The following is a 56919-nucleotide window of genomic DNA, read 5'->3' on the forward strand; positions in this document are numbered from 1 at the left end:
CTCGCCGTGTCGCCGGTGGTGACCGCGGGCTACGAACGTCTCGACACCGGGGGATTCATGCTCGCTCTGGCGGGCCAGGCCCTCACGGGGGCACTGCTCGGATTCCTGGTGATGGTGCTCTTCAGCGCCATCCAGGGCGCCGGCCATCTGGTCGACACTTTCGGCGGGTTCCAGATGGCGCAGGCGTTCGACCCGGGCATGGCGATCAACGGCGCCCAGTTCACGCGGCTCTTCCAGATGACCGCGATCATGCTGCTCTTCGCCTCCGACGGGTACCAGCTCGTGCTCGGCGGTCTGTTCCGCTCGTTCGATGCCGTGCCGGTGACCGGGATGATCGACCTGGGCAAGCCGGCGGAGGCGCTGGTGGGAGCCGCCGGGCAGATGATGCTCAGCGCCGTGCAGATCGCGGGTCCCCTGCTGATCGTGCTCTTCCTCGCCGACGTCGGGCTCGGTCTCGTCAGCCGGGTCGCACCCGCACTGAATGCGTTCGCGATGGGCTTCCCGGTCAAGATCGGTCTGACGCTGCTGCTCGTGGGCTTCGTCTACGCCGCGCTTCCCAGTGTCGTCGCGGTCATCGCCGAAGACGCGGCGAAGCTCCTGCTGGGGGTGACCAGATGAGCGAGACCGACAGCGGCGAGCGCACCGAGAAGGCGACCGACCGTCGCCTCAAGGAGGCACGCAGGAAGGGCCAGATCGGCCGAAGCCAGGACTTCACCGCGTGGGTGTGCATCGCCGCCGCCGCGGTGATGATGGTGCCGACGATCTCGTCGGGCACGCAGGTGCTCACGGAGCTGTTCCTGGCCGTGACACCGGTGGCGAAGAACCCCACAGACGGGGCCGCACTGGATGTGCTGGGTTCTGCGATCTCCTCGCTCGGCGGCATCCTGCTGCCGATGCTGGCGGTCGTGCTGCTCGCGACCACGGCGACGGCTGTCGCCCAGGGCGGCATCCACCTGCGCGGCGTGACGATGCGCACCGAGCAGTTCAACATCGTGTCGGGTCTCAAGCGCGTGTTCGGCCAGCAGGCTCTGTGGGAGGGCGCGAAGGCGCTCCTCAAGACGGCGGCCATCGGCGTCGCACTGTGGATCGTCGTATCGGGTCTCGTGCCCGTGCTGATGGCGAGCGGCAGCCACAACATCACGTGGCTTCTCGAGCAGGCCGCCGGGGGAGCGGTGTCGCTGCTGCAGGTCGCCGTGGCCGTGGGCATCCTGTTGGCGGCGATCGATGTCGCCGTGGTCATGCGACGCAATCGCAAGCACACGCACATGACCAAGAACGAGGCGAAGGACGAGCACAAGAAGAGCGAGGGCGATCCGCTCGTGCGCTCCCAGCGCCGTTCGCGGCAGCTCGCGATGAGCCGCAACCGGATGATCGCCGCGGTCGGCGACAGCGACGTCGTGTTGGTGAACCCCACGCACGTGGCTGTGGCGCTGCGGTACGAGCCGGGCAAGTCCGCCCCGCGGGTCGTGGCGAAGGGCGCGGGCATCGTCGCGCAGAAGATCCGCGAGAAGGCCGAGGAGGCCGGTGTCCCGATGGTCCGCGACATCCCGCTGGCGCGCGCCCTGCACTCGGCATGCGACATCGGCCGCGAGATCCCCGAGGAGCTGTACACCGCGGTGGCGCAGGTACTGGCCTTCATCGAGCACCTCAAGCGTCGCGGATCGGCGCGAGGCACCCACACGATGCCCTTCGACAGCACCAGGGATCGCGGCCTCTGAGCCGCCGGATCCGCATCTGGACGAGTAGAGAGAACGAGAAGACGCATGATCGGTCAGATCCTGTCCAAGGGCGCGGTGCCCGTGGGCGTCGTGGGCATCATCCTCCTGCTCATCATCCCGATCCCGACGGGACTGCTCGACGTCCTCATCGTGCTGAACATCTCGTTCGCATTGCTGATCCTCCTCACCGCGATGTTCGTGAAGAAGCCGCTCGACTTCTCGGTGTTCCCGAGCCTGCTGCTGGTCGCCACCCTGTTCCGACTCGGCCTCAACGTCGCCTCCACCCGTCTCGTGCTCAGCGAGGCGCACGCCGGGCAGGTGATCCAGGCGTTCGGGCAGATCACGATCAGCGGATCGCTCGTGATCGGCGCGGTGATCTTCCTGATCCTCACCGTCATCCAGTTCGTGGTGGTGACGAAGGGTGCCGAGCGCGTCGCCGAGGTCGGCGCGCGCTTCACCCTCGACGCCATGCCCGGCAAGCAGATGGCCATCGACGCCGACCTCAATGCCGGGCTCATCACCGATACCGAGGCGCGCCGGCGTCGAGCCGAGGTGGCCGCAGAGGCCGACTTCTACGGCGCGATGGACGGTGCGTCGAAGTTCGTGAAGGGCGATGCGATCGCGGGCATCGTGATCGTCGTCATCAACTTCGTCGGCGGCATCATCATCGGCATGGTCCAGCACGGCATGGAGATGGGGGACGCGCTCGAGACCTACAGCATCCTCACCATCGGCGACGGCCTGGTCACGCAGATCCCGGCGCTGCTGATGGCCGTGTCCACCGGCATGATCGTGACTCGCGAGAACGCGGAGAGCGAGATGGGGCAGGCAGCGGGCCGGCAGCTCATGCAGTCCCGCAACGCGCTGGTCATCACGGGGCTCGCGGCCATCGCGATGGGGTTCATCCCGGGGATGCCGCTGGTGGTGTTCCTGGCGATCGGCTGCGTACTCCTGTTCGCCGCATCCCGGGTCAAGGCGAACGAGGATCGCGACGCCGCGCTCGAGGCCGACGCGCTGCAGCAGGAGGCCGTCGAGGCGGGCGTCGAGGGGCCCGAAGAGCTGATGGACCGGATGCGCGTGCACGCCCTCGAGATCTCGCTCTCGCCCGACATCGTCGATCTGGCCTCCGGGGGAGCGGGCGACCTGCTCACCCGTGTGAAGTCGCTGCGGCGAAAGCTCGCCCTCGACATCGGCATCCTGATGCCGCCGGTGCGGACGAGGGACAACATCGACCTGCCTGCTCAGACCTACTCGATCCTGATCGCCGGGGTCGAAGCGGGGCGCGGATCCGTGCCGCGGGGTCACGTGCTCGCGATCGGCACGGGGCTGGAGCAGCTGCCGGGGTCTGCGGTCGTCGATCCGGTCTTCGGTCTCGAGGGCAAGTGGGTGCCCGCCGAGATGTCGCACGCCGCCGACATGGCCGGCGCCACCGTGATCGACCGCGCGAGCGTGATCATCACCCACCTCTCCGACATCGTGCAGAGCCAGGCCGACCGACTGCTCTCGCTCGAGGACGTGCGTCAGCTGACCGAGCATCTCAAGCAGTCGAGCCCTGCGACCGTCGAGGAGCTGACGCCGGCCGTGCTGTCGCTCGCCGGCATCCAGCGGGTCCTCGCAGGCCTTCTGGCCGAGAGGGTGCCGATCAACGACCTCGCCCGCATCTATGAGGCTCTCGCTCTGCGCGGAAAGACGTCGACCGAGACGGCGGGCCTCATCGATGCGGCGCGAGCAGCTCTGGGCCCCGCGATCGCCGCACGATTCGCCGAGGACGGACGCATCCGCGTGGTGATGTTCGAGCCGATGCTCGAGCAGCAGATGCTCGAGGGGATGCGCGTGATCGACGGGAACCCGCAGATCGTGCTGACGCCGGAGGCGACGATGCACGTGCTCGAGAACGTCCGCCGGACGGTCGCCGAGCTCGAGCAGGTCGGGCCGGAGCCGGTGCTCGTGTGCGCGCCGTCGCTGCGCCAGGCCGTGCGCCGGATGGTCTCGTCACAGGTGAGTGGCCTCCCGGTGCTCTCATACGACGAGGCTGCAGCCGGAGGACTCGCGACCGACGTGGTCGGGGTGGTCCGGATGACGCAGTCCGCTCTCCCCAGTGCCGCGGTGTAGCTCCAGAATCTGCTCATTTACGAGACGAGTGCGATACGTTTGTGAGCAGAGGGCGCATCGGCGCTCACGCCATGGAAGGCAGACGACGCATGCTGGTACTCACGAGACGCGCCAATGAGAGCATCGTGATCGGTGATGACATCACCGTGACGATCCTGGCGGTGACGCCGAGCGGAGTCCGCGTCGGCATCGACGCCCCGCGCGACAAGCGCATCAATCGCGCCGAGATCGTCATCGCGGTGAGCGACGCGAACCAGGAAGCCGTCCAGGCGTCGTCGGACGAGTCGGCCGAGTCGCAGCTGTTGGGCGTGCTCGGACGCGCCGGCGTCACGTCCTGACCCGTCCTCTCGCCGTTCTCCTCGCGCGGAGTTACTGTCCAGGGGGTTGTCGCGATAGTCGTGGATGTGACGGGCGATCCCGTCACGGAAACCGTGACATGACGAGGTGACGAATCGTGGCCGCTCACGACCTGAGCATGCAACTGATGCGAGAGCGCGATCTGCTGGAGGTGCTGCTCTTCAAGCTCGACGAACAGCAGATGCTGTTGGCGACCGGGCGCAACCGCTGGATCCACCATGCGGCGAACGAGATCGAGCGCGTGCTCGCTGCGATGCCGACGGTGGCGCTCTCGCGTGACACGCTCGTCATCTCGGTGGCGGACGAATGGGGAGTGCCCGAGGCGACGACGCTTCGCGAGCTGATCGACGCCGCGCCGACCGATGCCTGGCGCGAGGTCCTCTCCGGCCATCTGGATGCCATGACCGCCCTCGCCGACGAGATCGGCGACATGAAGAAGGTCAACGAGCAGCGCCTGCGCACGGCCATCCGGGTCACGCAGGAGACCATCGCCGGCCTCGGCGTGCCCACCGGCGAGTACGACCCCCAGGGCGGCGTCGTCCGCGACGGTGACGCCCGACTCCTCGACACGAGGGTGTGAGACGCGATGTCTTCGTTCGCAGGGCTCCGTCTCGCCGAATCCGCTCTCTCCGCCGCTCGCGCGGGGATGACCGTCACCGGGCAGAACATCGCCAACCAGACCACCCCCGGCTACACCCGTCAGCGGGTCGACCAGGTTCCGATCTCGGCTCCCGGTCAGACCGGACTGTGGCCGTCCGGGCTCGGCATCGGCGGCGGTGTCAGCGTCACCGGCATCGCCAGGCTCGGCGACGACATCCTCGACGCCCGAGTGCGCGACGCGCTGTCGACCTCCGGCTTCTGGGCAGCCAGGGCGACGGCTGCCGGCCAGGCGGAGGCCGTGATGGCCGAACCGACGAAAGACGGTCTCGCCGCGAACCTGAACCGGTTCTGGGCCGGTTGGTCCGACCTCACCAACACCCCGGATTCGGCGGCGGCGCAGGTCGTGCTCACCAACGCGAACGTGCTGATCGGGCAGATCGCGGCCGGGTACCAGTCGATCGCGGGGCAGTGGGCCGACCTCCGTGGTCAGGTCGACAGTCAGATCGCCGACGTCAACGCCATGGCGGGGCAGGTGGCCACCCTCAACGGGCAGATCCGAGACGCGCTGCAGTCCGGCCGCAACGCCAACGAGCTGATCGATCAGCGCAACGTCCTCGCCCAGCAGCTGTCGACCACGGTCGGAGCCAAGGGCAACGTCGAAGCCGACGGGACGCTCACCCTCCGCATCGACGGGAACGCGCTCGTCAGCGCGGACAGCAGCCGCGCGCTCGTCGCGAGCGGGCCGCGGGACATCGCGGACGCCGGACGCATCAGCGTCGCGTGGGCGGATCGCCCCGGTCTGCCGGTGACGATCACCGGAGGGCTGGTCGGCGGCACCATCAGCGCGCTGGCTCCTGCGGCGGACGGCGGCACGCTTGCGGGCGTCGCCGCGGCGTACAACGAGACAGCCACCGCACTCGCGACAGCCGTGAACGACGTCCACCGTACGGGTGTCACCCCGTCGGGCGCCGCAGGCGGGGACTTCTTCTCGATGAGCGGCACCGGGCCCGCAGCCCTCGGGCTGGGCGTGGTTCCCACAGGCCTCGACGACCTCGCTCTCGCCGCACCCGGCGCGGGCGCCAAGGACACCACGATCGCCGACCGCATCAGTGCTCTGGGCGCATCCGCGACCGGACCGAGCAAGACGTGGTCGAGCTTCGTCACGGGCTTCGCGGTCGCGGTCGCGGGTGATGTACAGCGCGCCGATATCGCCGACATGGGTGCCGTGGCCGCGGTCACCGCCCAGCAGTCGAACGCCTCGGTCGACGGCGACGAGGAGACGATCAACCTCCTGACCTACCAGACCGCCTACCAGGCTGCGGCTCGCGTGCTCACGGCCGTGGACGAGGCGCTGGACCTTCTGATCAACCGCACCGGCCTCGTCGGCCGCTGACTCTGGGGAGAGCCATCATGATCGGTCGCATCACGAGCAACACCATGACGCAGCAGTCGCTGCGGACGCTGCAGACGAACCTCGCGGATCGCGAGCGGCTGCAGAACCAGGCCGCCTCGCAGCGCGCCTTCCGCTCGCCGAGCGAGGATCCGGCCGCGGCCGCGACGGCGCTGGGCGTGCACGGCGACCAGTCGCGAGTCGCGCAGTTCGCACGCAACCTCAGCGACGGGATGGCGTGGGTGACCACGGTCGACACCGCTCTCGGAGCGAGCGCCGACCTGCTCAACCGTGCCAGGGACCTCACCGCGCAGGGCGCGAACTCGGGTGCGCTCAGCCCCACGGCCCGCGAGTCCATCGCGCAGGAGCTGGAGTCGATCAGCGCCGAGCTGCTGGCGAAGGCGAACACCACCGTCCTCGGGCGCAGCGTCTTCGCCGGCACCAGCGATTCGGGCGCGGCGTTCGATCCGGGGACCTTCACCTTCAATGGCAGTCCGGGAGCCGGAGTGCAGCGGCGCATCAGCGACAACGAGACGGTCCGCGTCGACTTCGACGGCTCGCAGGCGTTCGGCGACGGGGCGAACAGCGCGTTCGCTCTGCTCAACGACATCGCTGCCGAGCTGCGCGGCGGTGGGGAGGTCGGTGCCCGCCTCGCCGACATCGACGGGCGTCTGAAGGACGTCATCGCGGCCAGGGGCGCGACCGGCGCGCGCCAGGTGCAGCTCGAGAGAGCTTCGTCCCAGAACCTCTCGACATCGATCGATCTCGAAGCGAGGCGTGCCGAGGTCGAGAACGTGGACAGCCTCGAGGTGCTCGTGCGGCTGCAGTCGGCCGAGCTCGTCTTCCAATCCGCTCTGCAGGTGACCGCGAAATCTCTGCAGACCAACCTCCTGGAGTTCATCCGATGACCGCCACGACCGTCGAGGCGACGGGTTTCGCCGTCGAGTTCACCACGCCGATGCACGGCCTGAGCCCGTACAGGGCGTTCACGCTCGAGCAGATCGCCGGCGCGGAAGGGCTGTACGCGCTGCGTGCTGCGGATGCAGACGTGCGGCTGTTCCTCCTGGATCCGCTCTCGGGCGACTACGGGTACGCCCCGGCCCTGCCCGCCGATGTGCTGTCCGAGCTCGGCGCAGCCGCCGACTCGGAGATCCGCGTCTTCGTGGTGGCGAATCCCGCCGACGACGGCGTCTACATCAATCTCCGAGCCCCCGTTCTGGTGCACGGCGTGACGGGGCGGGCCGCGCAGGTCATCCTGGATGACCAGGCGTACCCGATCCGCGCGCTCCTCGGCGACTGAGACCGCGCGCGAACACCCAGTGATCGGCGTGCCGCGACGAGCCGCCGACCAGAACGCACAGGAGAGATGACGTGGTCGATCTGCGATCGAAGATCCATGGCGCCGGGGCGACCCAGGCGGTGAACCTCGTAGTGATGGCCTTTCATGACCGCTTCGCGTCCGACGCCGAGGGTGCGGTCACCGCTCACTACCTCGATGCTCGGGTGCACCCGGGTGATCGCAGGGCGCCGGGGCAGACGAGTCTCGCGCTCGTGTCGAAGAAGGGGACGAGGTCGACGACGGGCTTCGCGAACTCGGCACGGTACACACCGCTGCAGCTGGCGTCCATCGAGCAGGCGGCGGCCGACAACGTCACCGATCTGACCGATGCGTCGGGGAAGGTCATCGGCAGAGCTTTCGGCGTCAGGGCGGACCTGCTCATCAACAGCGGAGATGTCGTCGTGAACACCAAGACTCTGGCGCCCACCGAGCTTTCGGTCGGCGAGGACGCTGACGGTCGCGACATCCGTGCGCAGATCACCGACTCGGTGGCTGCGGCGCGGAGGGCGCGCGATGCGGCGCGCGCCCTCGTCAGTGAGCCGGCGGGCGATGCCCTCGCGCGCAGATAGCCGAGGAAGTGCGGTGATCGTCGGAAAAGCAAAGGAAACCGAGATTCACCGCATATACCAAGGAAGAGCCTTTAGGCTCTGAGAGCACAGGCTGGGGTACTGGCAGATCCCGGCGTCGTCGCAGGAGATGGGAGACCTGCGCGCGCTGCGGATGCGGCTGGTAGGGGTACAGCGCAGAGAAGCCCGGTGACGGGCGACATTCCATGGGACGGAAGACGACATGAGCACATCAAGGACGCTCGAGACGAACAGGGTGAGCAAGCGCGAGTTCGTGCAGCGATTCGCGCGACGAGGGGGCATCTCGGTCCCGGCCGCGCAGACGGCGTACAACGCGATGATCGACGAGCTGCTCGACCTGGTCGGCCGGGGGAACACGGTGACTCTCACCAACTTCGGCAAGTTCTACCCGCAGACGCACAAGGGGCATCGCGTGCAGTTCGCGAAGGACGAAGGAGACGCCGAGGTCAATGACTACACGGTGTTGAAGTTCTCCGCGACGCGCGAAGTGAACCGACGTGTGAAGGTGAACGACTAGCCATCGTTATCTGAACGTAAACGAGAATCCCCGGAGGTTTCGACCTTCGGGGATCTTTCTTGCCCGTCGCGCCCCTAGCATGTAGTTGAATGTAGTTCTGGCCGCTGGGGAGGGGCCTCGCTGTGAGTCGCTGGGGAGGGCTTGCACTTACAGTGGAAGAGACGGAACTCGATGCCGATGCGCGCACGCAACCAGCTCGTGGTCGAACACCTGCACATCGTCGGTGCGGCGACCGCATATGTGGCGTCCCGCCTCACCCAGGTCTCCCGCGATGACCTCGCCTCGGCGGGTGCGTTCGCGCTCGTCCGCGCGGCGGAGAAGTTCGATGCGACTCTCGGCGTCCCGTTCGGCGCCTTCGCACGCGGGCGCGTCAACTGGGCGCTGAAAGACGAGCTGCGGTCGATGGACTGGGCCCCGCGCGACATCCGCGTCCGGGCCAGGGAGACGACGAAGGTGCGCCAGACGCTGTCGGCGGCTCTCGGGCGCACTCCCACCGTCGCGGAGATCGCGGCTGCGATGGGGGTGGACACCGGGTCCGTGCGCGAGGGACTGGCAGATGCCGAGCGTATGCTCCTGAGCCTCGACGCCCCGGATGCGCCCGAGATCGTCTGGACCGGGTATCTCCCTGAGGAGCAGGCGATCGCGTCCGAGCGTGACGAGTTCCTCCGCCGCGCCGTCGACGCGCTCCCGGAGCGCAAGCGCGAGATCATCCGCGCGATCTACTTCGAGGACCGCAGCGTGAAGGAGCTGGCGGACGAGTTCGGCGTCTCCCACGCCGCCGTGTCGCAGCAGCGCGCCGAGGCGGTGCGGATGCTCCGCGATGCCCTCGACCGTCACTACGCGGATGCGCCTCTCGGTGAGACCGCGCCGACGTCACGCTCCTCCGCATCCGCTCTCGAGGCGTACTTCGAGCGGCTCGCGAGCGGAGGTCAGCGTTTCACGCGGGCGATCCTGTCGCACGCCGTCGGCGCCTGACCGCACGCGCCGCGCGGCTCTCGGCATCGGCCCTTCGGTCTGTGCTCAGAGACCGAAGCCGTAGCTGGCCTGCCCGACCAGGATCAGGCTGACCGTGGTGGGGTAGACCTCGGGCTCTTCGTCTTCGTCGTCGAGCAGGTCGAGCTTGTGGATCGGCACGAAGATGCTGCCGTCCGGCTCGAAGATGAGATCCTTCGGCACGAACGAGGCGAAGATCGAGCGCGTCGAGTTGCGCAGTTCGTAGGTGCGCCCGACGTCGCCGCGCTCGAAGAGATTCATCTCGACCTCGTCCGACCAGACCTTCCCGTCGGGGAACCGGGCCTCGATGCGGTAGGTGCTCGGCTCGACCGACTTGATGTTCAGGTCTTCGACGACCTCCGAGAACAGCGTGTCCGGCTGCTCGAGCTCGAAAGCGATGGCGCGGAGGTGGTCGTAATTCAGTCGCGCGCGTCGTGAGAACAGCGCCACGTTCTCGATCTCGTCCGGGTTGGCGTTCGGCGCCTGGTCGATCAGGTACTGCCTGACCTCGTCCGGCCCCGGATACTCGAAGCGCATGTGGTAGTGGAATCGTCCTGGCCGGTTGACGATGTAGGTGCTGACGTCGGCGATGTCATTCACCGTCAGGCAGTAGATGCGCTTCACGGACGAGAGCCCGTCGAACAGCGACAGGAACTGGTTCTGCCGGTTGCTTCCGTCTCCGCCGCCGCGGCGGCCGGCGGGGAAGATCTTCTCGAACTCGTCGAAGATGATCAGGCACTCGTCGAGCGTGTCGAGGAACTCGACGATGCCGTCGTTGTCCTCCGAGACGATCACGACCGGAAGACACTGCTCACGGGCCTCCTCGGCGACCATGCGCAGGAAGAGCGTCTTGCCGATGCCCTTGTCGCCCGACAGCATCACTCCCAGACTGCGGTCGGTGAGCGCATAGGAGCGGAAGATCTTGTCGACCTTCCTGTCGCGACCGCCGTAGATGCGCTCGGTACCGACGGTGAGGTCGTCGACCTTGATGAGGCTGAAGCCCTCTTTCGAGGTGAAATGCACCCGGTAGGTGCCGAGAGGGAACACCTGATGCGTGCGGACGGCGTCGTCGTAGACGCGGACGTGTCCACCCGTCTCGATGTAGGTGCTGGTCAAGGTCCTCCTCCTTCGCTCCCCGTTGTACATATCGGTCGAGATCTGCGTGCCGTAAGGCGATCGTGGAGCGATTTTCGCAGTAGCCTGAGCGGATAGCGGGCGTGGGGACGTCCGGGGTCTGGGGGCCGTCATGGGTGGGTACGCAGGTGTGGAGCAGCCGGTCGACGGTTCGATCGTCATCATGGTCGAGGCGGCGCCGCAGGGACTGATGCAGTACACACTCGATCCGGACGCCAGACGACCCGTGTGGCGCGCCGTCCTCATCGCGCACGACGACGCTGTGATCGGCGCTGCGACGTCTCCCGAGCAGACCGCCGATCTGCTCGTGCGCGGCAGTGTCGAGTGCATCCGGCGGAGCATTCCCAGCCTGGATGTCGGCGGGCTGACGATGCGCCCCGAGGTCGGACCGAACGACAACGCCCAGATCGTGGCTGCAGGTGATGCGAGGTTCCTGCGATCCGAGTGGGATGCGGTCGTCCGCGAAGCCGAGCAAGAGGTCGACGGAGCGTAGCGCGCGCCCCTCAGTCCTCGACGAGGTAGGCGTCGACCATCAGTGACCCGCGGATGGCACGCAGAGCCTCGATCACGCGTTCGACGCCGCGCGCCGTGACCGACGGCATCTGCAGATCGTGCGGCCCCAGCGGCTCGAGCTTTCCCGTGCGGATGCGGATGACCTCCCAGCCGGCGGCACGCAGGGCGCGATCCTTGCGCAGGTCGGCGTCCTGGCGCTTGCCGACATGCTCTAGCCCGTGTCGGCCGACCGTGTCGTACTCGATCGCGACCCTCAGCTCGGGCAGGAGGATGTCGGGCCAGACCTCGGTATGCCGGAAGAACGGCCGGGAGACCTTGACGGCGTTGACCCCGGTGGTGACGCGGAGCCGGAACTCGATCGCCGCGCGCAGCTTCGCCTCGGCGGTGGACGCCGGTGCCGGGGCGCACACACTCAGAAACGCCTCGCCGACGGGGAGGTCGGGGGTCTTCGTGCACAGCGTGGTGGGCGGCTTGGGGCGCCTCGGGATCGCGCGGGCTTCGCCGAGGATCACCGGCTGCGGTCGGGCGAGAGCCGAGCACTCCGGGCACCACGACGACTGACGGCGCACCCGCCCTGGACGCTCGCGCTGTTCGGTGGGCGTGGCTGCGAAGCGGTGACCCATCCGGCATTCCCAGCAGAGCAGCACGTCGGCCGCTAGCGGCACCTGCGACAGCGCGATCCCGTGGTTGAGCTCGGGGTGGTACTGGCGGATCAACTCGGGATACGCCGCCCAGGCCGCACGGTAGGTGCCCTTCTCATAGGGCACGTCGAGTCCGCGCGAGAACTGGCGTCTCGCCCACCACGACTGCACGGGTTCGGTCACGCGAGGACGCTACCCGCGGCCGCCGACATCGCGAGGAAGGACCGGACGTGACAGACTCGCGGAGACGGACGAGTCCGGGACACGGACAGAGGGAGCAGCCATGGCGCAGCGGATCGTGATCAGCGGTGCATCGGGTCTGATCGGCACAGCGCTCGCTTCATCGCTCCGCGCCGACGGTGTGGAGGTGACGACTCTCGTGCGCCGGACGCCTCGTGCGACTTCCGAGGTCGAATGGTCGCCCGGCGAGCGCGAACTCGACCCGGACGTCCTGGCGGGGGCGGACGCCGTCGTCGCTCTCGGTGGCGCGAGCGTCGGCCGACTTCCCTGGACGCGCCGATATCGCCGCGAGCTCGTCGATTCCCGCCTCACGACGACACGTACGCTCGCGACAGCCGTGCGCACGCTGCGTGACGACGCTCCGGCGTTCGTCTCGGCATCCGCCGTCGGCTATTACGGTTCGGCGCCGGGGGAGACCCTGACCGAGGAGTCGCTCGCGGGGGACACGTTCCTCGCACAGCTCTGCGTCCGGTGGGAGCAGGAGGCGCAGCGCGCGGGGGAGCAGAGCAGGGTGGCGCTGCTGCGTACCGCCCCGATCATCCACCGCCAGGGCGTGCTCAAGCCGCTGATCCAGCTGACCCGATTCGGTGTGGCCGGTCCTATCGGACCCGGCACCCAGATCTGGCCATGGATCTCGCTCGACGACGAGGTGCGCGGCATCCGGCATGTGATCGATGCTCGTCTCGAGGGCCCCGTCAACTTCACCGGTCCCACGCGGGCGTCGGCGAACGACATCGGTCGGGCGCTCGCGAAGAGGATGCGTCGCCCGTTCTGGATTCCCGCGCCCGCCTTCGCGCTCCGTCTCGCGCTGAGCCGATCCGCCGCCGACTCGCTGCTCCTGTCGGATGCGGACGTGCGGCCGACGGCGCTCGAGAGATCGGGTTTCGAGTTCACGCACACGACTGCGCAGCAGGCGGTCGACGCGGCGCTCTGATGCCACCGGGTCGACCGCTCTGCCGGGTCAGTGCCCGTGCGGGTCGCGTCGGTTGAGTGTCTCCACGACCTGGGCGTAGTCGCCCCGCGCTTCGCCGTAGCGCAGGAACTTCACGTTCTCGACCTGGATCTCGGTCGCCTCCGGTCGCGTCTCGATCAGCCCGACGACCTCGTCGACGAAGTCATCGAGAGGCATCGCGAAGTCGCTGGACTCCTGGCCGGGCATGAGAGACGTGCGCACGGCCGGTGGCTCGAGCTCGAGCACCTTCACGGTGCTGCCATCGAGCTGCAGGCGCAGCGACTCGCTGAGCATGTGGATCGCTGCCTTCGTGGCGTTGTACGTCGGCGTCACTCGCAGCGGCGCGAAGGCCAGGCCTGACGAGACCGTCATGATCGTGGCGTCGGGAACGGTGCGCAGGTGCTCGATGAATGCCGCGATCAGACGGATCGGGCCGAGCAGATTGGTGGTGACGGTCGCCTCTGCGGTCTCGAGGAACCCGGCCGGTGTCGTCCAGTCCTCGGCACGCATGATGCCCGCCATCGTGATGACGACGTTGAGGTCCGGGTGGTCGGCGAGCACGGTCTGCGCCGCGGCACGGATGCTGTCGGCATCCGCCGTGTCGATCGTGACCGTGTCGATGGTGGGGTTCTCGGCGGCGATCCGATCGAGCAGCTCGGTGCGGCGTCCGCCGACGATGACCGTGTTGCCGCGCTCGGCGAACTTCTGGGCGAGAGCGAGCCCGATGCCGCTGGTCGCCCCGGGGATGAAGATGGTGTTTCCGCTGATGTTCATGCCTCCACTCTTCGTCCGAGGGGATCGGCCCACCAGAGAGCGCTCATCCAGGGATCCGCGATCCCTGGATGACTGCCGGCGCGCACGGGATACTCGAGAGGTGGACAGAGAAGCACTGGCAGAATTCCTCGTGCGCCGCAGGGAGCAGCTGAAGCCGTCGGATGTCGGTCTCGGTGCCGGAGCGCGGCGTCGCACACCGGGCCTCCGCCGGGAAGAGGTCGCGCAGCTGGCGGCGATGTCGACCGACTACTACGCCCGTCTCGAACAGCAGCGAGGACCGCAGCCGAGTGTGCAGATCCTCGCGTCACTGGCGAGGGCGCTGCGACTCACCCCGGATGAGCGCGACTATCTGCATCGCATCTGCGGACACAGCGCCCCTGACCGCACGATGTTCACCGACTACGTGCACCCCGGCATGCTCCGGGTGCTGGATCGCCTCGACGACACACCGGCCTTCGTGGTGTCGGTGCTCGACGAGGTGCTCATCCAGAACGACGCCGCGCGTGCGCTGCTCGGCGACTCGAGCGGACTGGAGGGACTCGAGCGCAGCGGGATCTACCGGTGGTTCGCGCACCCCGATGAGGAGCGTGGCCGTTACCCGCTGGAGGACCATCCGCGGCATGGTCGGGTGCTCGTCGCCTCGCTGCGGGCTGCCTATGGAGCGCTCGGCGAGCGCTCGCGTGCCGGCGACATGGTCCGGGAGCTCTCCTCCCGGAGCGCCGAGTTCGCCGACCTCTGGGACGTGCACGAGGTGCGCAGGCGCTTCGAGGACCACAAGGTGCTCATCCACCCGGAGATAGGGCCGATCGAGGTCGACTGCCAGGCGCTCTTCACCGAGGACGAGTCGCAGGCGCTCATCGTGCTGACCGCCGCCCCGGGCAGCGACGCCGCGAGCAAGCTCGAGCTTCTCAGAGTGCTCGGGACGCAACGGGTCTGACGGGCACCCAGCACGCCACGCGGCTGCGGTAGGCGGCGAACTCGGACCCGAATCGGGACTCGAGATCGGCCTCCTCGAGCGGTCGGACGACCGTGTTCCAGAGGATCGAGCCGAATAGCGAGTAAGCGACGACCATCCACGATCCGAGCAGGAGGCCGACCGCGACCCCCTGGGCGATACCGGCCACGGCCATCGGGTTGCGCACGTAGCGGTAGGGGCCGGTGATCACGAGTCGGTGCGCCATCTGCGAGGGGAGCGGCGTTCCCTCGCCCTTCACCGACATCGACACGGCCGACCAGATCCCGAGAGCCGTCGCGCAGACGAGCAGCACGCCCCCGGCGATCCGCACGCCGAGAGGGACGTCGATGCGGAGCATCCAGCGCGCCTCGACCAGCGACACGACGACGGGGATCACCAGGAGGAAGGTTCCCCAGAAGAAGAGCGTCTGCAGTCCGGTGCGGGCGAGCAGCCGCCCTGTACCGACCCGATCGGCGGATCGGAAGGCGAGCGGGCCGGTGACCATCCACTCCACCGGAACTCTGCCGAGGAGCAGGATGATCGCCGACACGATGCTCGCTCCGGCGGCGACGACCATCAGAAGGGCACCCCACCCGGCAAGCGAGGTGAGCGTGGCGTAGACGCACATCGCCGCCGCCACCAGCGCCGTCCAGGGCGCGACCACCCAGAGCGCCCAGCGGAACCCGGCGGCGACCAGCGCGGACGCGACGACGAAGAGCGGGATGTCGAGCATCGCCACAGGTGCGACAGGAAGGTCTCCGAGCGTGGCACGACGGACCGCGTCCGACAGCGGGACCGCGATCCACCAGAGTGCCCCCGCGAGAGCCTGGAGGGCGAAATACACCCGCGCCGTCACCGGAGTGATGCGGATGCCTGCGATGACGGGCATGCTCGCCAGTCTACGAGCGGGTTCCGATCACGACTCCTCGTGCGTGGCCGGGTCGGCGTCGAAGAGGCGGCCGTCGCGGCGTCCGAGCGCGGTGATCGCCTCGACTTCGGAGGCGGAGAGCACGATCTCGCCCGCAGCCAGGTTCGAGGCCTGATGCTCGAGAGACGACGCCTTCGGGATCGCGACGGTCTCGCGGGCGACATGCCAGGCCAGAACGGTCTGCGCAGGGGAGATCCCGTGCGCTGCGGCGACCTCGCCGATCACCCGCTCCTGGATCAGCTCCTTGGCGCGTCCCAGCGGGCTCCAGGCCTCGGTGATGATCCCATGCTCGCGGTGATACGCCAGCTGCTCGTCCTGCGGGAAGTACGGGTGGACCTCGATCTGATTCACGACCGGGCGGACGCCCGTCTCGCGCTCGATGCGCTCCAGGTGCTCGGGAAGGAAGTTCGACACTCCGATCTGAGCGACGGTCCCGCGCTGCTGTGCCTCGACCAGTGCCTCCCACGCCTGCACGTACTCGTCCTGGTGCGGGTTCGGCCAGTGGATCAGGTGCAGGTCGATCGCGTCGACGCCGAGACGCGAGCGGCTCTCCTCGATGCTGGTGCGTGCCTTGTCGCGCGGGTGGTGGCGACCTGGAAGCTTCGTCGTGATGATGATCTCGGCACGGTCGACGTCGGCCGCGCGCACTCCGCGCCCGACGGAACCCTCGTTCTCGTAGTTGAAGGCCGAGTCGAGAAGGCGGTAGCCCGCACCGATGGCCGTGGCCACGGAGTCTGCCCCTGCATCGCCGTTGAGGGCGTATGTCCCGAAGCCGAGCGCGGGAAGAGCGAAGCCGTTGTGTGCGGTGAACCGAGGAAGAGCCGTCATGCCGCCAGCGTACGCTTGTGGCATGACGGGAGCGCGAAGTGTGGCGGTCGATGACGGCGGTGTGCCGGGTGACATGAGCCGGTGTCCGTGCGGGTCGGGTGACGTCTTCGGCGGATGCTGCGGCCCGCTGCTCGCCGGGTCTCCCGCCCCGACAGCCGAGCGTCTGATGCGGTCGCGATTCACGGCCTTCGCGCTGCACGATGCGCCGTACCTCCGTGCCAGCTGGCATACGTCGACCCGCCCGGCGACGATCGACTTCGACGACGGCCTGGTCTGGAAAAGGCTCGTGATCGTCGATCGTGTCGCAGGCGGCCCCTTCGACCGTGAGGGCGTCGTCGAGTTCGAGGCGTTCTTCCGAGAGGGCGCGGAGCGCGGTTCGCTGCGTGAGCGCAGCCGCTTCGTGCGGGAGGGGCGGTCGTGGCTGTACCTCGACGGGCAGGTCGGGTGATGCGCGCGGCCGCGCAGCGACTAGATTTGAGAGCGTGAACGCCAGCCCAGAACACCAGCGCATCCTGCTCGACGTCGCCGACCTGGACCGGCGCATCGCGCAGGCGGAGCGCGCACGCACCAAGCCCACGCAGGCGGCTCGGATCACCGAGCTCGTCGCGATCCGCCAGGAGCAGCTCCGCGAGCTGACGAGCCTGACCGGAACGCGTGACGACGTACGCACCGAGCTGACTCGGCTCGAGTCCGATGTCAAGCTCGTCGAGCAGCGCCGGGCCCGCGACGCAGACCGTCTTGCCGTCGCGACCAATCCCAAGGACGCGCAGGCGCTCGAGCACGAGATCGCCAGCCTCACGAAGCGCCAGAGCGACCTGGAAGACATCGAGCTCGACGTCATGGGACGGGTCGAGGATGCCGATGCGGCGGTCGCCGCCCAGCAGGCCCTGCTCGCGACGACCACTGCCGAGGGCTCGGCGCTCACCGCGCAGGCCAAGGCCGACGTCGCATCGGCCACCGAGCTCGGCGCGCAGCTGACGCGCGACCGTGAGGCCGTCACCGCGGTCATTCCCGCACCGCTCCTCGCCGAGTACACACGCCGTGCCGCCAACAGCGCGGGCGCCGCTCTTCTCACGCGCGGCACCTGCGAGGGCTGCCGCATGTTCCTTCCGGGCACCGACCTGAACGACATCCGCAACGCGGCGGACGACCTCGTGGTCTCGTGCCCCGAGTGCGGCTGCATCCTCGTCCGCACCGAGGAATCCGGGCTGTGATCTCCGCGCCGCGCGCGCGACGGCGGTGAGCTCGCCACAGCACACCGAACGGCGTGTGGCGTTGCTGGCCCGACCCGGCGGATACACGGCAGTGGAACTCGCCGCCGACGATTCCGAGGTCGGACGCGTCGAACTCGCGGCGTCCGACATGCCGCGGTGGGTGTCCGATCAGGAGGCGACGAACCCGCCGCGCTGGGTGATCCGCAGCGCGCGGGAGATCTATCCCGTACTGCTCGATGCGGGCGTTCTCCTCGGCCGCTCGCACGACCTGCTTCTCTGCCACGCCATCCTCCGCGACACCGACAAGGTGGCGAGGCCGCTCGCACCCTCCTCATCATGGGTACGTCGTGAGCCCGTCGACGAAGCGCCTGCTCTCTTCGACGTCGTCGAGGAGAGCGAGTCCGGCGACCCCGTGGGCGACGCGCTCGAGCAGTATCGAGAGCAGCGCCGCGTGCTCCGCGACGGCAAGGACGGGAGGCTGACGCTGCTGACCTCCGCGGAATCGGCGGGGGGACTGATCGCCGAGGAGATGCGCGCCGCGGGTCTGCCGTGGAACGAAGCGGCGCATGACGCGATCCTCACCGAGATCCTCGGCACGCGCCCTGCCGCAGGGGGCCTGCCCAGCCGGATGGTGGCGCAGGGAGAGCGTGTGCGTGCGATCCTCAGCGACCCGACCTTGAATCTCGAGAGCCAGCCCAAACTGCTCCGCGCACTGCACCGGGTGGGCGTGCAGGTCGAGTCCACGGGCCGATGGGAGCTGGCCCAGCACAGCCACGCGGTCGTCGAGCCGTTGCTGGCGTACAAGAAGCTGTCACGCCTCCTCAGCGCCAACGGGTGGGCCTGGCTCGCGGAGTGGGTGCACGAGGGCCGCTTCCGGCCGATCTACATCACCGGGGGCGTCGTGACCGGGCGCTGGGCGTCCGCCGGCGGCGGTGCGCTCCAGCTGCCGCGCAACCTCCGCGCGGCCGTGCGGGCAGATGAGGGGTGGACGCTCGTCGTCGCCGACGTCGCGCAGCTGGAACCGCGGATGCTCGCGGGCATGGCGGGCGATCGGGCGATGGCGAAGGCCGCGCAGGGCAAGGACCTCTATGCCGGCGTCGTGGAGTCCGGGGCCGTCGCCACTCGTGAAGAGGCGAAGTACGCCGTGCTCGGCGCGATGTACGGAGCGACCACGGGCGACAGCGGCCGCCTCGTGCCGCGCCTGCGCAAGGTGTATCCACGGGCCATGGCCCTCGTCGACAAGGCCGCACGCTTCGGAGAGGACGGCGGAGTCGTCTCGACCTGGCTCGGACGATCCTCGCCTCGTCCGTCCACGGAATGGGAGGCGATGCAGGCACGGGCGACCGATGCCGACGCCGATCCTGCAGACGTCGCTCTCGCGCGACGACGAGCGAGGGATTGGGGCCGGTTCACCCGCAACTTCGTGGTGCAGGGTACGGCTGCCGAGTGGTCGCTGATCTGGCTGGCCGAGATCAGGCATCGCCTGCAGGCGCTGCCCGATGCGGAACGGCCGGCGACGGCATCCGGAGTGTTCCGCTCCCGAGCGCACCTCGCCTTCTTCCTGCACGACGAGGTGATCCTGCACGTTCCGGCCGATCAGGCGGAGGCGGCGGCGGATGCCGTGCGCGAGGCCGCAGCGGTCGCCACCCGGCGGCTCTTCGGCGGCTTCCCGATCGACGTGCCGCTGGATCTGCGCATCGCGGAGTCGGCCGAGAAGTAGTCACGCGCCGACGTAGACTGGGACTGCGAATGGGTCGACTGGACGGCCGCGTGGCGGGTGACCGCACCGAGGAACGTCCGGGCTCCTCAGGGCAGGACGGTGGGTAACGCCCACCCGGAGCAATCCGCGAGAAAGTGCCACAGAGAGCAGACCGCCCCGCAAGGGGTAAGGGTGAAAGGGTGGTGTAAGAGACCACCGGGGGCCATGGTGACATGGCCCGCCAGGTAAACCTCGTCCGGAGCAAGGTCAGACAGAGGATGTTGACGCGGCTCGCCGAGTCCTCGGGTAGACCGCTAGAGTGCCACGGCAACGTGTCGCCGAGAGAGATGGCCGTCGAAGGGGCGAAGAACCCCGGAACAGAACCCGGCGTACAGGTCGGCCCATTCGCCCAGACGTGCAGAAGGCCCCGCTGATCCAGCGGGGCCTTCTTCGTGATCTGGGGCTTCAGTCGCCCGCGAGGGACGCCGCGCCGATGATGCCCGAGTTGTTGCGGTGGATCGCCGGGACGATCGGAGTCTTGAGGTCGAGCAGCGGCAGGAAGTCTCCCGCGTTCTTCGACACGCCGCCGCCGACCACGAACAGATCGGGGCTGAACAGGAACTCGATGTGCGAGTAGAACTTCTGCAGACGCTCTGCCCAATCGGCCCAGCTGAGCCCCTCGCGCTCGCGTGCCGAGGTCGCGGCGTAGGTCTCGACGGACTCGTACTCGCCGAAGTTCAGGTGACCGAGCTCGGTGTTCGGAAGCAGCACGCCGTCGTAGAGGAACGCCGACCCGATGCCGGTGCCGAGGGTCGTGAGAAGCGTGAAGCCGCGCACGTCGCGGGCGGCGCCGTGGCGAGCCTCGGCGACGCCGGCCGCATCCGCGTCGTTCACGAAGACGATGTTGCGCCCGAGGCCGTCTCGGAAGAACCGCTCGGCGTCGAAGTCGACCCACTCCTTCGAGACGTTGGCGGCGGAGAGCGTCTTGCCGCGCTTGACGATGGCGGGGAACGCCACGCCGAGGGGGAGAGTCGAGTCGTGCACGTCGAGAGTCTTCAGAACCGTCTTCACGGCCGCCAGGACGTCCTGGGGCGATGCGCCCTCAGGAGTGGGGACGCGCACCCTGTCGGAGGCCATGATGCCGTGCTCGAGGTCGACCAGACCTGCCTTGATACCCGTGCCGCCGATGTCGACGCCGATCGCTTTTGCCATGGTCGATAGCTTAGCGACCGCCGCCAGCGCCAGTAGGATCGATGACACCACGTGATGAAGGGGATCTGCCATGTCGAACGGCGATGAGAAGTACTGGTACAACCTGGAGACCGGTCAGGTGGAGTTCGGCATGATCTCGCCGTCCGCCGATCGGGTCGGTCCCTTCGACACCGAGCATGAGGCCGCCCATGCCCCGGAGAAGATGCAGGAGCGCTCGCGCGCCTGGGCCGACGAGGAAGCAGCCGAGAGCGGCTGGGACGCCGGCATCGGCAAGGGCGCAGAGTAACCGTGGACAAGCAGAGGGATTTCGTCCTCCGGACGATCGAAGAGCGCGGCGTCAAGTTCGTGCGCCTGTGGTTCACCGATGTCATCGGCACGCTCAAGTCGGTGGCGATCGCCCCGGCCGAGGTCGAGGGAGCATTCGCCGAGGGAATCGGCTTCGACGGCTCGGCCATCGAGGGACTCACCCGCAGCTACGAGTCCGACCTGCTCGCGCAGCCGGACCCCACCACTTTCCAGACCCTGCCGTGGCGCGGTGAGATCGACCCCACCGCGCGCATGTTCTGCGACATCACCACGCCCGACGGTCGCCCTGCGGTCTCCGACCCCCGGCACGTGCTCAAGCGCACGCTCGCGAAGGCGGCGGACGCAGGGTTCACGTTCTACACGCATCCCGAGATCGAGTTCTATCTGCTGAAGTCCTCGTCGTTCGGTCCCGAGGGTCCGGTTCCGGTCGACTCGGCCGGCTACTTCGACAACGTTCCGGGCGGAACCGCGCACGACTTCCGTCGTCGTTCGGTGCGGATGCTCGAGGATCTCGGCATCTCGGTGGAGTTCAGCCACCACGAGGGCGGCCCCGGTCAGAACGAGATCGACCTCCGCTACGCGGATGCGCTGACGATGGCAGACAACGTGATGACCTTCCGCACGGTCATCAAAGAGGTCGCGATCGAGCAGGGCGTCTACGCCACCTTCATGCCGAAGCCACTGAGCGGACACCCGGGAAGCGGCATGCACACGCACATGTCGCTGTTCGAGGGCGAGCGCAACGCGTTCTACGAAGAGGGCGCCAAGTACCAGCTCTCGAAGACGGGCCGGCACTTCATCGCAGGCCTCCTGCGGCACGCCAACGAGATGGCGGCGGTCACGAACCAGTTCGTGAACTCGTACAAGCGTCTCTGGGGTGGCGATGAGGCTCCGAGCTTCGTCACCTGGGGCCACAACAACCGTTCGGCGCTCGTACGCGTCCCGATGTACAAGCCGAACAAGGGCGGCTCCTCGCGCGTGGAGTACCGCGCACTCGACTCCGCGGCCAACCCGTACCTCGCCTACGCGCTCATGCTCGCCGCCGGCCTCAAGGGCATCGAGGAGGAGTACGAACTGCCTCCCGAGGCCGAGGACAACGTGTGGTCGCTCAGCGACGCCGAGCGTCGTGCTCTGGGTTACTCGGCGCTGCCGGCGAGCCTCGACCACGCGCTCGAGTACATGGAGAGCTCCGAGCTCGTCGCCGAGACGCTGGGGGAGTCGGTCTTCAACTACGTGCTGCTCAACAAGCGCAAGGAGTGGGAGGCCTACCGAGGCCAGGTCACGCCGCTGGAGCTGAAGAACAACCTCGAGCTTCTCTGAGCGTCGCGCATGGCCCGTTCGGACGACTCCGTCTCTCTCTCCGCGCTGGCCAGGCTCGGGTTCGCCGAGCTCAGCGAGGCCGCGGCCAACCTCGCGGAGCTGGCGACCCTGCTGGGCGTCGAGCGATCGCTGCTGCTCGGTGAGGCCGACGGCGCCGACCCCGATGCCGCGGTCGAGGGGATGCTGCGCGTGGCGCGGCGCGACCCCGCGCCGCTGGCCGCGTTGTTCGTCGACCCGGAGTCGCGTCGACGGGTCTGGCGGGTGTTCGGCGCATCGCAGGGTTTCGCGGACTTCTTCCTGAGGCACCCGGACCAGATCACGGTGCTGGGTGAGGCCACGAGCGAGCTGCCGTCGGCAGATCAGCTGCGCGAGCGGTTGCTGGACGCGGTGGGGGCGCGCGACGGGTTCGCCGAGTCCGCAGACGATGCGGCGGTGGTCACGCTGCGCGTCGCCTACCGGCGCAACCTCGCCGAGATCGCCGCGTTCGACCTCACGGCGCACAATCCGGTGCGCATCGTGGGCGACGTCGCCGCGGCGCTGGCCGACATAGCGGGAGCCGCGCTCGAGGCCGCGCTCGCGGTCGCCCGCCGACGGCTCGCAGACACCCTGAGCCGGGAGCAGGTCGCGGCGACCCAGCTCGCGATCATCGGCATGGGCAAGGCGGGTGCGCGGGAGCTGAACTACGTCAGCGACGTGGACGTCATCTTCGTCGGCGGCACGACCGACGAGGAGATCGTGTCCGAGGCCCGGGCGATCGACATCGCGACGCGCCTCGCCAGGGAGACGATGCGCGGGCTCAGCGGGATCGAGGTCGAGCCGCCGCTGTGGGAGGTCGACGCGGCGCTGCGCCCCGAGGGCAAGCAGGGCGCTCTGGTGCGGTCGCTCGCCTCGCACCTGGCGTACTACGACCGCTGGGCCAAGAGCTGGGAGTTTCAGGCCCTGCTGAAGGCTCGGCCCCTCGCGGGCGACCCCGACCTCGGTGCGGAATACATCGCCGCCGTACAGCCCAAGGTCTTCTCCAGCGCTGCTCGGGAGAACTTCGTCGACAGCGTGCAGCGCATGCGCGAGCGCGTCATGGAGCACATCGATCCGGAGGATGCCCCGTACCAGCTCAAACTCGGCTCAGGCGGGCTGAGGGACATCGAGTTCACCGTGCAGCTCCTGCAGCTCGTGCACGGCCTCACAGACCCCCGTCTGCGGACGAGGGGAACCCTCGAGAGTATCGATGCCCTGGTCGAAGGCGGCTACATCGGCAGGGCCGAGGCCGCATCGTTCGCCGACGACTACTGCATCCTGCGGTTGATGGAGCATCGTCTTCAACTGAAGGAGCTCAGTCGCACCCACCTGATGCCGCGAACGCCCGCGGGGCTCCGCGTGCTCGCGCGCAGCACCGGTCTGGGGGAGTCCGGTGAGGCGATCTGGGCGCGGTGGGAGAGTGTGCGCCGCGAGGTGCGTGACATCCACACCCGGCTTTTCTATCGCCCCCTGCTCAGCGCGGTGGCCTCGCTTCCCGAAGAGGAACGCACGCTGTCGACGGCGCAGGCGCACGACCGTCTCATGGCGATCGGTTTCCGCGACCCCGCCGGAGCGCTCCGTCACATCGGCGCCCTGACCACCGGCCTCAGCCGGAAGGCGACCATCCAGCGGCACCTGATGCCGGTCATGGTGCGCTGGTTCGCCGACGGCAGCGATCCCGACTACGCCCTCATCGCATTCCGCCGGATCAGCGAGCGACTCGGCGACACGCCCTGGTTCCTCCGGATGCTCCGCGACTCGTCCGGTGCCGCGGAGAGCCTGACGAGGCTCCTGTCGTCGTCGCGGTACGTCGGCGAGCTCATGGAGTGGATCCCTGAATCCGTCGCGTGGCTCGACAGCAGCGATCTGCTGCGCCCGCGCAGCGGTGCCGCGATCGACGAGGAGGCGCGGGCGATCCAGACCCGCCACACGAGCGTCGGCGACGCTCTGCAGGCTGTCCGCGCGCTCCGTCGCCGCGAGCTGCTGCGCACGGCCATGGGCGGTGTGCTCGACGTGCTCTCGATCGAGCAGGTCGCCACCTCGCTCACCGAGATCACCGATGCGACCATCCAGGCCGCGCTCCGTGCCGTGCGCCGCGAGCTCGTTCCGCCGGAGGACGAGGCGCTCGACTTCGCCGTGATCGGCATGGGGCGTTTCGGCGGCGCGGAGCTGGGTTTCGGGTCGGATGCCGACATCCTCTACGTCTACGACGCGAACGGTGTCGAGCCGCAGCGCGCCCAGACCCTCGCGACACGCATCGTCTCCGGGCTGCGCGAACACCTCACGGATCACCGGGTGCCGCTGGATCTCGATGCGGATCTGCGCCCTGAAGGACGCAACGGGCCGGTCGTGCGATCGATCGACGCCTACGCCGAGTACTACCGGCGCTGGTCGCTGTCGTGGGAGGCGCAGGCGCTGCTGCGGGCGCGCGGAGTGGCCGGCAGCACGACGCTCATCGAGAAGTTCACGGCCCTCGCCGACAGCATCCGGTATCCCGCCGAGATCGATCTGCAGGGCAGCAGGGAGATCAAGCGCATCAAGGCCCGCGTCGAGGGAGAGCGGCTTCCCCAGGGCGTCGATCCACGGCGCCACCTGAAGCTGGGCCCCGGCACTCTGAGCGACGTCGAGTGGTTGGTCCAGCTGCTCCAGCTGCAGCATGCGCACGAGGTGCCCGAGTTGCGCACCACATCGACGCTCGGGGCCCTCGAGGCGACGGTCGCCGCGGGGTACGTCCCGGCAGAGTCGGCTGATCTGCTGCGCGATGCGTGGCTCCTGTCGAGCCGACTGCGTTCGGCCATCACGCTGTACACGGGCAAGACGAGCGACGTGCTGCCGACCGACCCCCGTGAGCTCGACGCGATCGGCCGGCTGCTCGGCTACCCAGACCGCTCGGCGAGCGTGCTCGACGACGACTACCTCGGTGTCACTCGTCGTGCGCGGCGGGCGTTCGAGCACCTCTTCTACGGGTAGGCGCTGCCCTGCGAGTCAAGGGCGGGCGCGTCATTTGCTTTTCGCCTGTTCGTCGCTCAGGCTGAGCGCATGACGATCTCGAAGCTCGGTGTGATCTGGAACCCCTCGAAAATCGATGAGGGCAAACTGCGCACCGCCGTGTCCGACATATTCACCTCGGACGTCGAGTGGTGGGAGACCAGCGTCGACGATCCCGGTCGCGGAATGGCGGCTCAGGCCGTCGAGGCCGGCTGCGACGTCGTGGTCGCCGTCGGGGGCGACGGCACGGTGCGAGCGGTGGCCGAAGCGCTCGCGGGCACCGAGACGGCTCTCGGAATCGTCCCGCAGGGAACAGGCAACCTGCTGGCGCGAAACCTCGAGATTCCGCTCAACAACATCCCCGCGGCGCTGAAGCGCGTCCGCGACGGGGACCCGCGCAAGATCGACATCGGCTGGGTGGACCTGGACGGCACCGAACACGTGTTCGTCGTGATGGTCGGCTTCGGGATCGATGCGCAGATGCTCGTCGAGACCGATGACGACCTCAAGGACAAAGCGGGCTGGCTCGCCTACGTCGAGGCGATGGGTCGCGCACTCGCCGGCACCGAGATGACCGACATCACTGTCACGCTCGATGACGGCGACGCGCAGGAGCTGCGCGGCCACACCATGCTGATCGGCAACTGCGGGATGGTGCAGGGCGGCATCCGTCTGCTTCCGGACGCGGTTCTCGATGACGGTCTGCTCGACATGCTGCTGGTGAGCGCCGACGGGCCGCTCCAGTGGCTCGACACCGTGCGCACGTTCGTCTGGGAGAACGGCATCCGTCGTATTCTCGGCAGCGTCGACGAGGCCGTCAGCAGCGACTCCACGCGCCACATCTCGGCAGAGAAGGCGACGATCGAACTGTCGTCGCCGCTGGCCTTCGAGATCGACGGCGAAGAGGTCGGCGAGGTCTCGAAGTTCTCTGTGCGGGTTCAGCCCGCAGCACTCATCGTTCGCTGAGCGTTCCCGGAGGCACGACCTTGCGGTCCTGTGTCGGGAAGACGACCTTCTGAACGATGATGATGACGCTCGCTGCGACCGGGATGGCGACCAGCGCGCCCAGGATGCCGCCGAGCGCTCCACCGGCGACCGCCGCGATGACGACGAGTGCGCCGGGAACGGCCACTGCCTTGTTCATGATGCGGGGCGACAGGATGTATGCCTCGATCTGCATGTAGACCAGGTAGTAGATGAAGGCGATCAGTGCGGTGACCGGACTCACGATCAGGCAGATCAGCGAGTTGATGATCGAGGCGCTCAGAGTTCCGACGAGGGGGATCATCGACCCGATGAAGGCGATCAGAGCGAGCAGCGCCGGTACCGGTGCGCCGATGATGCTCAGCACGATCAGGCTCAGAACGCCGTTGACCAGCGCGAGGCTCGCCTGGCCGATCACATAGCGCCCGACAGCGCCCGAGACGTCGTCGAGGAGACCGCTGAAGGTGTCGCGCTGGTAGGCGGGGACGAAGCGCGCGGCCACCTTCTTGATGCTGCGCAGCGACGCCATGAAGTACAGCGTGAGGATCAGCACGATCGTCACGCCGGTGAATCCGCCGGCGATGCCGGCACCGACGGCGAAGACACCGCCGCCGATGTCTGCCAGGTTGCCCGGATCCTGCAGGAACGACAGGATGCCGTTCGCGGCATCCTCGAAGGTCGAGCCGAACTGGTCGTTGAGGTCCTTGAACCAGGCCGAGGCCATGATGTCCTTGACCATCTGCGGGCCGTTCTCGATCAGGTTCGCGATCTGCTCCACGAGGATCGGGACGATCGCGAGGATGATGCCTGCGAAGGCGAGCACGACTCCGGCGACCACGATCGCGACCGCCGCAGGCCTGGGGAGCTTGCGCTCGAGGAATGAGACGATCGGATCGAGTCCGAGTGCGAGGAAGATCGCGACGCCGATGTAGACCAGCACGGTCGCGAGCTGGTTGACGATGCCGCCGAGCATGAGAGCCACGAGAACGCCGAGCGCTCCGAGCAGGCCGTACATGAACGGGTTGATGCGGGCGATCGCCGCGGCCGCCGACTTCGGCTGCGCCGGGGGAGTCTCCGTCGTGTGCCTGAGCAGCTGCTTCTCGGTCTTCCGGCGCATGGCGTCGTCCCCTCTGTAGTTCCCGACCTCTCAGTGCACCACCCGCAGCCCTTCGAAGCAAGCGCGACACGGTCATGGTCTGCGCGAGAACGGAGCCGGATGTCGGAGGGGCATGGGAGCGTTCCGGGATGGAGACTCTCACGCTCAGACGCTGGTCCGCCGACGACCTCGGTCTGCTCCGCATCGCGAACACCGCCGAGATGACCGCGCACCTGAACGGCATCGAGACCGAGCAACAGCTCATCGAACGCAACGAGCGCTATCTGCGCCTGTGGCGAGCAGGCGAGGCGAGGATGTTCGTCATCGAAGACGAGCATCGTCGCGCGGTCGGCTCGATCGGTTTCTGGCATGCCGACTGGCGCGGCGAATCAGCTCTCGAGGCCGGCTGGTTCGTGGTCCCCGATGCTCAGGGCGGGGGAGTCGCCTCACGGGCACTGCGGCTTCTGATCGAGGATGTTCGAGAGCACCGCGGCGGCCGGCGATTCCTCGTCGCCTTCCCGTCCGTCACGAACCCCGGCTCGAACGGCGTCTGCAGGCGAGCCGGGTTCGAGCTGGTGGGTACCTTCACCGAGGAGTTCCGCGGCGCGGAACTGACGATGAACGAATGGGTTCTCGACCTCAGGAAGTCCAGTAGTTCTTCCTGACCGAGACGCCGGTCAGGGTCGCACCGGCGTTGAGCGCCATGACCTGAACGAAGAGGCGCATCGGCCCGACCAGCTGGTAAGACTGGGCATGCTGTCCCTGGGTAGGGCTGCCTGCGGCGGCGGTGGCCCGGATCTCTGTCACCGGCTGGACCTGGGTCGAGACGACAGGCCCCGCGTTGGAGGCGAGCTTCTCAGCGACGAGTCTCACCTGGAGGCCGGTCGTGAGCCCGTTGGCCTTGAGGTTGAGCGACACGTCTCCGGTCTCGACGATCCCTACGCCGGCGATCCCGAGGTAGACCTGCCCGTAGGAGACGGCGATGGTGGTCCAGACGTTCGCCGGCAGGGCGACGTTGTTGGCGAAGTCGGTCGACTGATGGGTGGGCACGGGGTCGTCCTCCGGGTAGATGGGTAGGGGGCCTCCTTCGACGAAGTTCTCGAAGTTGACGGTGTTGGCGAAACCCAGCTGGTTAGGCGTGCCGCCGATCCAGAGGGAGACATGGACGTGGGAGCCGTATCCGGTCTCGCTGCCGAATCCGGACGCCCCCGAGTAAGCGATGATCTGACCTCGGCTGACCCGGCTTCCGTTGGCGACGGAGCTGGAGGCGAGGTGGAGGTATCGGATGTAATTGCCGTCATCCGCGCGCAGCGCGATGTAACGCCCCGTGGCGGAGTCCGTCGTGTCCTTGCGGTCGACGATGACGCCGGCGGTCGCCGCACGGATCGGTGTGCCGCGGGGGACCGCGTAGTCGGTTCCGGGTTCACCCGAAGGGGGCTTCCGATTGCGGTGTCCCGTCCACGTGCTCGAGATGGGGACGTCGCCGCACGGACGGAGGTAGCTACCTGCTGCCGACGCGCGCAGCGGCGCGGAGAACATATCCACGCTGAGCGCGGTCACCCCGAATGCCAGCCCGGTCGCGAGGAGAACCGTCCGGCGCGAGAGACCACGGCGCGATTCGCGGCCGGGTGGGGACGCATCCGCGTCGGTGCTGCACATCAGGGATTGGTCCCTTCGTTCTCTCCCCGGATCAGCCTCTGGATCTGCTCCTCAGGTAGCTCATCGATCGACCCTGAGGCCATCTCGACCACGGGGGAGTCGGGCGTTCCGCCGATCGTGCAGAGAGAACGCCCTTCCATGCCTCCGGTCCGCGCCGGGACGATGACGAGCCATTCCGGAGTCACGGTGCGTCGTTCGATGCGTGTGCTCTCCGTGTCGAAGGTCACATCCGGGCTGAACGTCGAACGCGTCTGGTCGATGCAGATCTGCGCCAACTGGTCACCGGTGAAGTCGCCGAACGTGAGAGGCACGGCTGAGGGGGTCGGTGTCGTGGTGGGGGCGGGGTCGGTGGGCGTCGCGGTCGCGGTGGACGTGGGCACCGGCACGGCTCCGGGTATGGTCGCGCAGCCGGACACCACGAGTGCGACAGCAATCGCTGCGGTGCTCGCGAGCAGTCGAGAGACGAAGTGGGGACTCATAAGTCTGACGGTACCGCGTGGAGTCCGCCTCGCCCTGGATCGCGGCGCAATGGCGGGACCGTGTTCGTCGGCGGTGCGTGCGCCGTCCGCCCTTTCGCACGCCGCACGGCGCCGTGCAGCGACACACGAAAGCCCCCAGCAGGCTGACCTGCTGGGGGCTTCTCGCTTTCTCTGCGCGGGAATCCCGCGTCGCGACCGGTCAGACTCCGAAGTACAGCTCGTACTCGAACGGGTGCGGGCGCTGGGCCATCGGCAGGATCTCGTTCTCGTACTTGTACGAGATCCAGGTCTCGATGAGCTCCTCGGTGAACACGCCGCCCTCGAGGAGGAACTGGTGGTCTTCCTTCAGAGCCTCGAGCGAATCCAGCAGGGAGTTCGGAACCTGCGGGATGTTCTTGGCCTCCTCGGGGGGAAGCTCGTAGAGGTCCTTGTCGACGGGCTCGTGCGGCTCGATGCGGTTCTTGATGCCGTCGAGGCCGGCCATGAGCTGCGCGGCGAACGCGAGGTACGGGTTGCCCGATGCGTCAGGCGCGCGGAACTCGATGCGCTTGGCCTTCGGGTTCGAGCCCGTGATCGGGATGCGGATCGCAGCCGAGCGGTTTCCTGCCGAGTAGACCAGGTTGACCGGAGCCTCGAAGCCCTTGACCAGACGGTGGTAGCTGTTCAGGGTCGGGTTGGTGAAGGCGAGCACTGCGGGGGCGTGCGCGAGCAGGCCGCCGATGTACCAGCGCGCGATGTCGCTGAGCTGGCCGTAGCCGGCCTCGTCGTAGAAGAGCGGCTTGCCGTCGTTCCACAGCGACTGGTGCGTGTGCATGCCCGAGCCGTTGTCGCCGTACAACGGCTTCGGCATGAAGGTGGCGACCTTGCCCCACTCTTCGGCGGTGTTCTTGACGATGTACTTGAACTTCAGGATGTCGTCCGCCGAGTGCACCATGGTGTCGAAGCGGTAGTTGATCTCCTGCTGGCCGGCGGTGCCGACCTCGTGGTGCGAGCGCTCGAGGATGAACCCGGCGTCGATCAGCTTCAGGGTGATGTCGTCACGCAGGTCAGCGGTCTTGTCGACCGGGCTGACGGGGAAGTAGCCGCCCTTGTACGGGGTCTTGTTGGCGAGGTTTCCGCCTTCTTCCTCACGACCGGTGTTCCAGGCGGCCTCTTCCGAGTCGACCTTGTAGAAGCTCTCGCCGGCGGTGACCGAGTAGCGCACGTCGTCGAAGATGTAGAACTCTGCCTCGGGGGCGAAGACCGCGGTGTCGGCGATGCCGGTCGAAGCGAGGTACTTCTCCGCCTTCTTTGCGACCTGACGCGGGTCCTTCGAGTAGATCTCACCCGTGCGCGGGTTGTAGATGTCGAACACCATCACGAGGGTGCTCGCCTCGCGGAACGGGTCGACGTAGGCCGTGGTCACGTCCGGGATGAGCTGCATGTCGGATTCGTGGATGCTCGCGAAGCCTCGGATCGAGGAGCCGTCGAACAGCTGACCGTTGACGAAGAAGTCCTCGTCGACGGTGGAGGCAGGGATGTTGAAGTGCTGCTGGACACCAGGGAGATCAGTGAATCGGATGTCAAGGAACTTGACGTCGTTCTCCTTGATGTAGGACAGCACCTCGGACGAATCTTTGAACATGTACGACTCCTGGATTGCGGATCGATGGCTTCACGGCCATTGTGCACAGTACGTGCGGGGCGTTACCCCACGGTATCCGCTTTGTTTCCGGCATGTTACGCGCCGGTAGGCTTGATACGTGACGGACGCTGTGAACACGTACCCCGGAGAACGACTCGGAATGCCGCAGACGGGGACCGGCAGCATCGCCCGCCCCGGCCGGCGGATCGGTGCTCTGCTGATCGACTACCTCGCGGCGACGATCATCGCGACCGGCTTCCTCGGATACGACCAGTTTGCGCTTCCCAGCGAGGCGGGACTCACGCAGTTCGCCCCCATGGCGGTCTTCGCCGTGCTGCAGATCCTGTTCATCCCGACAGCCGGTGGAAGCCCCGGGCACCGCATCCTCGGCATGCGGGTCGTGCGTCTCGACGGCGGATGGGTGGGGCTGTGGCGTCCGCTCGTGCGCACGCTGCTTCTCGTGGTCGTGATCCCGGCAGTCATCTGGGATGCCGACCAGCGCGGTCTTCACGACAAGGCGGCGGGGCTCGTGCTCATCCGAGCCTGAACGACGTCACTCCTTGCCGCGGTTGCGGCGTCTGGCCTCGCGAGGCGCTCGTCCGCCGAGGAACGATCGCGCAGGATCAACCGTGTACCCCTGGCGCAGGGCTTCACGGCCGATGAGCATCCGGAATCCCATCTCGTCTCGGTTGCTCAGCGTCACCTCGGCAAGCACCTCGCGGTCGTGCAGGCGGATGAGCATCTCGACCACGAGTCGTTCCTGCGCGTGACCTGATGAGCTGCGGATCGCACGGCGATCATGCACGGGGGATTCGACGACCACCGCGTCCTCCTGGCTGTCCTGCCAGGGCTTCACTCGGAAGCGCACCCACGACACGCCGTCGCGCTCGAACTCCTGGATCTCGAATGCGTGCAGCGAGGAGGTGCGTGCGCCGGTGTCGATCTTGGCTTTGAGCCAATCGACGCCGAGATCGGGCAGGCTCACCCATTCTCGCCACCCGATAAGAGTGTTTGAATGGGATGACTTACTCACCCGACCATCCTGGCAGGAAATCCCCCCGTGAAGATCGCAGTGCTCTCTCGCGCGCCGCAGGCGTACTCCACCCAACGACTGCGTGCTGCCGCGCTCCAGCGTGGTCACACCGTCAAGGTGCTGAACACGCTGCGCTTCGCGATCGATCTCACGGCCGATGAACCGGATCTGCACTACCGCGGGCGTCAACTCAGCGACTACGACGCGATCCTGCCGCGCATCGGCAACTCGATCACCTACTTCGGCACTGCTGTGGTCCGCCAGTTCGAGCAGATGGACGTGTACACGCCCAACACGGCGAACGGCATCTCGAGTGCGCGTGACAAGCTCCGCGCAAACCAGATCCTCTCCCGCCACAACATCGCGATGCCGCCGACGGCGTTCGTCCGCAACCGCGCCGATGTGCGTCCGGCGATCGAGCGTGTCGGCGGCGCCCCTGTCGTCATCAAGCTGCTCGAGGGCACACAGGGGATCGGCGTGATCCTCGCGCCGCAGGTCAAGGTCGCCGAGGCGATCATCGAGACGCTGCACTCGACCAAGCAGAACGTGCTCATCCAGAAGTTCATCTCGGAGAGTCGCGGACGCGACATCCGTGCACTCGTCGTGGGGGATCGAGTCGTCGCAGCGATGCGTCGCTCGGCCGCGGGAGACGAGTTCCGCTCGAATGTGCACCGCGGCGGATCTGTCGAGGCTGTCGAGCTCGATCCGATCTATGAGCGCGCGGCTGTGCGATCCGCCCAGATCATGGGATTGCGCGTCGCGGGTGTCGACATGCTCGAGGGCGACGACGGTCCTCTGGTCATGGAGGTCAACTCCTCTCCGGGGCTGCAGGGCATCGAGACGGCGACCAAGCTCGACGTGGCCGGAGCGATCATCGACTACATCGCCGGTCAGGTCGCCTTCCCCGAGATCGATGTGCGCCAGCGCCTCACGGTCTCCACGGGCTACGGCGTCGCCGAGCTGATGGTGCACGGCGCGGTCGACCTCGTCGGCAAGACGCTCGGCGAAGCGGGTCTCTGGGAGCGCGACATCACGGTGCTCACCCTCCACCGTGGGGTCTCGGTCATTCCGAACCCCCGTAAGCACGTCGTCCTCGAGGCGGACGATCGGCTGTTCTGTTTCGGCAAGCTCGACGAGATGCGCTCGATGGTGCCCGAGCGTCGCCGTCGACGCGCCAAGGTGCGACGGCTTCCGCGTCAGCCGCTCTCGGAGTGAACGAAGAAGCGCGGCCGCTCCTCATCCGAGGTGCGGCCGCGCTTCTTCGTATGCGGGCTGGATCAGCGCGGGCGCTGCGCCCTGACCTTGGTCGGGTCGATCCCCTTGGGGATCGGCAACGACGAGATCGACTGCGACACGGACTCGATGCGTCGGATGACGGCACCCATCGTCGCCTTGTCGATCACCTTGGGAAGCTTCTTGATGGTCTTGGCGAGGTCGGCGATCGCCACGTCGTCGTCGCCGTGTCCGACGTAGATCACGGTCACGGGAACACCGTGGGCCACGCGGGCGGCCTTGCTGCGCTCGTCGTTGACCAGGCGGGTCAGGCGTCCGCGAGAGCCTTCACCGACCACCACGACGCCGCCACGGCCGACGGTGCGGTACACGGCATCCTGCGTCTTGGGGTTGATGCCGACCGGCGTCTCAGAGCCCTGCCAGTTGCGGCCGAGGCTCGTGCTGATGACGTGGCCGGTGGCGCCGGGCATGCCGTCGATCTTCTGGTACATGGCCGAGGTCGACAGGCGGGTCATCAGGAACATCGCGCCGAGGATGCCGAGCATCAGGCCGGAGATGCCCCAGAGGATCAGCGTCCAGACCTGGAACGGCGGGATGAGGTATCCGACGATGAGTCCGATCAGGACACCGAGCACCAGCAGCGCGATCTGCGCCCAGGGAAGCCAGGGGTAGATCTCTCTCGTGAACTTGAAGAGGGACTTGATCTGGGAGAAGAACCCCGGACGCTTCTCGGGCGCGGACGAACGGTTTGCCATGTCCATAAGAATACCGACTCCGGGCCGCGCTCATGTCGTCGTTCGCGTCAGGCGGATTCGCGCACCGGGCACCCGTCCTGCACGGCGTGGAAAGTGCTCGGATCCCTCCACATCGCCGACCTGGAGACCACGGGGGGCGAGCGATGCGTTGACATGGAGACATGACAGTCGCAGAAGTGCCCCACCGCGGTGCGTCGCTGGTGCCCGGGGTGCACCGCGTGATCAGACAGCTCGACGCCGAGGAGGGCCCGTACGCCGGAGCGCTCGTCATCCGCGGGGAGTCCGTGGCGGTGCAGATCGACTGTGAGACGCTCGCGGGATGGGCGGGCTGGGGCCACGCGGGTGACGAGCATGTCGCGGGTCCGGTCGACGTCGTGCGGCGCCACGACGGCCACGACGTCCTGCTTCCCTGGTGCACGGAGCGGATCGGTGCTTTTCTCGGACGCCGATCGGTGGCCGAGGTCGCGTTCGCCGCCGGTGAGCTGACCACCATGGTGGCGAGTCTTCTGAGGGGGCTGGGCGAACTCTGTCGCGCCGACGGTCCCGCCGTCACCGGGGACTGGTGGTTGACGGACGACGGGCGCCCGATGTTCGTGATCGGCGAGGGCGACGATGCGCGGTCGGCCACGTGGCGTCTGGTCGAACGGATGCAGCGGGACTGCGGCGATCGTTCGCTGAGCCGCTTGCTCGGGGAGATCAGAGACGGGCTGCAGAAGAGTGGTGAGCGTCCGGGGATGCCGGTTCGACAGCTTGAGCGCTGGGAGGCGGAGCTGTTCGCGACCGCAGCCTCGCGGCCGCTCAGGCGCGACGTGCACGCGTCGGAGCAGGCACGAGACCTCGACGTCGCCCGCCGCGTCGTGCCGGTGCCCGGGACGAGACGTGAGGCGCGGGGAGGGGGCTCGGATCACTCGACGGAGCGGGGACCCCGGGGTGCGGTCGATCGAGCGATGGAGTGGGCGAGGCATTGGCTGGAGGAGGGCAGGACCGCGTTCGAGGAACGATGGAGCCGGCGGGGTATCAAGACCCGCAGAGACAGGCCACCCAGGCATGAGAAGGCACACTCAGACGCCGTCACGGGTGCTGTCGATCCCGAGCCACGGCGCCGTGGACGCAGACTGGTCGTGGCGTGCAGTGCGGCCGCGGTCGTGCTCTGTGGAGGCCTGCTCTGGCCGGGTGGTGCGACCGGGGAGCCCGCGGCGGGGAAAGTCCGACCGTCGCCCGCAGCGAGTCGGAGTTCTGCGGGTTCGCCGACGACCACACCGACGACGCCGACATCTCCGATCCCGGCCGCAGAGTCGACAGACGAGTCCACCGGCTCCGAGGACCCGGTGGTGGCGGCGCGTGCGCTTCTGCTCGCCATACGGCACTGCGCCGAGATGGGGGACCTGGCGTGCTCCGACGCGGTGGCTGCCGGCTCATCCGGAATCGTAGAGGCGCTCACCGGGGCGGCATCGGGGGAGAAGGTGCCGGAGCTGGCCGCGGTCGACGAGTACGGCGATGTCGCGGTGATCCGTGTCTCGTCGATCGCAGTGATCGGCGAGGGGCCGGCGCCGCAGCAGATCGAGCAGATGGTGGTGGTCGTGCGGGTCAATGAGAAATGGCTGGTCCGCGACGCCTACGACGTCGCGGACCAGCCAGGGTGATGCTGTGGTCAGGCTCCGAGCTGCGCGGCGAACTGCGCCGACTCGAGGCGTGCCTTGACAGCCCCCAGGAAGCGGGCGGCGTCGGCACCATCGATGATGCGGTGGTCGTACGAGAGTGCGAGGTACACGTACGAGCGGACGGCGATCGCGTCTGCGCCGCCGACCTTGACCAGACCGGGGCGCTTGACGACCGTTCCGGTGCCGAGGATCGCGGACTGCGGAAGGAACACGACGGGGGTGTCGAACAGCGCGCCACGCGAACCGGTGTTGGTCAGCGTGAACGTGCCGCCGGCGAGCTCGTCGGGCTTCAGCTTGTTGTCACGCGTGCGTGCGGCGAGGTCGGCGATCTCGTGGGCGATCTCCGCGATGTTCTTCGATGCGGCATCGCGCAGAACCGGCGTGAGCAGACCGCGCTCGGTGTCGACGGCGATCGACACGTTCTCGGACTCCGGGTAGACGATGTTCTCTCCGTCGACCGTGGCATTCACGATCGGGAAGGCGCGAAGCGCCTCGGCGGCAGCCAGAGCGAAGAACGGCAGGAACGACAGCTTGTCGCCGGTCTTCTCGAGGAACGATCCCTTGACGCTGTCGCGGTACTCCGCGAGAGCGGTGACATCGACCTCGACCACGGTGGTGAGCTGAGCGGTCTGCTGCATCGACTCGACGGCGCGCTTCGCGAGGACCTTGCGCAGACGCGACATCGGCTGCGTGGTGCCACGCAGCGGCGACACCTCGAGCGGAGCCGGTGCGGCAGGAGCGGCGGCTGCAGCGGGTGCAGACGAGGCGCTTTCGGCGGCCTTGAGGACGTCTTCCTTGCGGATACGTCCTCCCACGCCGGTACCGGTGACGCTGGCGAGGTCGACGCCCTGCTGCGAAGCCAGGCGGCGCACGAGCGGGGTCACATACAGGTTGTCGCTCTCCGTGGGGAGAGACAGCTTCGGCTCGGCTGGTGCCGAAGCCGCAGCGGGTGCGGGCTCCGACGGTGCGGCCGGAGGAGCGGGTGCGACAGGTGCGGCGGCCGCCTCGGCAGCGGGAGCCTGTGTCACGGGGGCCTCAGCCGCCGGCGCGGCCGGAGCCTGGGCGGAAGGAGTCTCTGCGGGAGCGGCCGGAGCCTCTGCCGCCGGAGCCTCTGCCGGAGCCGCGGGAGCAGCACCGGAGCCGACACGGGCGAGCACGGCGCCGACGGCGACGGTCTCGTCTTCAGCGGCCACGATCTCCTGGAGGACGCCGGCGACCGGCGACGGGATCTCGGTGTCGACCTTGTCGGTCGAGATCTCCAGCAGCGCCTCGTCGACCTCGACGGTGTCACCGATCTGCTTGAGCCAGCGCGTGACGGTGCCCTCGGTCACGCTTTCGCCCAGCTCGGGAAGGACGATGTCGGTGGCATCGCCCGCCGGAGCGGCGGCGGGCGCGGCTTCAGCGGGGGCAGCGGCCTCGGGCTCTGCCGGTGCAGCGGGTGCCTCGGCCTGCGGTGCGGCCGGCTCGGGCGCCTGCTCGGCGGCCGGAGCCGCTGCGGCAGGAGCATCGTCGCCAGGGGCCGAGTTGCTGCCGTCGCCGATGCGCGCGAGCAGCGCGCCGACCTCGACGGTCTCGTCCTCGGCGACGAGGATCTCCTCGATCACACCGGTGATGGGCGAGGGGATCTCGGTGTCGACCTTGTCGGTCGAGATCTCGAGCAGGCCCTCATCCGCCTGAACGGTGTCTCCCACCTGCTTGAGCCAGCGGGTGACCGTACCCTCTGTGACGCTCTCGCCGAGAGGGGGGAGGACGACGGATGTGCTCATGACTGAGTCTCCTTCAAGAAGTTAAATGACGCGTGTCTAGCTTAGTGAACTGTTCACCGGTTGGTGTTCAGAGGGCGTGCAGTGGCTTTCCGGCGAGCGCGAGGAAGGCTTCGCCGAGTGCCTCGCTCTGAGTCGGGTGAGCGTGAATGAGGGGTGCGATGTCCTCGGGATGGGCCTCCCACGCGACGGCCAGCTGGCCCTCGGTGATGAGTTCGCCCACCCGGTCGCCGAGCAGGTGGACGCCGATCACGGGTCCGTCCTTCAGCCGGACGACCTTCACGAGCCCGCCCGTGCCGATGATCTCGCTCTTGCCGTTTCCGGCGAGGTTGTACTCGTAGGCGACGACAGCATCCGCGCCGTGCTCGGCGACGGCTGCCTCCTCGGTGACGCCGACCGACGCGACCTCGGGGCTCGAATAGGTGACCTTGGGGATCTGGATGTCGGGGATGTTCGTGGGGGAGAGTCCGGCGATCCGCTCCGCGACCGCGATGCCCTGCTGGAAGCCGCGATGCGCGAGCTGCAGACCCGGGGTGATGTCGCCGACGGCCCACACTCCGGGGACGCCCGTGCGGAGGTCCTGATCGACCGTGACGAAACCACGGTCGAGGGCGACACCCGCCTCCTCGAAGCCCAGGTCGGAGGTGACCGGACCGCGTCCGACAGCGACGAGGAGATAGTCGGCGGAGAACTCCTTGCCGTCCTCGAGCGTGACGGTGACGGAGGCGTCGTCCTGCGTGGCGGTCTGGAACCGGATGCCGAGCGAGTACTGGATGCCGCGGCGGCGGAACGCGCGCTCGAGGCCCTTGCTCATCGCGATGTCCTCGTTCGGGACGAGATGCGGGAGGGCTTCGATGATCGCGACCTCGGCGCCGAACGAGCGCCACACGCTCGCGAACTCGACGCCGATCACGCCACCGCCGAGGATCAGGACGCGCTCGGGGATGACGTCCAGAGCCAGCGCCTGCTCACTCGTCAGGATCCGCCCACCGATCTCGAGGCCGGGAAGGGTGCGGCTGTACGAGCCGGTGGCGAGGATCACGTCCGTGCCGACGTAGACGTCGTCTCCGACGCTGACCGAGCGGTCGGCGTTCAGGCGGCCCATGCCGGCGACGGTCGTGATGCCGCGGGCCTTGACGAGACCTTCGAGGCCCTTGTACTTCTTCGCGACGATGCCCTCGCGGTAAGCGCGCACCCCAGCGGGGTCGATGCCCTCGAGCGTCGCGGAGATGCCCACATGAGCGGCGCCGCGCACGTGCTCCGCCACCTCTGCGGCGTGCAGGAGCGCCTTGGTGGGGATGCATCCCCGGTGCAGGCAGGTGCCGCCGACCTTGTCCTTCTCGATGAGCGCGACGGACTTGCCGAGCTCGCTCGCTCGCAGTGCCGCGGCGTATCCGCCGCTTCCGCCGCCCAGGACGACGATGTCGAAGGTGTGCGTGGTCATGGTCATGCCTCCGTGTGGGATGCTTCGGCGAACGCGATGATCGATCGGACCATCGCGCCCGTGGGGCCCTTGTCGGTGAAGCCGTACGGCGCACCGTTGTGCTCGCCGGATCCGGCGATGTCGAGGTGCACCCAGGGGATGCGAGGGGCGTCCTTCTCGTCGGAGACACGTCCGACGAAGCGTCGCAGGAAGAGCCCTGCATACGACGCACCGCCCATGCGGTCGCTCATGTTCGCGTTCTGCATGTCGGCGATGGGCGAATCGAGCGAGTCTTCCATGTGCTCGGGCAGAGGCATGTGCCAGGCGAGCTCGTCTGCGGCCCGTGCGGCGCCCAGGAACTCGGTGACGGCGTCATCGGCGCCGAAGACACCGGTGTGACGGTGGCCCAGCGCCATGACGATCGCCCCGGTGAGCGTCGCGACGTCGATGATCACGTCGGGGTTCTCGCGGCTCGCGGCGACCAGGCCGTCCGCCATGACCAGTCGACCCTCGGCGTCCGTGTTCGGGACCTCGACGGTGGTGCCGTCGAGCATCCTGATGACGTCGCCGGGGCGCAGCGCCCGACCGGACGGCATGTTGTCGGTGATGCAGAGCCAGGCCGTGACGTGCACGGGAAGACCGAGCGCGGCGATCGCGCGCAGGGCGGCGACGCTCGTCGCGGCGCCCGCCATGTCGAACTTCATCCCCACCATCGATGCCGCGGGCTTGAGCGAGAGTCCGCCGGTGTCGAACGTGATCCCCTTGCCGACCAGCGCGATGTGCCGGGTGGCGTTCGCGGGTGCGTAGTCGAGTCGCACGAGACGCGGAGGACGGTCCGAGCCCTGGGCGACGCCGAGGATTCCGCCGAAGCCCTGCTCGGCGAGTGCATCCTCATCGAGGATCTCGACCGTGACGTCGAGGCCCTCGACGCTGTCCGCGGCGCTCTGCGCGAGCTGGGTGGGGCTCTGCCACTCGGCAGGCACGAACACGAGGTCCTTCACGAGAGCGACGGCCTCGCCGACCGCGACTGCTCGAGAGAGCTCCTCATCATCGAGCTCCGCATGCAGCACGACCGACGTGGCACGGCTCTTGCCGGGCTCGCGGCGGTAGCTGTCGAATCGGTAGCCGCCGAGGACTGCGCCTTCTGCCGCCGCGGAGGCGAACTCCTCGAGTCCGGGAGCGAGTCCGAGTGAGACCTTCTCGAAACCGGTGAGGGAGCGAAGCGCTGCACCGACCGCGTTCCGCATAGCGGCGGCATCGGCGGTGCGTCCGACACCGACGACGGCGAACGGCAGCTCCGTGACCTCCGGGGCGTACACGCGGGTGAACGCGGACGGCGAGCCTGTGAAGCCGATGCCCTTCAGAGAGGCGGCGAGTCCCGGGTGGTCCGACAACGACTCTGTGGAGTCGGAGATGTCGGGGATGACGAGCACTGCGGCGTCTGCAGCGCTTCCGGGGAACTGATCTGAGGTGCGCGAGAGCGCGGGAAGCGTCATGACTCCATCCTAGGGAAGCCTGCAAGGGGAGACGCGGAGCGAGTGTTCGCTCTCAGCATGACGGCCACCGCCCGCCCGTCGGAACCTGCTCGTAGCATGGACTCATGCCCTTCTCCGGAGAGATCCATGAACGTGTAGCGAACGCGCCGGCGGTGCCGCGCGGGCTGCCCCTTGTACTGCTCCTGACGGGTTTCACCGATGCGGGCAACGCTGTCTCAGGCCTCATCGAGCACCTCCGTGAGACGACCTCCCCCGAGCCGATCGCGGTCTTCGACAACGACGTGCTCCTCGACTACCGGGCGCGTCGCCCCGTGATCTCGTTCGATCAGGACCACCTCACGGAATTCCGTCCGGCGCGGCTCGAGCTCTCGCTCGCGACAGATGCCCTCGGTCAGAAGTTCCTGCTCCTCGCGGGCTACGAGCCCGACTTCGCATGGAACGAGTTCGCGCGCACGGTGCTCGACCTCGCCGACGAGTTCGAGGTGTCCGGCCTCAACTGGGTCCACTCCATCGCGATGCCCGTGCCCCACACCCGTCCGATCGGCACCACGGTCAGCGGCAACCGTCGCGAGCTCACGGTCGCGCACTCCGTGTGGCGTCCGCGTACGCAGGTGCCGGCGACCGCAGGGCATCTGCTGGAGTTCCGTTTCGCCGAGCACGGCGCCCGCGTCGTCGGCTTCGTCCTGCTCGTTCCGCACTACCTCGCAGAGACCGAGAATCCGGAAGCCGTGATCGCGGCCGCCGAGAAGCTCATGGCCGCCACCGGCCTCGTGATCCTGCTCGACGAGGTGCAGGAGCGCCGCCAGGACTATCTGACGCGGGTCGACGAGCAGGTGCTCGGCAACGACGAGCTGCAGCAGATGGTGCAGGGTCTCGAGCGTCGCTACGACGCCTACATGGCCGGCCGCGACCCCGAGGATGGCTCGTACGACGAGGGCGGATTCAACGAGCGCGATCTCCCGAGCGCCGACGAACTGGCCGCCGAGCTCGAGCGGTACCTCGCCTCACGTCCCAGCGGCGACGAGGACAAGCCCGGCCGAGGTTGACGTCGGGGTTGCCATCCGGGTCGTGAACTTCAGTCGAATGCACCTGCATGCCCACACGTGTGCGATACTAGGACTCTGACCCGTTGTCAATCGATCTTTCCGGAGATCTGACTTGACAAGGGTCTTACTAGTGTCCGAAATGCTCCGGGGCCTGCGAGCGGCCCCGTGAAAGGCGAAACGTGACTCCTGCCACGACGAAGAAGACCCGGACGACGAAGAAGACCGCCGACGCTCCCGAGGTCGACGCCCCGGTCGAGGAGGCCGCTGAGAAGCCGGTTCCCAAGACCGCAGCGCAGCGGGCCGCTGCCAAGCGCGCGCCCGCCAAGAAGAAGAAGGCCGATGACATCGTCGAAGACGACGAGACTCCTCCGCCCGCAGAACCCGACGAGGACGACGAGGACTCGAAGCCCAAGTTCACCGAACCGCTGCCGACCGGCGCCATCGTCATCTCGTCGAACGACGACGAGGACGTGCCGGTCTACTCGACGCAGATCACCGGTGCGACGGCCGACCCCGTCAAGGACTACCTGAAGCAGATCGGAAAGGTCGCACTGCTGAACGCGGCCGAAGAGGTCGAGCTCGCGATGCGCATCGAAGCCGGTCTGTTCGCCGAAGAGAAGCTCTCGACGATGACCGCCGCTGAGAAGGCAGGTCAGCTCGGACTCGACCTGCAGTGGGTCGCCCGCGACGGTCAGCGCGCCAAGAGCCACCTGCTCGGAGCCAACCTGCGTCTCGTCGTCTCTCTCGCCAAGCGCTACACCGGCCGCGGCATGCAGTTCCTGGATCTGATCCAGGAGGGCAACCTCGGTCTGATCCGTGCGGTCGAGAAGTTCGACTACACCAAGGGCTTCAAGTTCTCGACGTACGCCACCTGGTGGATCCGTCAGGCGATCACGCGCGCCATGGCCGACCAGGCCCGCACCATCCGCATCCCGGTGCACATGGTCGAGGTCATCAACAAGCTGGCCCGCGTACAGCGCCAGATGCTGCAGGACCTGGGCCGCGAGCCCACGCCGGAAGAGCTCAGCCGCGAGCTGGACATGACGCCTGAGAAGGTCGTCGAGGTCCAGAAGTACGGCCGTGAGCCCATCTCGCTGCACACCCCCCTCGGTGAGGACGGCGACAGCGAGTTCGGTGACCTCATCGAGGACACCGAGGCCGTCGTCCCCGCGGACGCGGTCGGCTTCACGATGCTGCAGCGTCAGCTCGAGCAGCTGCTCGACTCGCTCTCGGAGCGTGAGGCCGGTGTCATCCGGATGCGCTTCGGACTCGGCGACGGCCAGCCCAAGACGCTCGACCAGATCGGTGACACGTTCGGCGTGACGCGTGAGCGCATCCGTCAGATCGAGTCGAAGACGATGGCGAAGCTGCGCCACCCGAGCCGCTCGCAGTCGCTGCGGGACTACCTCGAGTGATGCAGGCGAACGAGGGCAAGGCGCTCGAGACGAGTGTCGACGGCAAGAGCTACGCACGTATTCCGCTGCGCACCCGCGTCGTCATGCCTGACGACGACCTCGACTCCGTCATCACGGAGTACGCGAAGGGCGCCGTGCAGCCGGGCGACCTGCTGTTCGTGACCGAGAAGATCGTGGCGATCACGCAGGGACGCTCATACCGTCTCGACGAGATCACTCCACGTCCGCTCGCGCGCTTCCTCTCGCGGTACGTCGTACGCACGTCCTACGGCATCGGTCTCGGCATGCCGGAGACGATGGAGATGGCCCTGCGCGAGTGCGGCACCCTGCGCATCCTCTTCGCGGCCGGCGTCTCGGTGATCACGAAGGCCTTCGGCCGTCGCGGTGACTTCTATCGCATCGCGGGCGACAAGGCCCGCGCGATCGACGGACCCACGAAGAACACGATCCCTCCCTACAACCAGGCGGTCGTGCTCGGGCCGAAGAACCCGCGCGAGGTCGCGCTCCGCGTCCAGAAGCTGGTCGGCGGACAGGTGGATGTCGCGGTCGTCGACATCAACGACATCGGCGGCAACATCCTCGGCTCGACCCTCGACAAGGCCGGTGAGCGCCGGCTCGTCCAGATCCTGGGCGACAATCCGCTCGGCCAGGCGACGCAGTCGACGCCGATGGGAATCGTCCGCGAGGTCTGACCTTCGCGAGTCGCACTGACAGCAAGAAGGCCCGGATGCTCAGCATCCGGGCCTTCTTCGTGCCTGAGTCGGTCAGAACCCAGTCGGGTCAGAACCCGATCGCGGCCTGGTAGCGAGGCTTGTGGCCCGTGCGGATGCCCGTGACGCTCGGCTTGTTCTCGTACACACCGGCTCCCCAGTTGCCCTCGACCAGGACGGGCCCCTCGGGGGTGACCACGACGTCCCAGCCGACGTACTGCACCTGGGGCACGACGCGAGCCACCTGGTCGACGAACTCCCGGACCTCGTCCATCATCGGCAGCTGGAAGTCGGCGATCGGGAAGCCCGAGTCAGGGTGCGTCACGTGCACGTGACCGTGCGAGTCGTAGCCCGAACCGACGGAGTGCCCGTTCTCGTCGAGCATCGTGTAGAAACCGCCGAAGCTCATCTGGTCGCTCACGGCTCCGCGCCCGAACTTCTGCGCCATGGCGAGGATGTGCGTCTTCTCGCCGTCGAAGAACGCGGTGATGCGGGTGGTGTTCACGGTGCCGGGGCAGACGGCCGCGAGGTCGGAGTGCTGACGGATGACCTCTTCGACCAGCACCTGCTTCTTCGACAGCAGTTCCGCGTGGAAGGCGTCCCAGTCGGTCACGTCGGCCGCGTGGTAGCGGTGCACGCCGGTGCCGGCCTGACCGTGCGTCTCCTTGACGACGATCGTGCCCTGGCGCTCTGTGAAGGCGCGCAACTGCTCGGCATTGCCCTCGGCGATGAGCATCCATTCGCGCTTGAGGAACGCGTCGAAGACGGCGTTGAACTCGGCCTTGTCGTGGAAGAGGTGCCGGTAGTCGGGGTGGTCGTACTTCTGGGAGATCTCGTTGGAGACCGGGTGCGTCATGAAGGTGTCGCGCTCGGCCTTGGTGAGGATCGCGAAGTCGTAGTCGATGTAGTCCTGGAATCCGACGTTGTGTCGACCCGCCGACCACAGCATGTCGACCACCACGAGCGGCACGGCCTTGCCGTGCTGGGCGGATGACTCCTTGGCCCTCTCGATCACCGAGGCGACGTCGATGCGGCGGGCGCGCGTCAGCAGATAGCGGACGCGGGGCACGAGGGAAAAGCGTGACATGGATCTCCAAGGTCGGGGTCCCATCCAGTCTACGGGGGGCACGCAGGGCATCCTGAGAAGGCGGAGCTAGGCTGGAACCGTGTGTGAGAAGACATCCAGCTCCCGTCCGAGGGCGATGATCTCGCGGTCGGCTCTGGCCGCGTCCGCGTCCGCAGCCGTCGACGCCGGAGGCCGCATCGCGGATCTCCGCAGGGATGCCTGGGGGCATGGAGTGCTCGCGATCGCGCACGCCGTGACGGGTGCCGGCGCTGCCGCCGTGCTCGTGGACTATGCCGAAGAGGCCGAGATGCTGCGACTCGAGGGCATCGAGGCGGTCACCGAGGGCGCGGCCGACATCGATCCGTCACTGCTCTACGGGCTGCCCGACGTCGAGGGGACGCTGCGCACGACCCCCGTGATGCGCCTCGCCGGACGAATCCTCTCGACGAAGCCGCTGAAGGCCGGAGACGCGGTCTCGTACGGCTACACGCATCGAGCAGCGCGCGACACCACAGCAGCACTCATCACCGGCGGATATGCGCAGGGGATCGTTCGGGCGCTCGGCAACGCGGCTCACGTCGAGATCGACGGCGTGCAACGTCCGATCGTCGGGCGCGTCGCGATGGATGTCTGCGTGATCGATCTGCAGGATGCCACCGATGCCCAGCCGGGTGTCGACGCCACCTACTTCGGCGGGCCGGGACCTGCCGGCCCTGGGCTCGCGCGCTGGAGCGCTGTGACCGGACTCACGATCGCCGAGCTCATCGCCGTGGCCGGGTCGCACGCGGAGCGGGGGTGGGAGGCATGAGCCGCCCGGAACTGCGCATCCGCACCGATCGATTCGTGTCGAACATCGCCGCCGTGCGCGAGCGCATCGCTCCGTCGGCCCTGATGGTGGTCCTCAAGGACGACGCGTACGGACACGGGCTCCGCTGGGCGGTCGAGGCGGCCCAGAGCGCCGGCGTCGAATGGTACGGCTCCTATGACGTCGGCAGCGGTGTCGAGGCACGGCGCGTACTGGGCGAGAGCGGGCGCGTGCTCGCCTGGGTCACATCGACCGATCCCGAGATCGACGAGGCGCTACGCCAGCGGATCGACCTCGGCGTCGGCAGCGCCGAGTACCTCGAGCGCATCGTCGCGCGGGCCGACCACCTCGGCCTCCGCGCGCGGATCCATCTCAAGATCGACACCGGGCTGCACCGCAACGGACTGCTTCCGGAGGAATGGGCGCAGACGATCGCGCAGGTGCGTGCCGGCGAGACCGCGGGCCAGCTCGAGCTCGCCGGGATCTGGAGCCATCTCGCCGAAGCCAGCGACGCCGAGGACGACGAGGCCCAGGCGGCGTTCCTCGATGCCGTCCGCGTGGTCGAGGAATCCGGGGACACCCCCGAGGCACTGCATCTGACGGCATCCGCAGCATCATGGTGGCGCCCCGAGCTGCGCGGTTCCGTCTCTCGGATCGGCGCGTTCTGCTACGGCGTCCGCTCGGCCGACGGCCCGAACCTGGAGGGGATCGTGCCTGTGGCAGAGCTCGTGGCCACGGTGATCGAAGTCCGCGACAACGGCGCGGTGATCGCGATCGGCGCTTTCGACGGCATCCCGTCCACGCTCGTGGGCGCAGACGTCGGCACACCGGACGGACCACGCGAACTGCTCCGCATCGACATGACGACGTCCGTGGTCGCATCCTGGCCGGGAATGCAGGTGGGCGACACCGTCCGACTCTTCGGGGCGGGGGAGCACGGGGAATCCAGCGCGACCACCCTCGCCGAGAGGATCGACACGGTCGGGGAGGAGATCCTCACCCGGCTGACCCCTCGCGTGCGACGCGTCGTCGTCTATTGACGACGGGTCGTGTGTCGATTGACGACGGGTCGTGTGTCGACGCGCGGGGCCGGACAACGAAAGCGGAGCCCGTCGCATGACGGGCTCCGAGGCGGATCAGACCGAGTGGCTCAGTCGATCAGACGAGCGGTCTCATCGTGCCAGCTCGTGGCGATGCTGCGGAGCTTCTCTTCGTACTTGCGTCCGTGGTGGGCGCAGAAGAGCAGCTCGGAGCCGTTGACCTCGGCCGCGATGTAGGCCTGAGCGCCACACGAATCACAGCGATCCATGGCGGTCAGGCGGAACTCGACGGCGGAGGTCTCACGTTCAGTCGTTGCGTTCATCTCGGTGCCTCCTTGAGAGTGTCGGGTTCGCTGGTTGGGCGTGATCAATGTAACCACGCTGTGGCTGTAGTAATGCCCGGTTTGCGGCGTGTTTCGCTCAGCGCGTACGCGCAGCGGTCGCAGTGGTAGCCCACGGGGAGTGTCTGCAGGCCCCGGGGAGGCATCGCGAATAGACTCGGAGATTGTGACCGCCGAGTATTCCGCCCATCATCTCCAGGTGCTCGAAGGGCTCGAGGCCGTCCGCAAGCGTCCCGGTATGTACATCGGTTCGAACGGATCCCCGGGCCTGATGCACTGCCTCTGGGAGATCATCGACAACGCCGTCGACGAGGCCGTCGCGGGCAACGGCTCGAAGATCGACATCATCCTGCACGAGGACGGCAGCGTCGAGGTCCATGACCGCGGCCGCGGCATCCCCGTCGACGTCGAGCCCCGCACCGGTCTCACCGGCGTCGAGGTCGTGTTCACGAAGCTGCACGCCGGCGGCAAGTTCGGCGGCGGATCGTACGCCGCATCCGGTGGTCTGCACGGTGTCGGTGCCTCGGTGGTCAACGCCCTGTCCGAACGCCTCGACGTCGAGGTCGACCGCGGCAGCAAGACGTACGCGATGTCGTTCCACCGCGGCGAGCCCGGACTCTTCGCCGACTCCGGTGAAAAGCGACCGGACGCGAAATTCACGCCGTTCCAGGACAAGAGCGAGCTGCGTGTCGTCGGCAAGGCGCCGCGCGGCACCAGCGGCACGCGCATCCGCTACTGGGCTGATCACCAGATCTTCACGAAGGATGCCGCGTTCCAGCTCAACGATCTGGTGAACCGCGCTCGACAGACGGCGTTCCTCGTCCCCGGCCTCGAGCTCGTCATCCGCGACGAGCGCGCGGCGAACGGGTCCGAGGTCGAAGGCCAGGCGATCGAGACCTCCTACCGGTACGACGGCGGCATCTCGGAGTTCGTCGAGTACCTCGCCAACGACGCTCCCGTCACCGACACCTGGCGCATCCAGGGCGAAGGCACCTTCAAAGAGACAGTGCCGGTTCTGCAGGCCGACGGCCACATGATCGCGACAGAGGTCGAGCGCGTCTGCGCCGTCGACATCGCGATGCGCTGGGGAACGGGCTACGACACGACCACGCGGTCGTTCGTCAACATCATCGCCACCCCCAAGGGGGGCACGCACCAGCAGGGCTTCGAGCAGGAGCTGCTGAAGGTGCTGCGCGCGCAGGTCGATCAGAACGCACGACGGCTGAAGGTCGGCAGCAACGACAAGCTCGAGAAGGACGACGTCCTCGCCGGCCTCACCGCGGTGCTCACGGTGAACGTCCCCGAGCCGCAGTTCGAGGGTCAGACGAAGGAGATCCTCGGCACACCGGCCGTGCGCCAGATCGTGGCCCAGGTGATCCGCAAGGATCTCGCCGCGCGCTTCAGCTCGACCAAGCGAGACGACAAGAGCCAGGCGACGCAGCTGCTCGACAAGATCGTCGCCGAGATGAAGGCCCGCGTCTCGGCTCGCGCGCACAAGGAGACCCAGCGACGCAAGAACGCCCTGGAGTCGTCGACGCTGCCGACCAAGCTGGTCGATTGCCGCACGAACGAGGTCGAGCGCAGCGAGCTGTTCATCGTCGAGGGGGACTCCGCTCTCGGTACGGCCAAGAACGCGCGCAACAGCGAGTTCCAGGCCCTGCTGCCGATCCGCGGCAAGATCCTCAACGTGCAGAAGGCCTCCGTCGGCGACATGCTGTCGAACACGGAGTGCGCGTCGATCATCCAGGTCATCGGTGCGGGGTCGGGTCGGAGCTTCGACATCGACGCCGCGCGCTACGGCAAGGTGATCCTGATGAGCGACGCCGATGTCGACGGTGCGCACATCCGGACGCTGCTCCTCACGCTCTTCTACCGGTACATGCGTCCACTCATCGAGCACGGACGCGTGTTCGCCGCGGTGCCGCCGCTGCACAGGGTGATCGTGATGAATCCCGGCTCCAAGCCGAACGAGACGATCTACACCTACAGCGAGCAGGAGATGCACACGCTCCTGGCCAAGCTCCGCAAGGCCGGCAAGCGCTGGCACGAGCCGATCCAGCGCTACAAGGGTCTGGGCGAGATGGACGCCGAGCAGCTCGCGAACACCACGATGGATCGTGGCGGACGGCTTCTGCGCCGCGTGCGCATGGAGGATGCCGAGGCGGCGGGTCGCGTCTTCGAGCTGCTGATGGGCAATGAGGTCGCCCCGCGCCGCGAGTTCATCATCGACTCCTCCGACCGCCTGTCGCGGGAGTCGATCGACGCCTGATCGTCACCGCGCGAGCGACAGTGCGGCGCGGTAGACATCGATCAGAGCATCCCGGTGGGTGTCCTGCGCGACCTGATCGCGGTGGGAGATCGCAGCCGTGCTCATCGACCGGACGGCGGCCGGGTCGTCGCGCAGCGCACGGAATGCCTGGGCGAGCCCCGTCGCATCCGGGGTGGCGGTCACGATTCCGCCGCCGTCGGGGAGCATCTCGGCGAGATCCGGGTCGGTGACGATCACCGGCAGCCCCGACGCGATCGCCTCGAGGATGACCATCGGCTGGTTGTCGAAGTCGAGCGAGGTCGACACCAGCACGTGCGCCTGACGCATGCCGTCGAGCACCCGGGACTGGGGGACTCCGCCGTGCACCGTGAGGCGCCCCGACGGCAGATCCGCCGCGGCATCCGCGACAGCGCGACGCGCGACACCGTCGCCGAACATCTCGGCGCGGACTCCGGGGGACTGCCGTAGGGCGTCGACGAAGACCTGGGGCCGTTTCTCGGGCGACAGCCGACCGCACCACACGACGCGGAGCTCTTCGTCCGGCGTGACGATCCGCGGCGTCGGTGAGCCGACCCGGTCGAGCACACTCGACTCGAGTCCGTTGGACAGCACGGTCAGCGGTGTCTGCACGCCCTGGGCGACCAGCTTCTCGGCGAAATGCGCCGACGGCACTATCACCTGGTCGGCGTGGTTCGCCTGACTCACCATGAGCCGCCACATCCGCTGGGCCATCCGCGTCTTCGCGTACGCAGCGGTCGAGTCGATGCGCGCCCTGTCGTGGCTCAGGCGTCGTCGATGCATCGCCGCGAGCAGCGCCGTCGTGACCGAGGGAAGCGGAAGCACGGACCGCGTGTAGACGTCGATGCGCCCGTGCATGGTCTGCACGATCCGGATGCCGAGGGCCCGCGCGGCCTCGAAGCCGGCGAGCGCCGCGAACAGCTCGGTGTGCACGTGGACGATCTCGATCCCGTGCGTGCTCAGACCGTCGCGAAGCGCCGCCGCCGCGGCTGCCGGCGTCCACGTGAACGGATAGCCGTCCGGCGCGAAGCCGCGGGCTGTGGGCAGCCGCACGATGTGCGGATCGACGCTGGGCGCAGCCAGGGGAGCGAACACGAAGACCTCGTGCCCGGCGTGCTCCAGGGCCTCCCTGTGCGCCTTGATCACGGTCTGCACGCCGCCCAGAGTCGGCAGGTAGTAGTCGGTGACCATGGCGATGCGCACTCGACCACAATAGGACGGCTAGGGTGATGTGCATGTCCGGAGCCCGTGTGCTGGTGACGGGGGCGAGCGGGTTCCTCGGCGGCTACGTGGTGCCCGAACTGCAGCGCCACGGGTTCGAGGTCTTCGCGGCGGGGCGCGACACGGCGGCCCTCGCCCAGGTCGCGGACAGTGAGCACCGGGTCCCCGGTGATCTCGCTTCGCTCCGCACCCGCGATCTTCCTGTGGATGCCGTGATCCACTGCGCGGCGCTGTCGACGCCCTGGGGTCCGTGGAAGGATTTCCGCGAGGCGAACATCGAGGGGACAGGTCATGTCGTCGAGTTCGCCCGACGCAACGGCGTCCGACGGATCGTGCACGTGTCGTCTCCGAGCGTGTATGCCGCGGCCCGCGACCGCATCGCCATCCGCGAGGCCGACGTCGATCGCAGCAACCGCCTCAACGGCTACATCCGCTCGAAGATCGCGGCTGAGGACCTTCTGCTCGAGGCGCTGGATGCCGGAACGATCCCCGAGGTCGTGATCGTGCGCCCTCGGGGGCTCATCGGAGTGGGGGATCCGAGCCTCGTGCCGAGACTGCTCGATGTGCACGCGCGGATCGGCGTGCCCCTCTTCGGCGGCGGCGACAACCTCATCGACGTGACCGCGGTCGAGAACGTCGCTGCGGCGCTGCGACTCGCGGTGACCGAGGGGAACGGCGCCGGAGGGGTGTACAACATCTCGAACGGCGACCCACGGCGGTTCCGCGAGCTGCTGACGACGCTGCTCGAGCTGATGGGGCAGACGCCTCGGTTCCGTCCGATGAGCAGACGGGCCGCATGGACCCTCGCTTCCGTTCTGGAAGGAGTGTGCGCGGTGCTTCCCGGCCGGCCGGAGCCTGCGCTCACCCGCTATACGCTCAGCACCATCGCCTACTCGCAGACTCTCGACATCACGCGTGCGCGCGAGGAGCTCGGATACCGCCCCGAGGTGACGCTGGACGATGCCCTCGCCACGGTCGCCGCACATCTGAGGGCGAGCGCGTGACCGCCAGACTCCGCCATTACGTGTGCGGGAGCACTTCGCACGATATCGGTGCGATGTTCCACGGCGCGTCGCACGGAGTCCGCGAGTTCCCGTCCGGGGTGTTCCTGTACGACGGTGCAGACGGACGGCGCGTGCTGTTCGACACCGGTTACGCGACGGGCGAGTGGCACACCGGCTGGCGCGGTGCCGTCTACCGGCGGCTGCTGCCGCCGAGCGTCGACGATGCGGATGACGTCGCCGCACGCCTCAGGGCCGACGGCATCGATCCGGCATCCGTCTCGCATGTCGTGCTGTCCCACCTGCATCCGGACCATGTCGGGGGAGTCCGTCGGTTTCCGCACGCCACCTTCGTCCTGAGCGCCGGACACGAGCGGACGCTCTCGGCACCGCGTCTGCGCACGGGAGTGCTCCCGGGGCTGTTCCCCGAGTGGTTCCCGGGTGCAGGCCGCAGCGTGCTCGACGTCGACGCATTCTCGACGGTCGAGATCCGCGGCGTCGCACTGCACGCTCACGACCTCTTCGGCGACGGCTCTTACCTGGTCGTCGATCTCCCCGGCCACGCCGACGGGCACCTGGGCGCGCTCATCGAGCACCGAGTGCTGCTGGCGGGGGATGCGGCTTGGGGAACCGATCTGATCGAGGCGACCGAGGGTCTGAAGACGTTGCCCCGGCTCGTCCAGCACGATGCGGATCGGTACGCCGCCACAGCGCGCGTTCTCGGTGGCCTCATGTCCGCCGGCATCCGAGTCGTGTGCAGCCATGACCCGCTCGGCGCGAAGGAACTGCTGGACTGATGACCAAGTTCGCGATCCTGCGTGAGTTCGTCACGGTGCGTTGGTTCCGGCCGCTGCGCACGAGGGCGGCCGTCGAACGACGTCAGCGTCGCCTGCTGCGGTCGCACCTGCGGTTCCTGCGGCAGCGATCACCGTACTTCCGCGAGCAGCTCGCGACCCGACCCTTCTCCGAACTTCCGTTGATGGACAAGAGCGTCATGATGAGCCGCTTCGACGAGATCAACACCGTGGGCGCCGGACGCGACGAGGCGCTCGCCCTCGCGATCGAGAACGAGCGCTCCCGAGACTTCGAGGCGGATCTGGGTTCGAACTCGGTCGGGCTCTCGAGCGGGACGAGCGGCCACCGCGGCCTCTTCGTGGTCAGCAGCCCCGAACGCGATGCCTGGGTGGGAACGGTGCTCGCCCGCACCCTCCCGCGAGGCAGGCTCCTCGGGCATCGGATCGCGCTGTTCCTCCGGGCAGACAACAGCCTCTACGAGTCGGTTGGTTCACGAGCGGTGTCGTTCCGATACTTCGACGTGTACTCCGACATGGACGAGAACATCGCCCGGCTGCAGGAGTACCGCCCGACCATCCTCGTCGCCCCGCCGTCCGTCCTGAGACTGATCGCGCGAGCCGCCGATGCCGGAGCCTTCGACGTCGTGCCCGAACGGGTGTACTCGGTGGCCGAGGTGCTGGAGATCGCCGACGAGCACCGCATCAGGGAGTCGCTCGGACAACCCCGTCTGCACCAGCTGTACCAGTGCACGGAGGGCTTCCTCGCGCACACCTGCGAGCGCGGCGTCATCCACCTGAACGAGGACAACATCCTCGTCGAGCGCGAGGCTCTGGATGCCGAGCGGTTCACGCCGATCATCACCGACCTCCGCCGCCGCGCCCAGCCGATCGTGCGGTATCGGCTGGGCGACGTCCTTCGCGAGCGGGATCGACGCTGCCCCTGTGGCAGCGCGCTCACGGCGATCGAGCGCATCGAGGGCAGAGAGGGCGACACGCTGGTCTTCCGAGGCCTCGACGGGCGTGACGTCCCGGTCTTCGCCGATGTGATCGCCCGTGCGCTTCTCTACGCCGACGGCTTCGACGAGTACCGCATCACTCAGATCGGCGCGTCGCGGCTGCAGATCGCCCTGGACACGGTCGATGATCGGTCTCGGCGCCGCGTCGAGGACGAGGTGGGCACGCTGGCCGACAGACTCGGATGCGAGCGGCCCGATCTCACGTTCGTGGACTATGTGAGAGACGGTTCGGTGAAGCTGCGCCGGGTGGTGCAGGAATGGGGGGACCGGAGATGGTGAGGAACTGCGAGATCGTCGGGTGGGGCACGTCGCTTCCCGCACGGACGGTGCGATTCGACGATGAGACGCGGTATCGCATCGAGGACGACGTGTCGCATCTCGACATGCTGACCGAGGCGTGCGAACGGGCGCTCGCACACGCGGGCGTCACGGCGGATCAGATCGACCTCGTCCTGGGTGCCTCGGCAGCTGGAATCCAGCCCATCCCGTGCACGGCCGCGCTCGTGCTCGAGAGACTGACCCTCACCGGTCACGCTGCGGCCTTCGACGTCAACTCGACCTGCACGAGCTTCATCACGGCTCTCGACGTCGCGTCTCGGTACCTGGACGCCGGCGACCACGACACGATCCTCGTGTTCGCGGGCGACGTGGGAACCCGCTTCCTGAATCCCGAGCAGCGCGAGAGCTTCGAGCTCTTCAGCGATGCCGGTGCAGCCGTCGTGCTCCGCCGCTCCGCAGACGCCGACCGGGGCGTGATCGCGAGCACGCAGCGCACCTGGCCCGCCTACGCGCACGACACCGAGATCAGGGGAGGGCTGTCCGGTTCGCCCGCGCAGGCCTATGCCACGGCAGACCCCGCCGACTACCTGTTCGACATGGACGGACGCCGAGCGCTGCTCGGGATGATGCGCGTGCTGCCGGAGTTCTTCGACGCCTTCCACCGGAGCTCGGGGATCTCCTACGACGATGTCGCGCTCTGGGTGCCGCATCAGGCGTCGGCCGCGCTCGGACCGATGCTCGATCGCCTCGGCATCCCGGTCGAACGCCGCATCGACCAGGTGAGGGATTTCGGCAACATGGTGTCGTCATCGGTGCCGTTCATGCTGGCTCGCGCGCTCGAGAGCGGTCGGGTCGGCGCCGGTGACACCGTGATCCTCTGCGGCACGGCAGCTGGTCTCACGGCCAACATCCTCGCGCTCCGACTCTGAGATCCTTCCGGGCTGCGAGGATGAGGTGATGATCGCACTCGTCTCGGCTCCCTCGAACCTGGGCCTTCGGCCTCCTGCGCCCGGAGCGGTTCCCGGCACGTCGAAGGCGCCCGAGGCACTGCGCGAGGCTGGGCTGTACGACGCTCTGGCCACACGCGGGGCCGTGGATGCAGGTGCGGTACTGCCCGGACGCTATGTCGATGACCCCGACCGCGCAGAGCAGACACTGCGCAATCAGGACGCGATCATCGACCACGCGCGTCGCCTGGCCGCTCGCCTCGTCGACCTGCGGCGTCGCGGGTACGCACCGCTCGTGCTCGGCGGCGACTGCAGCCTCCTCGTCGCCGCAGGCCTCGCGTCCCGCGTCACCGGAGCCGGCGGCCTGGTTCACGTCGATGGCCACACCGACTTCCGGCACCCCGGGAACAGCGCGTCGATCGGATCCCTCGCGGGCGAGGATCTCGCGGCGGCGATCGGCGAGCACCTGCCCGAGATCGCCGACATCGATGGACTCGGCCCCTATTTCGAGGCGGCGTCGACGGCGCACATCGGGTGCCGGAGAGAGGACGAGGAGCTCGCCGAGGTCACCGAGCGGATCGCCGTCACGATCCCGGCTGACCAGATCATCCTGCACGGAGCCGCACGCGCCGCATCCCGGGTGCTCGCCGAGCCGCGGCTCGAACGCGGCTTCTGGATCCAGGTCGACGTGGACGTGCTCGACCCGGAGTGCATGCCGGCGGTCGACAGCCCGGATCCCGGTGGCATCGAGCCCGATGACCTGGTGCGCCTGCTCCAGGAGTTGGCGCCTCGGGCATGGGGCGCTTCCGTCACCGTGTTCGACCCCGATCTCGATCCCACCGGCGCTCACGCGGTGCTGCTGGCCCGGATCCTCACGGAGGGGCTGGATCACCTGGGGGAGGATTCCGGGCAGGAGTGACGCCCGGCCCGCCCGCGCTCACACCAGGGTGCGGCCGATGCTCCCGATCACACCGTCGATGGGCTGCCCCGAGGCGTCACGTCGTGCACCCGACTCGGGGAGCTTGCGCACGGCACCCGTCGGGTCGACAGCCTGAGCCGGGCTCGGTCCCACCCAGGCGACCGTCAGACGGTCCTCGCCCTTCAGGAACGCGTGCGCCCGCACACCGCCGGTCGCCCGGCCCTTGGCGGGGTACTCGGAGAACGGCGAGACCTTCGCGCGGCCCGGTTCGGTTCCCGGAAGGCTGCTGTCGCCTCCGGACACCGTGGCGACCACGGCATCGGACTCGGGGTTCACCGCACCGAAGAAGAGCACCGAGGCGCCGGCGCCCAGCTTGATGCCGGCCATGCCACCCGCCGGTGCACCCTGAGGTCGCACTGCAGACGCGGAGAATCGGAGCAGCTGGGCGTCGCTCGTCACGAAGACGAGGTCGTCATCGTCCCGCGCAGCCACCGCACCGACCACCGTGTCACCGGGCTTCATGCCGATGACCTCGAGATCGGGGCGCACGGGCAGCGTCGACGGGACGATCCGCTTCACGGTGCCCTGTGCCGTGCCGAGCGCGATCGGCACCTCGCTGTCGAAGCGGACGAAGCCCAGGATGCGCTCTCCTCGGGTGGTGATCCCGAGGTAATCGCGCAGCGGGGCTCCTGCGGCCAGCTGCACGGACGACGACGGCACCGACGGCAGGTCGACAGGGGAGAACCGCAGCACGCGCCCCTCGGTCGTCAGCGCGCCGATCTCGGCACGGACCGTCGTCTCGATCGTCGTCAGGATCGCGTCGTGCTTGCTGCGGCGAGGCGGCAGCGAGAGCTCCTCGCCCTCGCCGAGATCCACCCGCACCGCTCGACCGGTCGTCGAGAGGACGAGCACGGTCGGAGCGTCCGCGATCTGCAGATCGACCGCGGCGCCCTTCGTCGCACGGGGCTTCGGGGGAGCGGCGTTCATCAGGAGCGTGCGGCGAGGAGTGCCGTATGCGTCTGCCGCGGCATCGAGTTCCTTCGCGACCGCAGCCCGGAGCAGCACGTCGCTGCCGAGGAGCTCGCGCAGCGCGGCGATCTCGGCCAGCAAGGCGTCGCGCTCGGTCTCGAGTTCGATGCGCGAGAACTTCGTCAGTCGGCGCAGACGCAGTTCGAGGATGTACTCGGCCTGCAGCTCGCTGAGGTCGAACACGGAACGCAGTCGTGAGCGTGCCTGCTCGGAGTCGTCGGACGAGCGGATGACCTGGATGACCTCGTCGATGTCGAGGATCGCGATGAGCAGACCTTCGACGAGGTGCAGCCGCTCTTCGCGCCGTGCGAGCCGATACCGGCTGCGTCGAGTGATGACCTCGAGACGGTGAGCCACGTAGACCCGCAGCATCTCCTTGAGGCCGAGCGTGCGTGGCTGTCCGTCGACCAGGGCCACGTTGTTGATGCTGAACGAATCTTCGAGAGGCGTCAGCCGGTAGAGCTG

General features: G+C 68.1%; 55 protein-coding genes and 1 other RNA gene (2 of these 56 running past the window's edge). 37 read left to right on the forward strand and 19 right to left on the reverse strand.

Annotated elements, in window-relative coordinates; genetic code table 11:
* The 11 genes from ASF80_RS01630 to ASF80_RS01680 form a co-directional block, all read left to right on the forward strand.
* Positions 1-618 carry the 3' portion of a flagellar biosynthetic protein FliR gene (locus ASF80_RS01630; RefSeq protein WP_056307416.1) on the forward strand. 144 nt of this gene lie to the left of the window's left edge, so 618 of the gene's 762 nt are visible here — the last part of the coding sequence; its start codon lies beyond the left edge, outside the window; the stop codon is at positions 616-618.
* Positions 615-1718, forward strand: a complete 1104-nt coding sequence (locus tag ASF80_RS01635) for a flagellar biosynthesis protein FlhB (protein ID WP_056307418.1) — start codon at positions 615-617, stop codon at positions 1716-1718. The genes ASF80_RS01630 and ASF80_RS01635 overlap by 4 nt, the downstream gene beginning before the upstream one ends.
* A 45-nt stretch (positions 1719-1763) precedes the next feature.
* Entirely contained in the window at positions 1764-3830 is a 2067-nt protein-coding gene (locus tag ASF80_RS01640) for a flagellar biosynthesis protein FlhA (protein WP_056307420.1), read from the forward strand.
* An 89-nt stretch (positions 3831-3919) separates the two neighbouring features.
* The gene (gene csrA, locus ASF80_RS01645; RefSeq protein ID WP_056307422.1) at positions 3920-4168 is read left to right on the forward strand and encodes a carbon storage regulator CsrA; all 249 of its coding nucleotides are present in this window, start codon (positions 3920-3922) and stop codon (positions 4166-4168) included.
* Positions 4169-4305: 137 nt separating this feature from the next.
* Positions 4306-4767 carry a flagellar export chaperone FlgN gene (gene flgN, locus ASF80_RS01650; RefSeq protein WP_268776033.1) on the forward strand — a complete coding sequence of 154 codons (462 nt, stop codon included), beginning with the start codon at positions 4306-4308 and terminating at the stop codon, positions 4765-4767.
* Positions 4768-4773: 6 nt separating this feature from the next.
* Positions 4774-6180, forward strand: coding sequence for a flagellar hook-associated protein FlgK (flgK, locus tag ASF80_RS01655; protein ID WP_056307426.1), 1407 nt, complete (start codon positions 4774-4776; stop codon positions 6178-6180).
* A gap of 17 nt (positions 6181-6197) precedes the next feature.
* Positions 6198-7085: a flagellar hook-associated protein FlgL gene (flgL, locus tag ASF80_RS01660; RefSeq protein ID WP_082488143.1), complete on the forward strand. Its 888-nt coding sequence runs from the start codon at positions 6198-6200 to the stop codon at positions 7083-7085.
* Entirely contained in the window at positions 7082-7477 is a 396-nt protein-coding gene (locus ASF80_RS01665; RefSeq protein WP_056307428.1) for a flagellar assembly protein FliW, read from the forward strand. Before flgL ends, ASF80_RS01665 begins: the two co-directional genes overlap by 4 nt.
* A gap of 71 nt (positions 7478-7548) precedes the next feature.
* On the forward strand, positions 7549-8085 hold the full coding sequence (locus tag ASF80_RS01670; RefSeq protein WP_056307431.1) for a hypothetical protein: 537 nt from the start codon (positions 7549-7551) through the stop codon (positions 8083-8085).
* Positions 8086-8305: 220 nt separating this feature from the next.
* Complete coding sequence (locus tag ASF80_RS01675) at positions 8306-8620, forward strand: HU family DNA-binding protein (protein WP_056307433.1); 315 nt, start codon at positions 8306-8308, stop codon at positions 8618-8620.
* 171 nt (positions 8621-8791) lie between these two features.
* Positions 8792-9595 (forward strand): sigma-70 family RNA polymerase sigma factor, encoded by an 804-nt coding sequence (locus ASF80_RS01680; RefSeq protein WP_056307435.1) that lies wholly within the window; start codon positions 8792-8794, stop codon positions 9593-9595.
* A 45-nt stretch (positions 9596-9640) separates the two neighbouring features.
* Here ASF80_RS01680 and ASF80_RS01685 read toward each other — a convergent pair whose 3' ends face one another.
* The gene (locus tag ASF80_RS01685) at positions 9641-10729 is read right to left on the reverse strand and encodes an AAA family ATPase (protein WP_056307437.1); all 1089 of its coding nucleotides are present in this window, start codon (positions 10727-10729) and stop codon (positions 9641-9643) included.
* A gap of 130 nt (positions 10730-10859) precedes the next feature.
* Between ASF80_RS01685 and ASF80_RS18995 the strand changes: the two genes are divergently transcribed.
* On the forward strand, positions 10860-11240 hold the full coding sequence (locus tag ASF80_RS18995) for a hypothetical protein (protein ID WP_056307440.1): 381 nt from the start codon (positions 10860-10862) through the stop codon (positions 11238-11240).
* A 10-nt stretch (positions 11241-11250) separates the two neighbouring features.
* Here the strand turns inward: ASF80_RS18995 and ASF80_RS01695 are convergent, their stop codons facing one another.
* Positions 11251-12084: a zinc-ribbon domain-containing protein gene (locus ASF80_RS01695; RefSeq protein ID WP_056307442.1), complete on the reverse strand. Its 834-nt coding sequence runs from the start codon at positions 12082-12084 to the stop codon at positions 11251-11253.
* Positions 12085-12184: 100 nt separating this feature from the next.
* Here ASF80_RS01695 and ASF80_RS01700 point away from each other — a divergent pair, with 100 nt between their 5' ends.
* Positions 12185-13075, forward strand: coding sequence for a TIGR01777 family oxidoreductase (locus tag ASF80_RS01700; protein WP_056307444.1), 891 nt, complete (start codon positions 12185-12187; stop codon positions 13073-13075).
* Positions 13076-13102: 27 nt separating this feature from the next.
* Here ASF80_RS01700 and ASF80_RS01705 read toward each other — a convergent pair whose 3' ends face one another.
* Positions 13103-13867: an SDR family oxidoreductase gene (locus tag ASF80_RS01705; RefSeq protein WP_056307446.1), complete on the reverse strand. Its 765-nt coding sequence runs from the start codon at positions 13865-13867 to the stop codon at positions 13103-13105.
* A gap of 100 nt (positions 13868-13967) precedes the next feature.
* Between ASF80_RS01705 and ASF80_RS01710 the strand changes: the two genes are divergently transcribed.
* On the forward strand, positions 13968-14804 hold the full coding sequence (locus ASF80_RS01710) for a helix-turn-helix transcriptional regulator (RefSeq protein ID WP_056307448.1): 837 nt from the start codon (positions 13968-13970) through the stop codon (positions 14802-14804).
* Here ASF80_RS01710 and ASF80_RS01715 read toward each other — a convergent pair.
* A complete protein-coding gene (locus ASF80_RS01715) occupies positions 14776-15711 on the reverse strand; it encodes a methyltransferase family protein (RefSeq protein WP_056307451.1) in 936 nt (311 codons plus the stop codon). The two genes, ASF80_RS01710 and ASF80_RS01715, sit on opposite strands and share 29 nt — an antisense overlap.
* A gap of 27 nt (positions 15712-15738) precedes the next feature.
* Positions 15739-16578: an aldo/keto reductase gene (locus ASF80_RS01720; protein WP_056307453.1), complete on the reverse strand. Its 840-nt coding sequence runs from the start codon at positions 16576-16578 to the stop codon at positions 15739-15741.
* A gap of 22 nt (positions 16579-16600) precedes the next feature.
* Here ASF80_RS01720 and ASF80_RS01725 point away from each other — a divergent pair, with 22 nt between their 5' ends.
* From ASF80_RS01725 to rnpB, 4 genes are all read left to right on the forward strand, one after another.
* Positions 16601-17026, forward strand: coding sequence for a YchJ family protein (locus tag ASF80_RS01725; RefSeq protein WP_235559849.1), 426 nt, complete (start codon positions 16601-16603; stop codon positions 17024-17026).
* A gap of 34 nt (positions 17027-17060) precedes the next feature.
* Positions 17061-17792 (forward strand): zinc ribbon domain-containing protein, encoded by a 732-nt coding sequence (locus ASF80_RS01730; protein WP_056307455.1) that lies wholly within the window; start codon positions 17061-17063, stop codon positions 17790-17792.
* 25 nt (positions 17793-17817) lie between these two features.
* Positions 17818-19512: a bifunctional 3'-5' exonuclease/DNA polymerase gene (locus tag ASF80_RS01735; RefSeq protein WP_082488145.1), complete on the forward strand. Its 1695-nt coding sequence runs from the start codon at positions 17818-17820 to the stop codon at positions 19510-19512.
* A gap of 30 nt (positions 19513-19542) precedes the next feature.
* Positions 19543-19899, forward strand: an RNA gene (gene rnpB, locus ASF80_RS13580) — RNase P RNA component class A.
* Between the two features lie 57 nt (positions 19900-19956).
* Here rnpB and ppgK read toward each other — a convergent pair.
* Positions 19957-20703, reverse strand: coding sequence for a polyphosphate--glucose phosphotransferase (ppgK, locus tag ASF80_RS01740; protein WP_056307459.1), 747 nt, complete (start codon positions 20701-20703; stop codon positions 19957-19959).
* 70 nt (positions 20704-20773) lie between these two features.
* On the opposite strand from ppgK, the gene ASF80_RS01745 reads away from it, so the two are divergent.
* From ASF80_RS01745 to ASF80_RS01760, 4 genes are all read left to right on the forward strand, one after another.
* A complete protein-coding gene (locus ASF80_RS01745; RefSeq protein WP_056307461.1) occupies positions 20774-20989 on the forward strand; it encodes a hypothetical protein in 216 nt (71 codons plus the stop codon).
* A 2-nt stretch (positions 20990-20991) separates the two neighbouring features.
* Positions 20992-22329, forward strand: coding sequence for a type I glutamate--ammonia ligase (glnA, locus tag ASF80_RS01750; RefSeq protein WP_042541155.1), 1338 nt, complete (start codon positions 20992-20994; stop codon positions 22327-22329).
* A 9-nt stretch (positions 22330-22338) separates the two neighbouring features.
* Positions 22339-25314, forward strand: a complete 2976-nt coding sequence (locus tag ASF80_RS01755) for a bifunctional [glutamine synthetase] adenylyltransferase/[glutamine synthetase]-adenylyl-L-tyrosine phosphorylase (RefSeq protein ID WP_056307463.1) — start codon at positions 22339-22341, stop codon at positions 25312-25314.
* Positions 25315-25383: 69 nt separating this feature from the next.
* On the forward strand, positions 25384-26298 hold the full coding sequence (locus tag ASF80_RS01760; RefSeq protein ID WP_056307465.1) for a diacylglycerol/lipid kinase family protein: 915 nt from the start codon (positions 25384-25386) through the stop codon (positions 26296-26298).
* On the opposite strand, the gene ASF80_RS01765 is transcribed toward ASF80_RS01760, so the two are convergent.
* Positions 26285-27433 (reverse strand): AI-2E family transporter, encoded by a 1149-nt coding sequence (locus ASF80_RS01765; RefSeq protein ID WP_056307466.1) that lies wholly within the window; start codon positions 27431-27433, stop codon positions 26285-26287. The genes ASF80_RS01760 and ASF80_RS01765 overlap by 14 nt on opposite strands.
* A gap of 128 nt (positions 27434-27561) precedes the next feature.
* On the opposite strand from ASF80_RS01765, the gene ASF80_RS01770 reads away from it, so the two are divergent.
* Positions 27562-28077, forward strand: coding sequence for a GNAT family N-acetyltransferase (locus ASF80_RS01770; RefSeq protein ID WP_056307468.1), 516 nt, complete (start codon positions 27562-27564; stop codon positions 28075-28077).
* On the opposite strand, the gene ASF80_RS01775 is transcribed toward ASF80_RS01770, so the two are convergent.
* The 3 genes from ASF80_RS01775 to glnA (ASF80_RS01785) all read right to left on the reverse strand — a co-directional run bounded on the left by ASF80_RS01775 (position 28052) and on the right by glnA (ASF80_RS01785) (position 31174).
* Positions 28052-29071, reverse strand: a complete 1020-nt coding sequence (locus tag ASF80_RS01775; RefSeq protein ID WP_056307470.1) for a M23 family metallopeptidase — start codon at positions 29069-29071, stop codon at positions 28052-28054. The two genes, ASF80_RS01770 and ASF80_RS01775, sit on opposite strands and share 26 nt — an antisense overlap.
* Positions 29071-29550, reverse strand: a complete 480-nt coding sequence (locus ASF80_RS01780; protein WP_056307472.1) for a hypothetical protein — start codon at positions 29548-29550, stop codon at positions 29071-29073. Before ASF80_RS01780 ends, ASF80_RS01775 begins: the two co-directional genes overlap by 1 nt.
* 199 nt (positions 29551-29749) lie before the next feature.
* The gene (gene glnA / locus ASF80_RS01785; RefSeq protein WP_056307474.1) at positions 29750-31174 is read right to left on the reverse strand and encodes a type I glutamate--ammonia ligase; all 1425 of its coding nucleotides are present in this window, start codon (positions 31172-31174) and stop codon (positions 29750-29752) included.
* A gap of 160 nt (positions 31175-31334) precedes the next feature.
* On the opposite strand from glnA (ASF80_RS01785), the gene ASF80_RS01790 reads away from it, so the two are divergent.
* Positions 31335-31721 carry an RDD family protein gene (locus ASF80_RS01790; protein WP_120493660.1) on the forward strand — a complete coding sequence of 129 codons (387 nt, stop codon included), beginning with the start codon at positions 31335-31337 and terminating at the stop codon, positions 31719-31721.
* A 6-nt stretch (positions 31722-31727) separates the two neighbouring features.
* Here ASF80_RS01790 and ASF80_RS01795 read toward each other — a convergent pair whose 3' ends face one another.
* Entirely contained in the window at positions 31728-32207 is a 480-nt protein-coding gene (locus ASF80_RS01795; RefSeq protein ID WP_056307478.1) for an ATP-dependent zinc protease, read from the reverse strand.
* Positions 32208-32234: 27 nt separating this feature from the next.
* Between ASF80_RS01795 and ASF80_RS01800 the strand changes: the two genes are divergently transcribed.
* The gene (locus ASF80_RS01800; RefSeq protein ID WP_056307480.1) at positions 32235-33422 is read left to right on the forward strand and encodes a RimK family alpha-L-glutamate ligase; all 1188 of its coding nucleotides are present in this window, start codon (positions 32235-32237) and stop codon (positions 33420-33422) included.
* A gap of 62 nt (positions 33423-33484) precedes the next feature.
* Here ASF80_RS01800 and ASF80_RS01805 read toward each other — a convergent pair whose 3' ends face one another.
* Positions 33485-34195 (reverse strand): DUF4191 family protein, encoded by a 711-nt coding sequence (locus tag ASF80_RS01805; protein ID WP_056311620.1) that lies wholly within the window; start codon positions 34193-34195, stop codon positions 33485-33487.
* A 161-nt stretch (positions 34196-34356) separates the two neighbouring features.
* Here ASF80_RS01805 and ASF80_RS01810 point away from each other — a divergent pair, with 161 nt between their 5' ends.
* Positions 34357-35838: a hypothetical protein gene (locus ASF80_RS01810; protein ID WP_056307482.1), complete on the forward strand. Its 1482-nt coding sequence runs from the start codon at positions 34357-34359 to the stop codon at positions 35836-35838.
* 8 nt (positions 35839-35846) lie between these two features.
* Here the strand turns inward: ASF80_RS01810 and sucB are convergent, their stop codons facing one another.
* From sucB to ASF80_RS01825, 3 genes are all read right to left on the reverse strand, one after another.
* Positions 35847-37622 (reverse strand): 2-oxoglutarate dehydrogenase, E2 component, dihydrolipoamide succinyltransferase, encoded by a 1776-nt coding sequence (gene sucB, locus ASF80_RS01815; protein WP_056307484.1) that lies wholly within the window; start codon positions 37620-37622, stop codon positions 35847-35849.
* Between the two features lie 67 nt (positions 37623-37689).
* On the reverse strand, positions 37690-39063 hold the full coding sequence (gene lpdA, locus ASF80_RS01820; RefSeq protein WP_056307486.1) for a dihydrolipoyl dehydrogenase: 1374 nt from the start codon (positions 39061-39063) through the stop codon (positions 37690-37692).
* A gap of 2 nt (positions 39064-39065) precedes the next feature.
* Positions 39066-40538, reverse strand: coding sequence for a leucyl aminopeptidase (locus tag ASF80_RS01825; protein ID WP_056307488.1), 1473 nt, complete (start codon positions 40536-40538; stop codon positions 39066-39068).
* 104 nt (positions 40539-40642) lie between these two features.
* On the opposite strand from ASF80_RS01825, the gene ASF80_RS01830 reads away from it, so the two are divergent.
* From ASF80_RS01830 to ASF80_RS01840, 3 genes are all read left to right on the forward strand, one after another.
* Positions 40643-41584 carry a proteasome assembly chaperone family protein gene (locus tag ASF80_RS01830; protein WP_056307490.1) on the forward strand — a complete coding sequence of 314 codons (942 nt, stop codon included), beginning with the start codon at positions 40643-40645 and terminating at the stop codon, positions 41582-41584.
* 179 nt (positions 41585-41763) lie between these two features.
* Positions 41764-42999 (forward strand): RNA polymerase sigma factor, encoded by a 1236-nt coding sequence (locus tag ASF80_RS01835; protein ID WP_056307492.1) that lies wholly within the window; start codon positions 41764-41766, stop codon positions 42997-42999.
* Positions 42999-43691, forward strand: coding sequence for a coenzyme F420-0:L-glutamate ligase (locus ASF80_RS01840; RefSeq protein ID WP_056307494.1), 693 nt, complete (start codon positions 42999-43001; stop codon positions 43689-43691). Before ASF80_RS01835 ends, ASF80_RS01840 begins: the two co-directional genes overlap by 1 nt.
* 88 nt (positions 43692-43779) lie before the next feature.
* Here ASF80_RS01840 and ASF80_RS01845 read toward each other — a convergent pair whose 3' ends face one another.
* Complete coding sequence (locus ASF80_RS01845) at positions 43780-44796, reverse strand: sugar-transfer associated ATP-grasp domain-containing protein (RefSeq protein ID WP_056307496.1); 1017 nt, start codon at positions 44794-44796, stop codon at positions 43780-43782.
* 79 nt (positions 44797-44875) lie between these two features.
* On the opposite strand from ASF80_RS01845, the gene ASF80_RS01850 reads away from it, so the two are divergent.
* Together ASF80_RS01850 and ASF80_RS01855 are read left to right on the forward strand one after the other, a co-directional pair.
* Positions 44876-45583, forward strand: a complete 708-nt coding sequence (locus ASF80_RS01850; protein WP_235559852.1) for an alanine racemase — start codon at positions 44876-44878, stop codon at positions 45581-45583.
* Entirely contained in the window at positions 45580-46620 is a 1041-nt protein-coding gene (locus ASF80_RS01855) for an alanine racemase (RefSeq protein WP_056311625.1), read from the forward strand. Before ASF80_RS01850 ends, ASF80_RS01855 begins: the two co-directional genes overlap by 4 nt.
* Before the next feature lie 110 nt (positions 46621-46730).
* Here the strand turns inward: ASF80_RS01855 and ASF80_RS01860 are convergent, their stop codons facing one another.
* Positions 46731-46943, reverse strand: coding sequence for a hypothetical protein (locus ASF80_RS01860; protein WP_042540282.1), 213 nt, complete (start codon positions 46941-46943; stop codon positions 46731-46733).
* Positions 46944-47127: 184 nt separating this feature from the next.
* Between ASF80_RS01860 and ASF80_RS01865 the strand changes: the two genes are divergently transcribed.
* A complete protein-coding gene (locus ASF80_RS01865; protein WP_082488148.1) occupies positions 47128-49230 on the forward strand; it encodes a DNA topoisomerase IV subunit B in 2103 nt (700 codons plus the stop codon).
* A gap of 3 nt (positions 49231-49233) precedes the next feature.
* Here ASF80_RS01865 and ASF80_RS01870 read toward each other — a convergent pair whose 3' ends face one another.
* The gene (locus ASF80_RS01870; RefSeq protein ID WP_056307499.1) at positions 49234-50451 is read right to left on the reverse strand and encodes a glycosyltransferase; all 1218 of its coding nucleotides are present in this window, start codon (positions 50449-50451) and stop codon (positions 49234-49236) included.
* A gap of 32 nt (positions 50452-50483) precedes the next feature.
* Between ASF80_RS01870 and ASF80_RS01875 the strand changes: the two genes are divergently transcribed.
* The 5 genes from ASF80_RS01875 to ASF80_RS01895 are packed head-to-tail and all read left to right on the forward strand — an operon-like array spanning position 50484 to position 55425.
* Positions 50484-51473, forward strand: coding sequence for an NAD-dependent epimerase/dehydratase family protein (locus ASF80_RS01875; protein ID WP_082488331.1), 990 nt, complete (start codon positions 50484-50486; stop codon positions 51471-51473).
* On the forward strand, positions 51470-52267 hold the full coding sequence (locus tag ASF80_RS01880) for an MBL fold metallo-hydrolase (protein WP_157520962.1): 798 nt from the start codon (positions 51470-51472) through the stop codon (positions 52265-52267). Before ASF80_RS01875 ends, ASF80_RS01880 begins: the two co-directional genes overlap by 4 nt.
* Positions 52267-53559, forward strand: a complete 1293-nt coding sequence (locus ASF80_RS01885) for a F390 synthetase-related protein (RefSeq protein WP_056307504.1) — start codon at positions 52267-52269, stop codon at positions 53557-53559. Before ASF80_RS01880 ends, ASF80_RS01885 begins: the two co-directional genes overlap by 1 nt.
* Positions 53553-54488 carry a 3-oxoacyl-ACP synthase III family protein gene (locus tag ASF80_RS01890; RefSeq protein WP_056307507.1) on the forward strand — a complete coding sequence of 312 codons (936 nt, stop codon included), beginning with the start codon at positions 53553-53555 and terminating at the stop codon, positions 54486-54488. The genes ASF80_RS01885 and ASF80_RS01890 overlap by 7 nt, the downstream gene beginning before the upstream one ends.
* 28 nt (positions 54489-54516) lie before the next feature.
* Entirely contained in the window at positions 54517-55425 is a 909-nt protein-coding gene (locus ASF80_RS01895; protein WP_082488149.1) for an arginase family protein, read from the forward strand.
* Between the two features lie 18 nt (positions 55426-55443).
* Here the strand turns inward: ASF80_RS01895 and ASF80_RS01900 are convergent, their stop codons facing one another.
* Positions 55444-56919: the 3' portion of a DNA topoisomerase (ATP-hydrolyzing) subunit A gene (locus ASF80_RS01900; protein ID WP_157520963.1), read on the reverse strand. It continues 969 nt past the right edge of the window; the window shows 1476 of its 2445 coding nt (coding positions 970-2445); the start codon falls outside the window, past its right edge — the gene reads right to left on this strand; it ends in the stop codon at positions 55444-55446.

The organism is Microbacterium sp. Leaf159, assembly GCF_001423615.1.
Classification (GTDB): domain Bacteria; phylum Actinomycetota; class Actinomycetes; order Actinomycetales; family Microbacteriaceae; genus Microbacterium.

Coding starts and splice junctions, on each gene's coding strand:
- ASF80_RS01635 (WP_056307418.1), top strand. CDS start 615: ATGAGCGAGACCGACAGCGGCGAGCGCACCGAGAAGGCGACCGACCGT.
- ASF80_RS01775 (WP_056307470.1), bottom strand. CDS start 29,071: ATGTGCAGCACCGACGCGGATGCGTCCCCACCCGGCCGCGAATCGCGC.
- ASF80_RS01765 (WP_056307466.1), bottom strand. CDS start 27,433: ATGCGCCGGAAGACCGAGAAGCAGCTGCTCAGGCACACGACGGAGACT.
- ASF80_RS01855 (WP_056311625.1), top strand. CDS start 45,580: ATGAGCCGCCCGGAACTGCGCATCCGCACCGATCGATTCGTGTCGAAC.
- ASF80_RS01760 (WP_056307465.1), top strand. CDS start 25,384: ATGACGATCTCGAAGCTCGGTGTGATCTGGAACCCCTCGAAAATCGAT.
- ASF80_RS01755 (WP_056307463.1), top strand. CDS start 22,339: ATGGCCCGTTCGGACGACTCCGTCTCTCTCTCCGCGCTGGCCAGGCTC.
- ASF80_RS01805 (WP_056311620.1), bottom strand. CDS start 34,195: ATGGCAAACCGTTCGTCCGCGCCCGAGAAGCGTCCGGGGTTCTTCTCC.
- ASF80_RS01675 (WP_056307433.1), top strand. CDS start 8,306: ATGAGCACATCAAGGACGCTCGAGACGAACAGGGTGAGCAAGCGCGAG.
- ASF80_RS01715 (WP_056307451.1), bottom strand. CDS start 15,711: ATGCCCGTCATCGCAGGCATCCGCATCACTCCGGTGACGGCGCGGGTG.
- ASF80_RS01700 (WP_056307444.1), top strand. CDS start 12,185: ATGGCGCAGCGGATCGTGATCAGCGGTGCATCGGGTCTGATCGGCACA.
- flgK (WP_056307426.1), top strand. CDS start 4,774: ATGTCTTCGTTCGCAGGGCTCCGTCTCGCCGAATCCGCTCTCTCCGCC.
- ASF80_RS01780 (WP_056307472.1), bottom strand. CDS start 29,550: ATGAGTCCCCACTTCGTCTCTCGACTGCTCGCGAGCACCGCAGCGATT.
- ASF80_RS18995 (WP_056307440.1), top strand. CDS start 10,860: ATGGGTGGGTACGCAGGTGTGGAGCAGCCGGTCGACGGTTCGATCGTC.
- ppgK (WP_056307459.1), bottom strand. CDS start 20,703: ATGGCAAAAGCGATCGGCGTCGACATCGGCGGCACGGGTATCAAGGCA.
- glnA (WP_056307474.1), bottom strand. CDS start 31,174: ATGTTCAAAGATTCGTCCGAGGTGCTGTCCTACATCAAGGAGAACGAC.
- ASF80_RS01665 (WP_056307428.1), top strand. CDS start 7,082: ATGACCGCCACGACCGTCGAGGCGACGGGTTTCGCCGTCGAGTTCACC.
- flgN (WP_268776033.1), top strand. CDS start 4,306: ATGCAACTGATGCGAGAGCGCGATCTGCTGGAGGTGCTGCTCTTCAAG.
- ASF80_RS01845 (WP_056307496.1), bottom strand. CDS start 44,796: ATGTCACGCTTTTCCCTCGTGCCCCGCGTCCGCTATCTGCTGACGCGC.
- sucB (WP_056307484.1), bottom strand. CDS start 37,622: ATGAGCACATCCGTCGTCCTCCCCCCTCTCGGCGAGAGCGTCACAGAG.
- ASF80_RS01640 (WP_056307420.1), top strand. CDS start 1,764: ATGATCGGTCAGATCCTGTCCAAGGGCGCGGTGCCCGTGGGCGTCGTG.
- flgL (WP_082488143.1), top strand. CDS start 6,198: ATGATCGGTCGCATCACGAGCAACACCATGACGCAGCAGTCGCTGCGG.
- ASF80_RS01725 (WP_235559849.1), top strand. CDS start 16,601: ATGACGGGAGCGCGAAGTGTGGCGGTCGATGACGGCGGTGTGCCGGGT.
- ASF80_RS01895 (WP_082488149.1), top strand. CDS start 54,517: ATGATCGCACTCGTCTCGGCTCCCTCGAACCTGGGCCTTCGGCCTCCT.
- ASF80_RS01810 (WP_056307482.1), top strand. CDS start 34,357: ATGACAGTCGCAGAAGTGCCCCACCGCGGTGCGTCGCTGGTGCCCGGG.
- ASF80_RS01875 (WP_082488331.1), top strand. CDS start 50,484: ATGTCCGGAGCCCGTGTGCTGGTGACGGGGGCGAGCGGGTTCCTCGGC.
- lpdA (WP_056307486.1), bottom strand. CDS start 39,063: ATGACCACGCACACCTTCGACATCGTCGTCCTGGGCGGCGGAAGCGGC.
- ASF80_RS01745 (WP_056307461.1), top strand. CDS start 20,774: ATGTCGAACGGCGATGAGAAGTACTGGTACAACCTGGAGACCGGTCAG.
- ASF80_RS01840 (WP_056307494.1), top strand. CDS start 42,999: ATGCAGGCGAACGAGGGCAAGGCGCTCGAGACGAGTGTCGACGGCAAG.
- csrA (WP_056307422.1), top strand. CDS start 3,920: ATGCTGGTACTCACGAGACGCGCCAATGAGAGCATCGTGATCGGTGAT.
- ASF80_RS01830 (WP_056307490.1), top strand. CDS start 40,643: ATGCCCTTCTCCGGAGAGATCCATGAACGTGTAGCGAACGCGCCGGCG.
- ASF80_RS01720 (WP_056307453.1), bottom strand. CDS start 16,578: ATGACGGCTCTTCCTCGGTTCACCGCACACAACGGCTTCGCTCTTCCC.
- ASF80_RS01790 (WP_120493660.1), top strand. CDS start 31,335: ATGCCGCAGACGGGGACCGGCAGCATCGCCCGCCCCGGCCGGCGGATC.
- ASF80_RS01860 (WP_042540282.1), bottom strand. CDS start 46,943: ATGAACGCAACGACTGAACGTGAGACCTCCGCCGTCGAGTTCCGCCTG.
- ASF80_RS01770 (WP_056307468.1), top strand. CDS start 27,562: ATGGAGACTCTCACGCTCAGACGCTGGTCCGCCGACGACCTCGGTCTG.
- ASF80_RS01890 (WP_056307507.1), top strand. CDS start 53,553: ATGGTGAGGAACTGCGAGATCGTCGGGTGGGGCACGTCGCTTCCCGCA.
- ASF80_RS01705 (WP_056307446.1), bottom strand. CDS start 13,867: ATGAACATCAGCGGAAACACCATCTTCATCCCCGGGGCGACCAGCGGC.
- ASF80_RS01680 (WP_056307435.1), top strand. CDS start 8,792: ATGCCGATGCGCGCACGCAACCAGCTCGTGGTCGAACACCTGCACATC.
- ASF80_RS01885 (WP_056307504.1), top strand. CDS start 52,267: ATGACCAAGTTCGCGATCCTGCGTGAGTTCGTCACGGTGCGTTGGTTC.
- ASF80_RS01825 (WP_056307488.1), bottom strand. CDS start 40,538: ATGACGCTTCCCGCGCTCTCGCGCACCTCAGATCAGTTCCCCGGAAGC.